Source organism: Photorhabdus aegyptia (assembly GCF_000612035.1).
In the GTDB taxonomy this organism is placed as follows: domain Bacteria; phylum Pseudomonadota; class Gammaproteobacteria; order Enterobacterales; family Enterobacteriaceae; genus Photorhabdus; species Photorhabdus akhurstii.
Genome location: NZ_JFGV01000034.1, coordinates 1 through 56,176 on the forward strand (window position 1 = coordinate 1; position 56,176 = coordinate 56,176).

General features: G+C 44.6%; 56 protein-coding genes and 5 pseudogenes. 23 read left to right on the top strand and 38 right to left on the bottom strand.

Annotated features, from left to right (window positions below):
- Positions 1-527 precede the first annotated feature (527 nt).
- The 24 genes from dtpB to BA1DRAFT_RS11915 form a co-directional block, all read right to left on the bottom strand.
- Complete coding sequence (gene dtpB, locus BA1DRAFT_RS11800; RefSeq protein WP_036779274.1) at positions 528-1,988, bottom strand: dipeptide/tripeptide permease DtpB; 1,461 nt, start codon at positions 1,986-1,988, stop codon at positions 528-530.
- Positions 1,989-2,311: 323 nt separating this feature from the next.
- Positions 2,312-2,830 (bottom strand): 4-hydroxyphenylacetate 3-monooxygenase, reductase component, encoded by a 519-nt coding sequence (gene hpaC / locus BA1DRAFT_RS11805; RefSeq protein ID WP_036779276.1) that lies wholly within the window; start codon positions 2,828-2,830, stop codon positions 2,312-2,314.
- A gap of 19 nt (positions 2,831-2,849) precedes the next feature.
- Positions 2,850-4,412, bottom strand: coding sequence for a 4-hydroxyphenylacetate 3-monooxygenase, oxygenase component (hpaB, locus tag BA1DRAFT_RS11810; RefSeq protein WP_036779279.1), 1,563 nt, complete (start codon positions 4,410-4,412; stop codon positions 2,850-2,852).
- 360 nt (positions 4,413-4,772) lie between these two features.
- On the bottom strand, positions 4,773-5,333 hold the full coding sequence (locus BA1DRAFT_RS11815) for a hypothetical protein (protein ID WP_160170005.1): 561 nt from the start codon (positions 5,331-5,333) through the stop codon (positions 4,773-4,775).
- Positions 5,308-5,697, bottom strand: a complete 390-nt coding sequence (locus BA1DRAFT_RS11820) for a hypothetical protein (protein ID WP_036779283.1) — start codon at positions 5,695-5,697, stop codon at positions 5,308-5,310. Before BA1DRAFT_RS11820 ends, BA1DRAFT_RS11815 begins: the two co-directional genes overlap by 26 nt.
- A gap of 267 nt (positions 5,698-5,964) precedes the next feature.
- Complete coding sequence (locus BA1DRAFT_RS11825) at positions 5,965-6,711, bottom strand: SDR family oxidoreductase (RefSeq protein WP_036779285.1); 747 nt, start codon at positions 6,709-6,711, stop codon at positions 5,965-5,967.
- Positions 6,712-7,072: 361 nt separating this feature from the next.
- Entirely contained in the window at positions 7,073-7,387 is a 315-nt protein-coding gene (locus BA1DRAFT_RS11830) for a hypothetical protein (RefSeq protein ID WP_036779287.1), read from the bottom strand.
- 45 nt (positions 7,388-7,432) lie between these two features.
- Positions 7,433-7,741 carry a contact-dependent growth inhibition system immunity protein gene (locus BA1DRAFT_RS11835; protein WP_036779289.1) on the bottom strand — a complete coding sequence of 103 codons (309 nt, stop codon included), beginning with the start codon at positions 7,739-7,741 and terminating at the stop codon, positions 7,433-7,435.
- A gap of 44 nt (positions 7,742-7,785) precedes the next feature.
- Positions 7,786-8,091 carry a contact-dependent growth inhibition system immunity protein gene (locus tag BA1DRAFT_RS11840; RefSeq protein ID WP_036779290.1) on the bottom strand — a complete coding sequence of 102 codons (306 nt, stop codon included), beginning with the start codon at positions 8,089-8,091 and terminating at the stop codon, positions 7,786-7,788.
- An 83-nt stretch (positions 8,092-8,174) separates the two neighbouring features.
- The gene (locus tag BA1DRAFT_RS11845; RefSeq protein ID WP_036779291.1) at positions 8,175-8,495 is read right to left on the bottom strand and encodes a contact-dependent growth inhibition system immunity protein; all 321 of its coding nucleotides are present in this window, start codon (positions 8,493-8,495) and stop codon (positions 8,175-8,177) included.
- A gap of 4 nt (positions 8,496-8,499) precedes the next feature.
- The gene (locus BA1DRAFT_RS11850) at positions 8,500-9,357 is read right to left on the bottom strand and encodes an RNase A-like domain-containing protein (protein WP_051560759.1); all 858 of its coding nucleotides are present in this window, start codon (positions 9,355-9,357) and stop codon (positions 8,500-8,502) included.
- 2 nt (positions 9,358-9,359) lie between these two features.
- On the bottom strand, positions 9,360-9,839 hold the full coding sequence (locus tag BA1DRAFT_RS11855; protein WP_036779293.1) for an Hcp family type VI secretion system effector: 480 nt from the start codon (positions 9,837-9,839) through the stop codon (positions 9,360-9,362).
- Between the two features lie 264 nt (positions 9,840-10,103).
- A complete protein-coding gene (locus BA1DRAFT_RS11860) occupies positions 10,104-10,415 on the bottom strand; it encodes a YjeO family protein (protein WP_036779295.1) in 312 nt (103 codons plus the stop codon).
- Positions 10,416-10,728: 313 nt separating this feature from the next.
- The gene (gene hpaA, locus BA1DRAFT_RS11865) at positions 10,729-11,619 is read right to left on the bottom strand and encodes a 4-hydroxyphenylacetate catabolism regulatory protein HpaA (protein ID WP_036779296.1); all 891 of its coding nucleotides are present in this window, start codon (positions 11,617-11,619) and stop codon (positions 10,729-10,731) included.
- Positions 11,620-11,643: 24 nt separating this feature from the next.
- Positions 11,644-13,020 carry a 4-hydroxyphenylacetate permease gene (gene hpaX, locus BA1DRAFT_RS11870; RefSeq protein ID WP_036779298.1) on the bottom strand — a complete coding sequence of 459 codons (1,377 nt, stop codon included), beginning with the start codon at positions 13,018-13,020 and terminating at the stop codon, positions 11,644-11,646.
- Positions 13,021-13,118: 98 nt separating this feature from the next.
- Positions 13,119-13,925 (bottom strand): 4-hydroxy-2-oxoheptanedioate aldolase, encoded by an 807-nt coding sequence (gene hpaI, locus BA1DRAFT_RS11875; protein WP_036779300.1) that lies wholly within the window; start codon positions 13,923-13,925, stop codon positions 13,119-13,121.
- Between the two features lie 11 nt (positions 13,926-13,936).
- On the bottom strand, positions 13,937-14,740 hold the full coding sequence (gene hpaH / locus BA1DRAFT_RS11880; RefSeq protein WP_036779302.1) for a 2-oxo-hept-4-ene-1,7-dioate hydratase: 804 nt from the start codon (positions 14,738-14,740) through the stop codon (positions 13,937-13,939).
- 4 nt (positions 14,741-14,744) lie between these two features.
- A complete protein-coding gene (locus BA1DRAFT_RS11885) occupies positions 14,745-16,217 on the bottom strand; it encodes an NAD-dependent succinate-semialdehyde dehydrogenase (protein ID WP_036779304.1) in 1,473 nt (490 codons plus the stop codon).
- Positions 16,207-17,436, bottom strand: a complete 1,230-nt coding sequence (locus BA1DRAFT_RS11890; RefSeq protein ID WP_082303676.1) for a Bcr/CflA family multidrug efflux MFS transporter — start codon at positions 17,434-17,436, stop codon at positions 16,207-16,209. Before BA1DRAFT_RS11890 ends, BA1DRAFT_RS11885 begins: the two co-directional genes overlap by 11 nt.
- A gap of 2 nt (positions 17,437-17,438) precedes the next feature.
- Positions 17,439-17,825 carry a 5-carboxymethyl-2-hydroxymuconate Delta-isomerase gene (locus BA1DRAFT_RS11895; RefSeq protein WP_036779306.1) on the bottom strand — a complete coding sequence of 129 codons (387 nt, stop codon included), beginning with the start codon at positions 17,823-17,825 and terminating at the stop codon, positions 17,439-17,441.
- Between the two features lie 3 nt (positions 17,826-17,828).
- Entirely contained in the window at positions 17,829-18,716 is an 888-nt protein-coding gene (gene hpaD / locus BA1DRAFT_RS11900; protein ID WP_036779308.1) for a 3,4-dihydroxyphenylacetate 2,3-dioxygenase, read from the bottom strand.
- A gap of 64 nt (positions 18,717-18,780) precedes the next feature.
- Entirely contained in the window at positions 18,781-20,247 is a 1,467-nt protein-coding gene (hpaE, locus tag BA1DRAFT_RS11905; RefSeq protein ID WP_036779311.1) for a 5-carboxymethyl-2-hydroxymuconate semialdehyde dehydrogenase, read from the bottom strand.
- Positions 20,247-21,008, bottom strand: coding sequence for a fumarylacetoacetate hydrolase family protein (locus BA1DRAFT_RS11910; RefSeq protein ID WP_036779313.1), 762 nt, complete (start codon positions 21,006-21,008; stop codon positions 20,247-20,249). The genes hpaE and BA1DRAFT_RS11910 overlap by 1 nt, the downstream gene beginning before the upstream one ends.
- Complete coding sequence (locus tag BA1DRAFT_RS11915; protein WP_036779315.1) at positions 21,005-21,637, bottom strand: fumarylacetoacetate hydrolase family protein; 633 nt, start codon at positions 21,635-21,637, stop codon at positions 21,005-21,007. The genes BA1DRAFT_RS11910 and BA1DRAFT_RS11915 overlap by 4 nt, the downstream gene beginning before the upstream one ends.
- A gap of 375 nt (positions 21,638-22,012) precedes the next feature.
- Here BA1DRAFT_RS11915 and hpaR point away from each other — a divergent pair, with 375 nt between their 5' ends.
- From hpaR to BA1DRAFT_RS11955, 8 genes are all read left to right on the top strand, one after another.
- Positions 22,013-22,459: a homoprotocatechuate degradation operon regulator HpaR gene (gene hpaR / locus BA1DRAFT_RS11920; protein WP_036779317.1), complete on the top strand. Its 447-nt coding sequence runs from the start codon at positions 22,013-22,015 to the stop codon at positions 22,457-22,459.
- Between the two features lie 1,189 nt (positions 22,460-23,648).
- Positions 23,649-24,263 carry a fimbrial protein gene (locus BA1DRAFT_RS11925; RefSeq protein WP_036779320.1) on the top strand — a complete coding sequence of 205 codons (615 nt, stop codon included), beginning with the start codon at positions 23,649-23,651 and terminating at the stop codon, positions 24,261-24,263.
- Between the two features lie 102 nt (positions 24,264-24,365).
- On the top strand, positions 24,366-25,085 hold the full coding sequence (locus BA1DRAFT_RS11930) for a fimbrial biogenesis chaperone (RefSeq protein WP_051560760.1): 720 nt from the start codon (positions 24,366-24,368) through the stop codon (positions 25,083-25,085).
- Positions 25,085-25,660 (top strand): fimbrial protein, encoded by a 576-nt coding sequence (locus tag BA1DRAFT_RS11935; RefSeq protein ID WP_036779323.1) that lies wholly within the window; start codon positions 25,085-25,087, stop codon positions 25,658-25,660. The genes BA1DRAFT_RS11930 and BA1DRAFT_RS11935 overlap by 1 nt, the downstream gene beginning before the upstream one ends.
- Positions 25,661-25,755: 95 nt before the next feature.
- Complete coding sequence (locus BA1DRAFT_RS11940; protein WP_036779370.1) at positions 25,756-26,421, top strand: fimbrial biogenesis chaperone; 666 nt, start codon at positions 25,756-25,758, stop codon at positions 26,419-26,421.
- 30 nt (positions 26,422-26,451) lie between these two features.
- Entirely contained in the window at positions 26,452-27,234 is a 783-nt protein-coding gene (locus tag BA1DRAFT_RS11945) for a fimbrial biogenesis chaperone (RefSeq protein WP_051560762.1), read from the top strand.
- Between the two features lie 82 nt (positions 27,235-27,316).
- Positions 27,317-29,959, top strand: coding sequence for a fimbria/pilus outer membrane usher protein (locus tag BA1DRAFT_RS11950; protein WP_036779325.1), 2,643 nt, complete (start codon positions 27,317-27,319; stop codon positions 29,957-29,959).
- A 146-nt stretch (positions 29,960-30,105) separates the two neighbouring features.
- Positions 30,106-31,257, top strand: a complete 1,152-nt coding sequence (locus tag BA1DRAFT_RS11955; RefSeq protein WP_036779328.1) for a hypothetical protein — start codon at positions 30,106-30,108, stop codon at positions 31,255-31,257.
- A 243-nt stretch (positions 31,258-31,500) separates the two neighbouring features.
- On the opposite strand, the gene BA1DRAFT_RS11960 is transcribed toward BA1DRAFT_RS11955, so the two are convergent.
- The 8 genes from BA1DRAFT_RS11960 to BA1DRAFT_RS11995 all read right to left on the bottom strand — a co-directional run bounded on the left by BA1DRAFT_RS11960 (position 31,501) and on the right by BA1DRAFT_RS11995 (position 41,658).
- Positions 31,501-32,244 (bottom strand): 4'-phosphopantetheinyl transferase family protein, encoded by a 744-nt coding sequence (locus BA1DRAFT_RS11960; RefSeq protein WP_051560763.1) that lies wholly within the window; start codon positions 32,242-32,244, stop codon positions 31,501-31,503.
- A gap of 45 nt (positions 32,245-32,289) precedes the next feature.
- Positions 32,290-33,312 (bottom strand): fimbrial protein, encoded by a 1,023-nt coding sequence (locus BA1DRAFT_RS11965; RefSeq protein ID WP_036779330.1) that lies wholly within the window; start codon positions 33,310-33,312, stop codon positions 32,290-32,292.
- 153 nt (positions 33,313-33,465) lie between these two features.
- Positions 33,466-35,946: a fimbria/pilus outer membrane usher protein gene (locus BA1DRAFT_RS11970; RefSeq protein ID WP_036779333.1), complete on the bottom strand. Its 2,481-nt coding sequence runs from the start codon at positions 35,944-35,946 to the stop codon at positions 33,466-33,468.
- A gap of 23 nt (positions 35,947-35,969) precedes the next feature.
- Complete coding sequence (locus BA1DRAFT_RS11975; RefSeq protein WP_036779334.1) at positions 35,970-36,638, bottom strand: fimbrial biogenesis chaperone; 669 nt, start codon at positions 36,636-36,638, stop codon at positions 35,970-35,972.
- Between the two features lie 57 nt (positions 36,639-36,695).
- Positions 36,696-37,220 carry a fimbrial protein gene (locus tag BA1DRAFT_RS11980; protein WP_036779336.1) on the bottom strand — a complete coding sequence of 175 codons (525 nt, stop codon included), beginning with the start codon at positions 37,218-37,220 and terminating at the stop codon, positions 36,696-36,698.
- Between the two features lie 1,195 nt (positions 37,221-38,415).
- Positions 38,416-39,399 (bottom strand): glycosyltransferase family 9 protein, encoded by a 984-nt coding sequence (locus tag BA1DRAFT_RS11985; protein ID WP_036779338.1) that lies wholly within the window; start codon positions 39,397-39,399, stop codon positions 38,416-38,418.
- A gap of 336 nt (positions 39,400-39,735) precedes the next feature.
- Positions 39,736-40,473, bottom strand: a complete 738-nt coding sequence (locus BA1DRAFT_RS11990) for a hypothetical protein (RefSeq protein WP_036779340.1) — start codon at positions 40,471-40,473, stop codon at positions 39,736-39,738.
- A 288-nt stretch (positions 40,474-40,761) separates the two neighbouring features.
- Complete coding sequence (locus tag BA1DRAFT_RS11995; protein ID WP_036779343.1) at positions 40,762-41,658, bottom strand: LysR family transcriptional regulator; 897 nt, start codon at positions 41,656-41,658, stop codon at positions 40,762-40,764.
- 133 nt (positions 41,659-41,791) lie between these two features.
- On the opposite strand from BA1DRAFT_RS11995, the pseudogene BA1DRAFT_RS23775 reads away from it, so the two are divergent.
- Positions 41,792-42,118 (top strand): annotated as a pseudogene (locus tag BA1DRAFT_RS23775) (IS5/IS1182 family transposase); the annotation flags it as partial.
- A 250-nt stretch (positions 42,119-42,368) separates the two neighbouring features.
- On the opposite strand, the gene BA1DRAFT_RS22630 reads toward BA1DRAFT_RS23775, so the two are convergent.
- The 4 genes and pseudogenes from BA1DRAFT_RS22630 to BA1DRAFT_RS12015 form a co-directional block, all read right to left on the bottom strand.
- Positions 42,369-42,800 (bottom strand): hypothetical protein, encoded by a 432-nt coding sequence (locus tag BA1DRAFT_RS22630; RefSeq protein ID WP_235201073.1) that lies wholly within the window; start codon positions 42,798-42,800, stop codon positions 42,369-42,371.
- Positions 42,801-43,155: 355 nt separating this feature from the next.
- Positions 43,156-43,404, bottom strand: a complete 249-nt coding sequence (locus BA1DRAFT_RS12005; RefSeq protein WP_036779347.1) for a hypothetical protein — start codon at positions 43,402-43,404, stop codon at positions 43,156-43,158.
- 32 nt (positions 43,405-43,436) lie between these two features.
- Positions 43,437-43,727 (bottom strand): hypothetical protein, encoded by a 291-nt coding sequence (locus BA1DRAFT_RS12010; protein ID WP_036779349.1) that lies wholly within the window; start codon positions 43,725-43,727, stop codon positions 43,437-43,439.
- A gap of 317 nt (positions 43,728-44,044) precedes the next feature.
- Positions 44,045-44,883, bottom strand: a pseudogene (locus tag BA1DRAFT_RS12015) (IS630 family transposase); the annotation flags it as partial.
- Positions 44,884-44,940: 57 nt separating this feature from the next.
- Here BA1DRAFT_RS12015 and BA1DRAFT_RS24655 point away from each other — a divergent pair.
- The 7 genes and pseudogenes from BA1DRAFT_RS24655 to BA1DRAFT_RS12045 all read left to right on the top strand — a co-directional run bounded on the left by BA1DRAFT_RS24655 (position 44,941) and on the right by BA1DRAFT_RS12045 (position 49,769).
- Complete coding sequence (locus tag BA1DRAFT_RS24655) at positions 44,941-45,150, top strand: hypothetical protein (protein WP_420865136.1); 210 nt, start codon at positions 44,941-44,943, stop codon at positions 45,148-45,150.
- A gap of 481 nt (positions 45,151-45,631) precedes the next feature.
- Positions 45,632-46,333 carry a hypothetical protein gene (locus BA1DRAFT_RS21305; RefSeq protein WP_152544318.1) on the top strand — a complete coding sequence of 234 codons (702 nt, stop codon included), beginning with the start codon at positions 45,632-45,634 and terminating at the stop codon, positions 46,331-46,333.
- Between the two features lie 2 nt (positions 46,334-46,335).
- Complete coding sequence (locus tag BA1DRAFT_RS12025; protein WP_152544320.1) at positions 46,336-47,073, top strand: TIGR03759 family integrating conjugative element protein; 738 nt, start codon at positions 46,336-46,338, stop codon at positions 47,071-47,073.
- Between the two features lie 29 nt (positions 47,074-47,102).
- Positions 47,103-47,675 (top strand): transglycosylase SLT domain-containing protein, encoded by a 573-nt coding sequence (locus BA1DRAFT_RS12030; protein WP_036779382.1) that lies wholly within the window; start codon positions 47,103-47,105, stop codon positions 47,673-47,675.
- A 5-nt stretch (positions 47,676-47,680) separates the two neighbouring features.
- Complete coding sequence (locus BA1DRAFT_RS12035) at positions 47,681-48,217, top strand: integrating conjugative element protein (protein WP_082303678.1); 537 nt, start codon at positions 47,681-47,683, stop codon at positions 48,215-48,217.
- A gap of 17 nt (positions 48,218-48,234) precedes the next feature.
- Positions 48,235-49,035, top strand: a pseudogene (locus tag BA1DRAFT_RS12040) (TraM recognition domain-containing protein); the annotation flags it as partial.
- A pseudogene (locus BA1DRAFT_RS12045) lies at positions 49,016-49,769 on the top strand (TIGR03747 family integrating conjugative element membrane protein). The pseudogenes BA1DRAFT_RS12040 and BA1DRAFT_RS12045, both read left to right, overlap by 20 nt.
- Before the next feature lie 225 nt (positions 49,770-49,994).
- Here the strand turns inward: BA1DRAFT_RS12045 and BA1DRAFT_RS12050 are convergent.
- Positions 49,995-51,059, bottom strand: a complete 1,065-nt coding sequence (locus BA1DRAFT_RS12050; protein WP_036779351.1) for a PDDEXK nuclease domain-containing protein — start codon at positions 51,057-51,059, stop codon at positions 49,995-49,997.
- Between the two features lie 2 nt (positions 51,060-51,061).
- On the bottom strand, positions 51,062-51,154 hold the full coding sequence (locus BA1DRAFT_RS24055; protein ID WP_235201075.1) for a helix-turn-helix domain-containing protein: 93 nt from the start codon (positions 51,152-51,154) through the stop codon (positions 51,062-51,064).
- A gap of 371 nt (positions 51,155-51,525) precedes the next feature.
- Here BA1DRAFT_RS24055 and BA1DRAFT_RS12060 point away from each other — a divergent pair, with 371 nt between their 5' ends.
- From BA1DRAFT_RS12060 to BA1DRAFT_RS12090, 7 genes and pseudogenes are all read left to right on the top strand, one after another.
- Positions 51,526-51,852: an integrative conjugative element protein, RAQPRD family gene (locus BA1DRAFT_RS12060; RefSeq protein ID WP_036779354.1), complete on the top strand. Its 327-nt coding sequence runs from the start codon at positions 51,526-51,528 to the stop codon at positions 51,850-51,852.
- Positions 51,849-52,085 (top strand): annotated as a pseudogene (locus tag BA1DRAFT_RS12065) (TIGR03758 family integrating conjugative element protein). Before BA1DRAFT_RS12060 ends, BA1DRAFT_RS12065 begins: the two are co-directional and overlap by 4 nt.
- A gap of 39 nt (positions 52,086-52,124) precedes the next feature.
- Positions 52,125-52,511, top strand: coding sequence for a TIGR03745 family integrating conjugative element membrane protein (locus BA1DRAFT_RS12070; RefSeq protein WP_036779357.1), 387 nt, complete (start codon positions 52,125-52,127; stop codon positions 52,509-52,511).
- 18 nt (positions 52,512-52,529) lie between these two features.
- Complete coding sequence (locus BA1DRAFT_RS12075) at positions 52,530-52,928, top strand: TIGR03750 family conjugal transfer protein (protein WP_036779360.1); 399 nt, start codon at positions 52,530-52,532, stop codon at positions 52,926-52,928.
- The gene (locus BA1DRAFT_RS12080; protein WP_051560766.1) at positions 52,847-54,202 is read left to right on the top strand and encodes an integrating conjugative element protein; all 1,356 of its coding nucleotides are present in this window, start codon (positions 52,847-52,849) and stop codon (positions 54,200-54,202) included. The genes BA1DRAFT_RS12075 and BA1DRAFT_RS12080 overlap by 82 nt, the downstream gene beginning before the upstream one ends.
- A gap of 112 nt (positions 54,203-54,314) precedes the next feature.
- Positions 54,315-54,575, top strand: coding sequence for a hypothetical protein (locus BA1DRAFT_RS12085; protein ID WP_051560767.1), 261 nt, complete (start codon positions 54,315-54,317; stop codon positions 54,573-54,575).
- Positions 54,572-56,083 (top strand): conjugal transfer protein TraG N-terminal domain-containing protein, encoded by a 1,512-nt coding sequence (locus BA1DRAFT_RS12090; protein ID WP_036779361.1) that lies wholly within the window; start codon positions 54,572-54,574, stop codon positions 56,081-56,083. The genes BA1DRAFT_RS12085 and BA1DRAFT_RS12090 overlap by 4 nt, the downstream gene beginning before the upstream one ends.
- The last annotated feature ends 93 nt before the right edge of the window (positions 56,084-56,176 follow it).

Consider the following 56,176-nt stretch of genomic DNA (forward strand, 5'->3'; position numbering starts at 1 on the left):
GATTGATGTGACAGCCGGGCACATCTTGCCGCTGTTGGATATTGCCATACTTATTTCTCCGTAAATTCCATATTTTTCATACCTAACTTACGTCTGCTTATTTTGCGATCAAACATTAATGTAAATTTATATTTTGAACTAATGGATATCAAGGTTAATAATTTAACTAAGTGTAAATTTCTGTTTAAAATTGTTAATGAGTGTAAGTTTTATAAATATTTAATTAACGTGACGATGTAATTTATTTATTTCAGTGAGTTTTACTTAGGGAGATGGTTGTTTAATTTTAATGAAGTTATGGCGTCACAATAGCCAGATGTTGGAAGCTGAAATTGATATTTAACAAATGCTTTGAATGCTAATAACATTTGTCAGTGCAGGAAACTACAGTGAAAGCGATTAGCGACGGCCAATTGGGGCCATAGAAAGCCCCCACTATCACTGGTGATTGAGTGGTGGGAGCAGGTCACACGAGCGGTATTTCCTCCTTTGGCGAGGTTTTTTTATTTTAGATCAAATCATATTTTTTATTTTTCCTTCATCATACGGTTCAGCAATGGCACGGTGACCGCCATAACGATAGCGACAATAAAGGTAGCAATACCAATTTTGCTGAATACGCTGGTATAGAGTGGTAATGTTTGCAATGGGTCCGTAATACCTTTCGGTGCGGCGGTAAGGGCTGCGACATAGCCGCCGAGTAAGGAGGAAGTTGCTTGAGTTAAATACCACATCCCCAGAATAAACCCCATTAGGTACTGAGGAACGAGAGCCGCAATCATTGCCAGACCCAACGCACTGATCATCAATTCACCGACGCCTTGGAACAGATAAACCAAAACAATAAACCAAGCGGAAGTTAAACCTTGTTCATCAGCAAACCACAAACCGGCAGCGGCGGCGGTCAGGAAACCTAAAGAGCATAGGAACATACCCACCGCAAACTTAGCTGGCATTGTCAGGTCCTTACCTTTAGCGCCCCAATGAGTGTATAGCGCGGCGAGTATTGGGCTGGCGACAACGATCCAGAATGGGTTAAGGGCCTGAAAACTGACCGGATTGATATTAAAACCAAGCAACTGATGGTGAACGTTGTGGATGGCGAAGAAGTTGAGAGAAGTTGGCATCTGAGCATATAGGATGAAGAACACAATAGCTTGAAGCATCAAAATGAAAGCAACAAACATTTTGTTACGGCTAACTTTATCCTGTTTGAGTGCTTCCCGGAAAAAGATAAACACTACGATGACAGATAGGGTAATCAGCATAATATTGGCTATTTTCACGTTGTGCATCAGCCATGCACAGACGTAAACCATCACAACACTTCCTGCCACGACCAGAAATAGGTTTGTGTAGTTGATTCGTTGATGGTCGGGTTCGGAACCAATATTACGCACGGTATTGCGACAGAAAATATAGACCAACAACGCGATAATCAGACCAATACCACAGATATTGTAGGTAACGGCATAACTAAATTTTTCCGCAATAACGGGAGCGAGAGCGAGTGAGAACAGCGAGCCGAGGTTGATTGACATGTAAAATAGCGTAAAAGCCCCGTCCAGACGAGGATCTTTGGGGGGATAGCATTTAGACAACAGGCTGGCCGGATTGGCTTTGAACAAGCCGTTACCAACGGCGATCGTTCCCAATGCGTAGAAAATTAAATTAGGGTGCAGGATAGAAAGGCCAGTCATAAAGTAGCCAATTGCCAGCACAATGGCACCCAACACAATGGTTCGTTTAGTTCCCAGTAAGTGGTCACCTACATAGCCGCCAATAGAGATCAAACCAAAAACCAGCGCGGCAAATGCACCGAAGGTAATAAACGCTTGTTCCTGGGAAAATCCCAATTTTTGTACAAAATAGACAGTGAGAACCCCTTGTACGCCGTAGTAGCCGAATCGTTCCCAAAGCTCGACGAAGAAAATCATAAAGAACGGCTTGGGTTGTTGTAATAAACCGATGGATACGGGTTTATTCATAGTTAATTGCCTCTGATTGGTTGAAATACACTCGGTAAATGTACAGTGACGTTCAGTGACATGATTTGTCGCTAAAGTGGTTTTCTTATGTACTTTATTCAAGTGGTCGGAGGACAGTAGATTATTATATGGTTAAAATATGTTCCCGGTGGCCGATCACACTAACATAAAGATATTTATATTGAATTTAATAGTATATTCATCAAGTGAATGCTAAAAATGATCAGGAAAAGAGCTGAATAGAGGCATTGACAAAGGAATGCTATTCAGGCCGTTCAGGGCCTGAATAGTGGAAGAACAATGACTGCCAGGAGGAGAGACAGTTAAACTGCGGCAGCTTCAATTTCCAACATAACTGGACGGAAATTACGCTTGAAATAGATGAGGCCGTGGCCTTGTTCGCTTACCGTGATATGTCTAATCTGAACCAGATACACGTTATGCGTCCCCACTTCTTGAACCTGTTCAATTTCACCTTCAAGACTCGCGAGGGTGCCGGTTAACACTGGTTGACCTAATACCCCTTTTTGCCAGATATTCCAGCGAAAACGCTCTTCCATGCTGACTCCGGTCATACCGGCAAAGTGGCGTGCCATCAATTCTTGTTCGTGGTTTAAAATATTTACACACAGGCGGCCATTTTCCTGAAAAACGGTATTCATAGCACTGTTTCGGTTAATGCATACCATCAGCGTGGGTGGCGTATCGGTGATCGAGCATACCGCTGTGGCAGTGATACCACAGCATCCCGCGCGGCCATCGGTGGTGACGATATTCACCGCTGCTGACAGACTCGCCATCGCATCCCTGAAACGCAGGCGATGTTCATTTTCTACAGACATATTGGCCTCCTGCTACCGATTATTTCAGCAGCTTATCTAACTGGTTGATATCGCTATTATTGTATAAGTGTGGTCTACGCCAACCATGCTGATCATAATCAGCAAGGCAACGATCAACCATATCCATCATTTTTTTCATATTGCCGGAGCCATGAGCATGGCGCAGACATTGCATCCGAATTTCATCCTGACTACCGGCATAGTTGATTTCGTACAACTCGTGACGGCCGCCAAATTCACTGCCAATGGCGTCCCACATCAGTTTTAAAATCTTGATACGTTCAACGTGATCGATACCGTTGGAACCCCGAACATACCGGGCCAGATATTTATCAATTTCAGGGTTGTTCATATCACGTACACTAGATGGTAGATAAATTAGGCCACTGGTGACGTTACTTTCAATAATATTCTTAATCTTAGTGTAGGCCATTGGCGCCATAACGCGATAAGTTTGTATTGCCTGAGTATCCGGCATATAAGCGCCGCCTTTCCACGGTTTGGCTTCTGCCCACATCGCGTCGCTCAGTGACCAAAACAGGTTACGCCATGCAACCACTTCGCCTAGGTTAGCTTGAACTCCCCGGAATTCGATCACGCCGGTACATTCCAGGCTCCTCTGTAGCAGGGCAGTAATAAAATCCAGCTTCACCGCCAGCCGTATACAAGCCTGTAATGGGAACAGGCTGGTGAAACCCGCTTGAATCGCCCAGTTGCGTGCGCGGTCAAAATCACGGTAAATCAGGACATTTTCCCAAGGGATAAATACCTTATCCATCACCAGAATTGCATCGTTTTCATCAAAACGGCTGGATAAAGGATAATCGAATGGGGAACCTGTTGCTCCTGCTACCAATTCATAGGAACCGCGGGAGATCAGTTTCACGCCTTCCGCATCCATTGGCGCGACAAACATCAGGGCGAAATCAGGGTTATCCCCCATGACTTGTGCGGAGCCAAAACCGATAAAGTTATAGTGGGTCAGGGCTGAGTTAGTTGCTACCACTTTTGCGCCGCTGACGATGATACCGGCATCAGTCTCTTTTTCTAGCTTAATATAGACATCACGTGTCTCATCAGCGGGTTTATGACGATCGATTGGTGGATTAACAATAGCATGGTTAAAGTAAACGCCTGTTTCCTGAATACGTTTGTACCAGGTACGGGCATTATCAGCGAATTGACCATAATATTCAGGAAATGCGCCGAGCACGTTACCGAAGGCCGCTTTATAGTCAGGTGAGCGACCCATCCAGCCATAGGTTTGGCGTGACCATTCCGCTATAGCATCACGTTGTTGGCGCAGATCGTCCGCACTGGTAGCAAAGCGGAAGAATTTGTGGGTGTACCCGCCATTGCCGGTATCGGTATTCCAGCACAGGACATCATGAGTTTCCGGGGCGTGCAGGGCATCGTACAACTGACCGATTGAAGCAGCAGAATTACGGAATGCGGGATGTGTGGTGACATCTTTTACGCGTTCGCCATAAATATAAATTTCGCGGCCATCTTGAAGGCTTTTCAGGTACTCTTCACCGGTGAAAGGACGTTTTTTGTCGGCGCGAAAATCTTCTGGTTTCATGTCTACCTCGCAGTCGTCATAAAAGGCGCCGATCTTGATATAATATAATCAATATTGGCACGGAAATGTTAATTTAATGTTTGTTTTGTGTTTCTTAATTGAAGCTTTAGAACGGCGTTTCTTGAATAGATTTTTGGAAGGTTCGCTGGTACTTTTCGTTGGAAAGAACGATTTGTTATTTAAAGTGTGATCCAAGCGAGATTTTGGTGATTGTTATTTCAAGACCTATTTTTTGCTGGTTGGGTTAATCAGATTCGTGGTGATTTTATTATTGAGTTTGGTGACCGTTTATACGGTCACCTTTAGTGGGATAATAGTTATATGAGCTTATGTACCGGAGCCTTGATCAAGGTACAGAGATTAATGTGTACGCAATTTTTTATTTCTGGATGATGAAGGGGCCTCTTCCGTGTTTGCACGCTTTACCGGCTGACGTCTTTTAGCTGTAACTAATCCGATGCTATATTCATTTTCTCCATAACGTCCCTCGTCGCCAATTTCACCTCGAAATTTACTTACATTCCTGAGAAACATTGCTGCTACCGTTTTTGTGCTTTGTAAATGAGCTCCTTCCTCTCTTTCAGGTTCAGATAGATCTGTAAGAATTGAAGCGGCTACTTTTTTATCCTTACCATATACAACAGCTATTGCGGCACCAAAATGAAAAGGATACGCGCTTCCTTTGCTTGTTACTTTCTCAGCTATCATTAACCCTTGTTTTAAATCTGGCAGGTCTGTGTTATCCGTGGATTTTTTTAATGGTAGAACGTCTTCTTTTAAATCTACATCTGATGCATTTTCAATGGATTTATTTCCGAATTTTACGGCCATTGTTACTCCTAGATCTGCTCCACCTGCCGCTTCTTGGGAGTAAGGAAATGGTTTAGTTTCATGTTTATTGTATAAAAGTGTTAGCTTCATATTGTCGGGTCTGAATGGCGCCGGTTGCGGTTACAATCAATACTTGACGGCCTTCAATATCATTGAGGGCAACAGTATGGCCGGCATCGGCACTTTCTGTTCGCAAAGTATCGCCGGTGAGACTGTATTGCCAAATGAAGTTAGGGTTTATCGAGCTATTGGCCTGTTTGGCGTCATACAGGCGTGGATCAATGCTTTGGCTCAAGTGCCCTCGGACATCATATTGATGGCGGGTAATACGAGTATCCGTATCGCCTCCTGCGACAGAGCGGTGAAAGTCGATGTTACGAATAGTCAGGCCACGGTTATCGTAGACATTAACTGTGGGCGTATGTTGATAAAGTTTTGGATCAATGTTTTTCATGATTTACTTCTTGGTTGTATTAAGGATTTTGGTCGTTACAGTTTGGCCTGCGTTCAACCGAATGGACGCTTGGACATATTCTTTATCCAGAAAATAGCGATGAATCCTGTTATCAATATGCCAGACCATACTAATTAATAGTACATCCTGAGTATTGATCTAGTAGTAATTGAAAATATGGGGCATCTTTTATTTTCTGGTTTCTTTTTCATGTATCCAAATATCGGTTATTGGTAAATTCAGCTCAATATATACTTGTTTTAAATGTTATTTCCCTCCGGCCAGATCAATAAAATTTCCGGTTACATATGAAGCTTCATCTGACAGCAACCAGGCGATAGCCTGTGCAACTTCTTTCGGTTGTCCGCCGCGTTTCATTGGTAAGGAATTCTTCACCCGATCAACTCGATTTGGCTCGCCGCCATCGCTATGCATATTGGTATAAATGAATCCAGGACGAACGGCATTGACCCGAATTCCCTGATCTGCCACTTCCAGAGACAGACCAATAGTCAAAGTATCGATTGCTCCTTTTGATGCGGCATAATCTATATATTCGTGCGGTGCTCCCAGTCGAGATGCTGCTGATGAAACATTGACGATTGATCCACCGTGACCTCCATGTCGGAAAGACATTCTTTTAACCGCTTCCCGTGCACAAAGAAAACTGCCGATGACATTGGTGGCAAAAATATCATGCAAGCGATGAGCGGTTAATTGTTCAATCGATGTTTGTGGTTTTAATATCCCGGCGTTATTTACCAAACCGGTGATGCATCCGAGTTCGGCATCGGTTCTCTGGAAGAGTTCTACAACTTGTTTTTCATCAGCGACATCGACCTGAATGGCGATAGCTTTACCGCCGATATTATGGATGGTTTCTATAATTTCCTGAGCTTGATCTTGATTGGTGTGGTAGCCAATGCAAATGTGATGCCCTTTCTCTGCCAAATAAAAAGCCGTTGCGCGACCAATGCCGCGTGATCCGCCCGTAATTAATGTAATTTTTTGCATAATATTCTCATTTAAAGTTTTATATTAAGAAATTAAATATCAAATGAACCAGTATTAGTAAAGAAAAACTGAATGAAAAGCAAATTTTTTCATATTTTATGGGAATGTTTATAATGTTTTTGTTGTTATTTTTATAATTTTTTCTAGTTAAAGGTGAAATAATCTAAGTATTATGTTATGGATATTATATAAATATCTTTAATGACATGTATATCTTTGTTTTTATTGACGATAAAATGAATTTGTTTGTAATTAATGTTTTTAAGGTTTGGTTAATAAATTACGCCTTTGAAGTATAATATATAATTAATCACCTTCAAAAGCGTTTTTTATTTGAATATCTTATGGGTTCAAGGTTGATTTATTTATCCTTTTCATGGTGTTTATTTATATAACTTTGCATTATTTTAGATGACTCATTCAGATGTTCTAATACGGCGGAAATAGTGTCCCATAACTGTGGATTAGCTGCGCCATAATGATGAGTTCTAAAACATCCTTTTATATTGCTAGCACCAAGGATAAGATTATTAATATTTTTTAATAATATTAGTGGTGCAATATTAAGGTAATTTCCTTGCAGCTCATTGAATATTCTTTGAAATGATTCATAATCATTCTTCTCAACAGCATTTTTCATCTTATCTATGTACAGCCATTTTTCTCTCATGTCCATTATATTTAACCTCTTTATTTACTGTCACATTAAAAATTACTATGATTAGTCATCTTTATCCAAATATTCTTGTGCTAATTTGGATACATGATTTAGAAAATCTAACGCCGTGGTGTCCCATAATTCAGGAACAAATTCATCGTAATTCAAGCTCTGAAAGTCTTTTTCTACGTCATCAGAATTACGAATGAAATTATTAATCTCTCTTATTAAACTTATTATAGTTATTGGGTGTTGACAGTTTAGATAATCAGTTACTATTTCATCTATTGTTTCACCAAATAACAGATAATCTTGATGAAAATAAGTCAGTATTAAATCATCGATATATTTTCTTTCTATTTCTTTTTCCATTGAATTAAACCTCTTTGTTTGTTTTTTATTTAAGAATACTTTAACTATTCATCTTGTTTAGTATGTTCGTTTAAAAAATCCTGTGCTTTTTTTGATACATATTTTAGGAATTCAAATGCTGTGGTTTCCCATAATTTAGGGCAAAAGCTAGAACTATAATAGAGAGTTTGAAAGTCTTTCTCTATATTTTCTGAATTATGGATAAGAGACTCTATTTCCTCTATTAGCTCTTTCTTCATTGCTTCATTCGTGGTATCAAGATAGTCATTTATAACGTCATCAAGCTCAGGACCAGATATTATGTCATAGTCTTGATTGAAATAAGCAAACATTAAGCGATTTAGTTCCATCTTCTTCTCCATAAATTTTAATTAAATTTTTGGCATGCTGTTAGTATATAGTATTGTTTACCGTTAAATTCATAATGTCTTAATTACTCATCTTTTTCAGTATGCTCGTTTAAAAAATTTTGTGCCTTTTTTGATACATGCTCTAAAAATTCAAGTGCTGTCATATTCCATACTTCTGGGAGAACGTCAACATCATGATAATGATAATCAAATGTGTTCTCTACATCTTCAGAAGAGTTAATAAGATCGTTGATTTCTTCTATTAAACCTTTTCTCATTCCCTGAGATGCATCATTAAGAAAATCATTGATAACATCATCAAGCTCGGGACCTGATATTATATCGAAGTCCTGATTAAAGTAAGCATGCATTAAAATGTCTAAAAATGGATATTGTCCGGTCATTAAATTAGCCCTTTGGAAATGCTGTTAATATATAAAATGGTTTACCATTGTATTCGGAATACCTTAAAACAACCTTGACTTTATATAATTTTTCCACATATTTCGATCCTCTGGCAACCCCAAAACCAATAGAAGTACTTGAAACATATTCAATAGGTGCAGATACTGTTGGAAGAGCATGTTTAGCCCAATTTTCTAGATGTATTCTATTTGCTTTTAGAGCTTCTGAAATCACTTGCTCCGCCACATCTTGATTGTAAAAAGTACTTGCTCTAGATATGGTTGATAGCCTCGCCCTCAATTCCTGCTCCGATAGCCCAACATGTTTAAGCAAAGTATGCCCACCCGGTTTTAACCCTGTAGGCGATTCATGTTCAATTAACTTAATCCTGCCTACCCGTACAGAAGCAACTCTAACAGCGCCTGCTATTGAAGCAAATGACAATGGTACAGCAATATCGACAGTAAGCCCTATTTCAGAAGCGGTGTAATCATCAGCCCCAAATTCTTTTGCTAAATTTACCGCCTCGCGATAAGTTTCCGTCATGGTTTCCCTGCCGGTAATTATTTGACTGGCAGAAGCATTCATTACGTCAAGACTGTGCGCGCCGATAATAACGCAGGCAGTTTTGGTTAGGGTTGAAGGATCGGGCGCCAGACAAAGAGCGCCAGCGCCAATCAGTTCAACGACTCCTGCCGCTAAACCCGCTCCACCTAATATTCTGTTACTCCAAGTCTCTTCCTCGGTAATGGTATTATCCGACAGGACCGCCGCAAGTTGCACAGGTGATAAAACAATTCGTAATCCATTCTCAGATTCTGAATCAACGGGAGTATCAGTTAAATAAGCGGCATTATTCATCGTCAATAAATCCTGTCATCCCAGAAGCTATAAGAACCGGTTGAACAAGCAAGGTTGTTCCACGTGATATCTTTGTAAGTAAAACAGATGATTTCCTGTGGTACGCTGGCATTACTGTCTCTGGAATGCGGATAATTGCTTTTTATGCTGGATATCAAGGCGTGGCCTAGCCTGATGGAATAGTTTTTTTCTAATCCTCCGGTGAGTGATGTGCGATAATTCTCAAATAAACATTCCAGCTCTTCATTGTCATCGAAGCTTCGCGCCAGTAAAGGCGAAGATTTATCGATGGGTTTTACTACCATAACCGGATGATGGGATACGTGTTGTTCCCTCGTCATTAAATGTTGAAGCGAGTAAATAAAAATCTCATTCTCATGGCCGTGCTGGTAATTATTTCCTATGGAGTTTAAGGAGCCGCAGCCAGCGGAGATCAGTCCCTGTTTTTTGCCTTTCAATGTTAAATAAATGATATTTGCCATACTGATTGATCCTCTAATGTACTTTTTTTATCCTGCGGTAGGGTGTGGGCAAAAAGCAATCAAAAATTTATAAATTTAAGATAATTTACATTTGTAAGAGGAATAAACATAAAAACCGGAATACTTATAAATATGTCATAAAAGTATTTAAGAGAGAGATTAAAAATCTGGGCTATCCAGATGGCGTGTTTGTGACAATTGAATAGCGTGAGTTGACATTCAGGTAGCTACTCAGCAGCCGCTACCTGAATATCTGAGATTATTCTAAGTACATACTATTAATCTGATGAAAAAACGCCATATCCAGTATCCTAGCAAGGCGAATGTAATGATATTAAGAGAGAGTGATTTGAATCTTTTTTTTACAGTTGCATAAATTAAGGGGGATAGAATCAGTAGACATGTTGGAGCAAATACATCACGACTATCATCTATCAGCTCTCTGTAAACAGTACAGAGATTATCTATATCCTGACCACCGATATAATGCTCTTCTTCTAAATATGACATCATATATATAAATAATGCACAAAAGATAGCATAAGTGATATTTAAAACTATGGCTGATTTGCTCATTCTCGAATTCTCATGATTATATGAAGTCTATGACATCAAAAGGTGGGAATCCGAATTCGCCTGTCATATAGTAAGGATTTTGCATATGTTGTGTTTCCTTTTCTTAAATTAATTTATTTATACCGGCACTCCGGTTGCCATCATTTATCCTTCAAAAAGCTCCAGTGGGTTACAGAGTCTCAGTATATTCAGAATTTTAATTCTTGGAAGAGATTTTGTAATAAAAATGAGTAAGTTTATCACGAATTAATAGAGCGATGTTTGCGGAACAAGCAGAATAAAATGCCGGGCTTGGTATAATTAGCATGGATATTTATTTTTCGTGAATATTTCTTTCTCGCCAATGACTAGGCGAGCAGCCAACTAATCGATTAAAGAAGCGGGCAAAATAGGCTGGATCTTTAAATCCGAGCTGGTAAGCAACTTCAAATACTGGGCAATCACTGAATAATAATAGCCGTTTGGCTTCACGCAATTGACGGTCAAAGATGAGCCGTTTCGGTGGACGGTTGGTAAACCGACGGCACATATCTTTTAATCTCGATTCTGTAATATCTAACTTATGGGCATATTCCGGCACGGAAAGATGATGATGATAATAATTATCTATTAATTGGTTAAAGCGCTGAAATAATTTAATTTCTCCTCGCACGCCATTAATCGGGTGATCATCAAGAGGAATATTGCGTAATAACAGTGTAAATATAGCTTGTGCTAAGAATGTCAGCGATTGCTCTCGACCGATAAAGTTATTAGATGATTCGCGGGCGATTAACGCCCAATAGTGATTAAAAGCAGCCAGCTCTTCCGGTTTATCGGCGACAGATAAGCAAATAGCCGGAATATCAAGAATATCTTTATTAGCCGGATAGAGTGATTCCAATAACGGTAATATCAGATCTTGCCGTACGGTAAGAACATATCCATCACTGTCGTCTTGAGTGAAAAAAGCGTGGGGAACGGAGGGCGGAGTCAGGATAAACAGCGGTGCTTGTACAGAATAGTGTTGAGCATCCAACTGTAATTCAATATGGCCGGTGATCAAAAAATGAAGTTGGAAAAAACCATCGTGACGATGAGCTTGCATATTACGACCAAAAAATGCCGCCATCCGGCCAAAGGTCTGATAATGCACATCATCAGTGCCTTGAGTTTCATCATAATCCTTGCTGATATCAATGTTGGCAATGATAGGTTCAGCCATGATGGTTTTTCCTTTTTATTGAAATTACTGCGTTGTTCTCTGTCTGGCGTGTTTCATTGGGATCAGCCAGATAATCGCTGTGCCAATGATCAATAACCCGGCAACGAAATAGAGGCCGGTATTAAAACTTCCGGTCTGATCTTTCAGCCAGCCGATTAATAACGGACTGAGTGCTGAACCTATGTTGCCTGTAGCGCTAATAACCGCAATGCCGATCGCTCTTGCGCGTAAGCTGATAGCTTGATCCGGCGTGGTCCAGAAGACCGCCATCGCGGTAAATGAACCGGTTGAAGCCATAATAATCCCGATGAGCTGAATGACGCTGTGGTTGGTCAATGAGGTCAGTATCCAGCCCGCGGCGGCGAACAAATAGGGTAGCGCTGTATGCATTTTGCGTTCTTGTAGTCGGTCTGAACGGCGACTCCAGTAAACCATCCCGATGATGGTACAAAACTGAGGAATGGCGGTCAGAATGCCGATCATGATGTTACTGCTGTCCTGATTGAAGCTTTGCACAATCTGTGGCGTCCAGATATTAATCGCACTCAAGGTATTGGTAAGGCAGAAGTAGGCCAGGGTATACATCAGCATGATCGGCGCGAAAATTTCACGCCATATGCTGGGTTTTTGCATGGCCTGGTGAGTTGATGAGCTTGCCGGTTGAACCTGAGCGGGCTGGTCGTTATCCATCATCTCTTGTAAGCATTTTTTGTCTTCATCTGTCAGCCAGTTAGCGCGTTTTGGCGAATCATCAAGATAGAACCAAACGACAATTCCCAGTAGCACCGAAGGAAAACCTTCCAGTAGGAATAACCATTGCCAGCCGTGAAGGTTCAGCAGGCCATCCATTTCCAGAATATAACCGGAAGCCAGAGAACCAAATGCCATCGTCACCGGCATTGCCACCATAAACAGCGCATTGGCGCGGGCGCGATAGTAAGCTGGGAACCAGTAAGTCAGATATAGCAGGATACCCGGCACGAAACCTGCCTCGGCGATACCGACCAGCATACGCAAGATATACAAGCTGGTTGGTCCGGTGGCGAACATGGTGGCAGTGGAGGAGATCCCCCAAAGCACCATGATAGTCGCTATCCAGCGTCGCGCCCCGACGATGCTGAGCATGATATTGCTAGGAATACCGAAAATGACATAAGTGGCATAGAACAGCGTTGCCGCCAGACCGAACATGGTTGCGTTCAGTCCAAGATCTTTACCCATTGTCAGGCCGGCAAACCCGATATTGATTCGATCCAGAAACGAGAATACAAATAAGACGAATAGGAAAATAATCAGGCGACGGAATAGTTTGTTAATGACGGATTGCTGTTGTGCCGTGAGTTGCTTATGTTGAGCAGCGGGATTGCCCGGCTGTTGCGCAGCGGTTGATGAATCGCTCATTGTCATTTTCCTTAATTGCTTTTTTATTTGTATTACATGGTCATGGCAAATCAAAAGGTTATCGGGTAAATCGGTTGTTAATGTTGTACTGGTTGAGATTAATAAACATCAGATAAAGGCGCTGCCGGAGAGTCTTTATTCGCATTAAATCTTGCAGCTAGCGCTTCCGCTGTCCGAGCCAATAAAGTGGTGTCGATACCAACAGCAACAAATAGTGCGCCGAGTTTCAGGTAATGCTCGGCAACATTGGGAGCCGACATCAGAATGCCCGGCGCTTTACCCGCCGCTTTGATTTGAGCGATTGCCTGTTCAATTGCAGCTTTCACTTCAGGATGTTGCGGATTATTGGCAAAGCCCATATCGGAACTCAGATCCGCCGGACCGATAAAGACGCCATCCACCCCTTCTACTTTGAGGATCTCCGGCAGGTTACGGAGTGCTTCACGGGTTTCTACCTGAACCAGAACGCAAATTTCATCGTTGGCGCGATGGAGATAATCAGGAATTCTGTTCCAGTGAGAAGCTCTTGCCAGAGCGCTACCCACGCCACGGATACCCTCTGGTGGATAACGGGTTGCGCGAACCGCTTCATATGCCTGCTCAGCGTTTTGTATCATGGGGATTAATAAAGTTTGGGCGCCGATATCCAGCAGTTGTTTAATGATAACCAGATCATTCCAGGGCGGGCGCACAATGGGATGACTTGGATAAGGGGCGATGGCTTGCAATTGGCTTAAAATCGTCTGAACATCGTTCGGTGCATGTTCGCCATCGATAAGTAGCCAGTCGAAACCGGCTCCGGCCACTAATTCAGCGCTATAGGGGCTACAAAGCCCCAACCATAAACCGATTTGCGGCTGGCCTGCTTTTAATGCCTGTTTAAATTTATTGGTTAACCGATCCATATTTTTCCTCCTTAAACAAAACGGCAACTGATAGCGCCGAGGGGGCCGTAATCCACATGGAAGGTATCCCCTTTATTGGCTGGAACCGGGCGGGTAAAAGAGCCGCTGAGGATAATTTGCCCTGCTTCAAGTTGAACGCCATGTGGGGCCAGTTTGTTTGCCAGCCATGCGACACCGTTAGCTGGATGATTAAGCACCGCAGCCGCGACGCCCGATTCTTCAATCACGCCATTGCGATAGAGCAAGGCGCTGATCCAACGCAGATCAAACTGATCGGGTTTAATCGGACGGCCGCCCATAATGACGCCACCGTTGGCGGCATTGTCAGAAATCGTATCGAACACTTTGCGTGGACGCTTGGTTTCCGGATCGATGTTATGGCAACGGGCATCGATCAATTCCAACGCAGGAATGATGTAATCGGTTGCATTGTAAACATCAAACAGGGTGCAGTTCGGGCCACGCAAAGGTTTTGCCAGGATAAATGCCAGTTCGACCTCAATACGGGGCACAATAAAGCGATCGCATGGAATATCACTACCATCAGGAAAAAACATATCGTCCAGCAGAGCGCCATAGTCCGGCTCGCTGATTTGTGAACTGGCTTGCATCGCTTTTGAGGTCAGGCCAATTTTATGGCCTTTGAGTACGCGGCCTTCGGCAATTTTCAATTCCACCCAGTGACGCTGAATAGCATAAGCATCATCGATGGTGATTTCAGGGTAATCCAATGAGATCTGGCGTATTTGTTCACGGCTTTTTTCTGCCTGATGCAGACGATGTGCAACCTGTGATACGACTTCTTTCTGTAACATGCGGTTAAACTCCTGTGTCCTCGATGCCGCCAAAGCAGAGGTATTTCACTTCCAGATAATCTTCGATGCCGTAACGTGAACCTTCACGTCCCAAACCCGATTGTTTAATGCCGCCAAATGGGGCGACTTCATTAGAGATCAAACCTTCATTGATCCCGACCATGCCGCTCTCCAACGCTTCTGCTAAACGGTAGATCCGGCCGATATCGCGGGAATAAAAATAAGCTGCTAAACCAAATTCAGTATCATTTGCCAGATGGATGGCTTCTGCTTCATCACGGAATTTGAACAGTGGCGCGATAGGTCCGAATGTTTCTTCTTGAGAGATAAGCATGGATTCATTGACATCAGCCAATACGGTAGGTTCAAAGAACAGACCGCCCAGAGCGTGGGGTTTACCCCCGGCCAATATGCGTGCGCCGCGGGAAATGGCGTCACTGATGTGTTCTTCTACTTTATCGACAGCGGCTTGATTGATCAGTGGGCCTTGTTGTGATTTGGCATCGCTGGCCGGGCCAACCTGCAACTTGTTGACTGCTTGTGCCAGACGTTCGGCGAAAGCGTCATAAATGGTTTCCTGAACTAAAATTCGGTTAGCGCAAACACAGGTTTGACCGCTATTGCGGAATTTTGCTATCAGCGCCCCCTGTACAGCGGCATCAATATCGGCATCGTCAAAAACGATAAATGGCGCATTGCCGCCCAATTCCAGCGATAGCTTTTTCACGGTATCGGCACTTTGTGCCATCAATAGCTTGCCGATGCGGGTTGAGCCAGTAAAAGAGAGTTTGCGAACAATCGGGCTTTGGGTCAAAACACCACCGATGGTTTTTGCATCGACGCCAGTCACCACGTTGAATACCCCCGCAGGAATGCCGGCTTGTTCCGCTAGCGCAGCCAGAGCCAGAGCTGAAAGCGGGGTTTCTGAGGCGGGTTTTAGGATCACTGTGCAGCCCGCAGCCAGCGCAGGGCCAACCTTGCGAGTGATCATCGCATTGGGGAAGTTCCACGGAGTGATCGCCGCCACAACGCCGATAGGTTGTTTGATCGTGACGATCCGTCGGCCTGGCATCGGGCTTGGGATAGTTTCACCGTAGGTGCGTTTACCTTCTTCCGCAAACCATTCGATGAAATTGGCGCCATAAGCGATCTCGCCCATAGCTTCTGCCTGTGACTTCCCTTGCTCCCGGCTCAACAGTTCAGCCAGTGCTTGTTGATTTGCCATTATTAACTGAAACCAGCGTTGCAGAATCTGGCTGCGTTGTTTGGCTGTCATTGCTCGCCAGGCAGGCAGGGCTTGTTGAGCGGCTTCAATTGCGCATTCTGTTTCAGCCGCCCCCATATTACTGACATGGGCGATAACTTCACCATTTGCCGGGTTAGTCACCTTAAACGTTGCTTGGTTGTCGGCATCAACCCATTGCCCGTTGATATAAGCTTGTTGACGCAGTAATTCTGTATTTACATTATTTGTCATGATTTTTTTCTCCTAAAGACACTTGTGTGAGAGGTTTTCGCTGGTAGAAAGTTACTAGCTGCTGGCATAACCAACACAATCCAGCGCAAACTGCCATCACAAAGGCCATAGCAAAAGGGGTTTCATCTTGTAGTAAAGAGACGGCAACACTGGCGAACGCTGCCATACCGAATTGTGCGGAAATAGCGAGCGCACTGGCGCTACCGGCAAGTTGACCGCGATGTTGAAGTAATAAAGAGAGGCTGTTAGTACCAATGGCATTAACCAGCGAGATAAACAGTACGACCAAAATGACGACTACAGTCAGACTTTGCTGATAAAAGATAACCAGCAAGATGCCGAACAGTAATTGAGCACTGGTTTGGATAAATAACAGGCGAGAAACATCGTAGACTTTTAGTAAACGGACATTAAGCAGCACTATTGCCATCATGCCTAATGCGTTACAGGCGAACAGTAATCCGTAGTAATTCGCCGGAACCTGAAAGTAATTGATATAGACGAAAGGGGAGCCGCTGATAAATGCGAACATAGCGGCACAAGTAAATGCCAATGTGCCGATAGTCGCCATCGCTTCACCGTCAGTCAGTAACTTGCCGTAATTTTTAAACGCGGTGATAAGTTTTCCATTGTTACTCTGAACGGGCAGCGTTTCTGGCAAGAAAAATAGTAATAATATTCCACTGATACAGCCGAACAGGCCCAATAGCGTAAATATGGCCTGCCAATTGAAATAGGTTAACAATAAGCCACCGAGTAATGGGGCGATAAGCGGCGCTATCATGGTCACTAAAGTCATGAGTGATAGCACGCGCGGTAATTCCTGTGGGCCATAGATATCACGGGCGATAGCTCTGCCCATGACCACCGCGGAGCCGCTGCCGAATGCCTGTAATGCGCGCAGTAAAATCAGCTGTTCAACTTGTGTCACTAAGGTACACAACGCACTGGCGACGACGAATAATGCGATACCACTGAGCAGTAGTTTTCTGCGCCCTAAATGGTCGCTCAGTGGGCCGTATAACAGCATGCCAATACAGAAACCGGCGAAAAATACGCCTAAGGTATGCTGCATTTGCCCTTGTGTCGCCTGTAATTGCCTTGCCATTTCCGGCAAGGCTGGCAGGTACATATCAATCGACAGAGGCCCGAAGGCCACCAGCGCGCCTAATAAAGGGATTAACCAACGAGGAGGATGCTGATGAAAAGATTTCGGCATCACTACTCCTTACGAAACAAGGCATGGACGTTGTTTTGTTTGTAGTTCAATACCGGATCTAATTCTTCCATCGTAAAAGAGAGGGCAAGGTAACGTTGCGCCATCAGCGAGGCAAAATGTTGTTTGATCAGAGGAAACAGTATCTCACCAACCTGTTGACGGCTTTCAAGGCTGCGTCCTGCGCCGATTTTTAGTGTCATATGGACGAATGCGTAATCGTGTTTACCATCAGCCATTTGCCAGGTATCTAGCCAGATGGCGCGGCTGCGTATTCCTCCTAATGGGAAAATGCCGGTATCCGCCAGCGCCTGATTCACTTTGGCAAACAACTCCGGCAAATTGGCTTGTTCGCGGATGTTTTCTGTACATTCAGCATAAAAATGTGGCATAGGTTACTCCAAATCAGGGGATAGACTGTTATTGGCGATGTAATCAGGTAGCGGGAATACGGCGTTGACTTGTCCGGTGCCGGAACTGGCAAACAGTTCGGTCAAAAATTCCACTTTACCGTCATATTTATCCCAACCGAGTAGACCTAATAGCATCACTGTGTCGTGCATATTGCCTTCGCCATAACAATAATCTGCATATTCCGGCAACATCTTGCAGAACTCTTTGAATTTGCCCTCTTTCCAGAGCTGAACCACCCGATGATCCATCTGTTCGTCGAATTCTCGGGTGTAGCTGTTCATGCCTTCTTCAGCACGCTGATCATCAATAAAACGGTGAGAAAGGGAACCGCTGGCGAGTACAGCAACGGTGCCGTCATATTTTTCAATCGCTTTCAGAATCGCTTCCCCAAGACGACGACTGTCTTCAAAAGCATGGACAGTACAGAATGCGGAGATTGAGACCACTTTAAAATGCCGGTCACTATTCATGTAACGCATTGGTACCAGCGTGCCATACTCCAGTTTCAGGCTTGGGATTTCATGCGCCTGAGCGCGTACGCCGACACTGCGCGCCTCTTCTGCGATCATTTGCCCCAATTCAGGATTGCCGTCATATTCATAACTCATATCCCGGATGAAGTGGGGTAATTCATTACTGGTGTAAATGCCGGAGAAATGGTCGGCGCAATTGATGTGATAGGCACTATTCACCAGCCAATGCGTATCAAACACAATAATGGTATCGACCCCCATTTCGCGACAACGGCGGCTAATCTCTTTGTGACCATCAATGGCCCCCTGACGGCAACCGTGATGCTTTCCCGGTAATTCAGACAGATACATGGATGGCACATGTGTAATTTTGGCTGCTAACGCTAACTTACCCATAAAATCCTCATTTGATATCAGGACGGCGAACCGGAATTCGCAGTGGTTAACGCTGATGAAACGGTTAGACTCCCCAACGCGGGATGTGATGATCCCCCATAGAGATACAGACGTTTTTCATCTCAGCAAACACTTCAAAGCTGTATTCACCGCCTTCACGGCCGGTGCCGGAGGCTTTCACGCCGCCGAATGGTTGACGCAGGTCACGGACGTTCTGGGTGTTGACGAATACCATGCCGGCTTCAATATTACGGGCCAGACGCAATACCTTGCTGACATCTTGCGTCCAGATATAAGAAGCCAGACCGTACTCCACGTCATTTGCCAGGCGCAGACCTTCTGCTTCATCTTTGAATGGCAGCAGGCAGGCGACAGGGCCGAAGATCTCCTCCTGAGCAACTCGCATACGGTTATCAACATCCGCCAGAACCGTTGGGCGTAGGAAATTGCCCTCTTTTAGGTGCGCCGGTAAATCAATCGGTTTATCTGGGCCGCCAGCCAGCAACGTGGCGCCTTCTTCTACTCCCAGACGGATATAGCCGGAGACTTTTTCCCAATGCGGTTTGCTAATAAGTGCGCCGATCTGAGTGTTTGGATCTTGTGGATCACCCACCCGTAAACGATTAGCGCGTTCAGCAAAACGCTTAATAAACTCAGGGTAGATACTTTGCTGAATAAAAATACGTGAACCTGCGGTACAGCGTTCACCGTTGATAGAGAAAATGGTGAACAGGGCGGCATCCAGTGCTCGCTCAATATCTGCATCTTCGAAAATCAGAACTGGGGATTTTCCTCCTAGCTCCATTGAATATTTTTTCAGGCCGGCGTTTTTCATAATCTGACGGCCGGTTACGGTACCGCCGGTAAACGAAACCGCGCGTACATCGTGATGTTTCACCAGCGCGTCACCGGCGGTAGCGCCATATCCCTGAACCACATTCAGCACACCGGCAGGGATACCGGCTTCTAGTGCCAATTCGCCTAAACGGTTTGCGGTTAATGGGGAGAGTTCTGACATTTTCAGTACTGCGGTGTTACCTAGTGCTAAACAGGGAGCTACTTTCCAGGTGGCGGTCATAAATGGCACGTTCCACGGAGAAATCAGCGCACAAACGCCAACGGGTTGCACCAGTGTGTAGTTGAGCATCTTGTCATCGACGGGATAGGTATGACCGTTCATTTGCTGACAAATTTCAGCAAAGAAGTTGAAGTTGTGAGAAGCGCGTGGGATCAGGACATTTTGTGTTTGATGAATGGGCAGACCGGTATCTTTGGTTTCCATTGCGGCGATTTCAGGCACATTTTCATCGATCAACTCACCCAAACGGCGCATCAGGCGTGCACGCTCTTTCATCGGCAGATCTGCCCATTTGGGGAATGCTTCCTTGGCGGCGACGACGGCTTGATCAATCTCCTCTTGACCACCGGCAGCGACTTCTGCCAGCACTTCGCCGGTAGCAGGATTTGTGGTTTCAAAATAGGTTTTACTGCTGACGTTTTTGCCGTTGATCCAATGGTTAATTATGGTCATTACAGGCTCTCCTCATACTCTTGCTGGCTGACAATACGGTTGACCAGACGTCCAACACCTTCAACTTCAACAATAACTTCATCTCCCGGCGCCACATCGGATAATCCTTTTGGCGTCCCGGTGGCGATCATGTCTCCCGGTTGCAACGTCATAAAGTCGCTTAGATAAGCGATCAAGAATGGAATATTGAAGATCAGATCAGCGGTTGTACCGCGTTGACGTAATTCACCATTAACCCAAGTGCTTAGTGTCAGATTATGTGGATCGGGTACATCTTCTTTATCGACGAACCACGGACCGATGGGAGTCAATGTATCGCGGCTTTTTACCCGGAGATTAGGGCGATAATAATTTTCCAGATAGTCACGGATTGCGTAATCGTTACAGACGGTGTACCCGGCAACGTAATCCATCGCCTGTTCTTTGGTGACTTTGTGGGCGGCTTTGCCGATGACAACAACCAGTTCGGCTTCATAATGCATGTATTCCACATTATCAGGGCGAACGGAAACCTGACGATGACCGGTCAGGGTATTGGCGGCCTTGATAAAAACCAGCGGTTCTTTGGGGGGCTTAAATTCCAGCTCGGTGGCGTGATCAGCATAATTCAAACCGAGGGCGAACAGGGTGCCGTTTGCGGGGGGCAACCATTGGACGGATTCGCCGCTGATTTTGCTGCCATCTGTCAGACAGACATTTTCCTGTTCATCGACAGTAACAATCAAATCGCAACCTTGATAGTGAACTCTTGCGTGTTTCATGCTTTTTCTCCCGCTTGCACAACCTGATTTTCCAGTGATGGGAAACCTGCTGCCCGAATAACAACTTTATCGCCCGGCTTGATAGCGACACGTTGGTGTGGCGTCCCAAGCAGGATGACATCTCCCTCTTTGAGAGTTGCGAAATCACTTAATGCTGCGACTAATTCCGCGGCTGAACGCACCAGATCGGCGGTTGACCAGCGATTGACTTCCTGACCATTGATTTCGGTAATGATATCTAACGCATCAATTGATTCAGGATGAGCCATTTGGCCTATGGGGCAAAAGCCATCACGACACTTAGCTTTAATTGCCGGACGATAAAAAGCGGTTTCAGGCAGGCTGACTTCATTAGCTAATGCATAACCTGCGATATATTCGGCTGCGTTTTCGATAGCAACTTTGCGGGCGGTTTTACCTATTATTAATGCCAGCGTCGCGCCGCTTTGAACCTCTTCACCTACAGGATGGGGAATCGCTTCACCGGAGGTGATAACGGTATTCCGTGGTTTAATAAACCACACAGGTGTCTTAGGTAAAGTGCTATACGGTGCTTGCTGAAATGAGTCACGCCAGAAATCTACCTGGCTCTGATGGTTGAGGGCTACGGCGAAGACAGTGCCTTTCATTAACGATTCCTCATGAACTTAAACTGGTGGTTTTAAGATGCATTTATTAATATATTAATAAACTACAAGGCGCACTGTTGCAATATGTTAATGTGTTTGTTAATTTTAATTGTGATCTCAGTAACAATATCTCTACTAAATTTATTTTTTATCGTTATTAATCAGTGTATTAATCTTTTTGTGGATAAAGTGATTGCTCCTGTATTAACCTTTTATTAACCTGATTTTCAGAGTTTATTTTTGTTTACTTATTAATATTTTTATGATTTTTTCTTTGTGGTTGACTGAGGGACGTGCTAGTCTTTTTTATTGTGGTTATAGAGTGAGATAGCACTCGTAAATCAGTAATTAACTAAATAAGAGCCTTCATTACCCATGCATGAATCTCTGACAATTGCATTACTTCAAGCGCGAGAAACCGCGATGGGTTTTTTTCGCCCAATCCTTAAGAGTCATAATTTGACTGAACAGCAGTGGCGTATTATCCGCGTACTGTCTGATAATCGGTCGATTGATTTTTATGATTTATCTTGCCAGACCTGTATTCTTCGCCCAAGTTTGACCGGGATATTGACTCGCATGGAGCGTGATGGCTTGATCTTTCGTCTTAAACCGATGAATGACCAACGCAAACTTTATGTTTCTTTAACCCCGGATGGTCAGAAACTTTATGAAAAGGCGAAAGAGCAGGTGGAACAGGGATATCAGGCTATTGAAAAAGCCTTTTCGCCGGAAAAACTGGTTCAGCTTTCAGCTTTGTTGGAAGAATTAATTGCTGTGGGCAATAACTCACAGATAAATACGGAAAAGGATATTAAGTAAATAGAATTTTTATTGAAAATGATAGATGAGAGTTTCCCTCAATCGTAATGTGATTTCATTATTCTTGAGGGATAAGGCAATAATTTCCGCTGGTTAAAACCCAAAGAGTGGTTTTATTTATTGATAGAGAACTGTTGTTTCCTTTCTAAATTAAACTCTAAATGGCGTAATAAGATAAAATTATGCATTTTGTTTTAGTTCAATGCCGAATAAGGAGATATCCTCCGCAATACAGTCGGATATACCGCTGTATCAAGAGTTGGATAGCAATATGTTGTTACATTCTTTTTTCCTGAGTTTTTCGGCATTTCCTAGATTATCGGAATTCTTTAAATCTATAGGCTATATAATTATTTGATTTTTTTAAATTTAATGAAGTAATAAAGGATGACTTGAAGCACTATTTGGCGGATTAATTTGGATTTTTTAAGGAAATTAATTCTATTTTAGATGAATTCGAGGCTTAAATTATATAGGTATCTAGATACGATTTACGCAGGACACCTCTTCAACACTCAATATATTCAATGCAGAACGGTTTTAATACCGCGTAGATTGAACATGATGGTTCAAAACGAACTTGATATCGGAGCTTAACCAATCCCCTCAACACTGGAAATCAATAAGAATAATTAATGCAATGCTTTTTGCAATTCTGGAAACCCTTGTTTCTGCGCAAGGGTAAGAAAGCGTAAGAGCGAGGAAAAGCCTTACTCAAAGTAGTGGTGTGGCTTTCAATGACATCAGGTTTTGACATGGGACAAAAAACCGAACATTTAGAGTTATTTTGTTCGGTTATCTTCAACCGCCGGGGCAGTATACGGAAAATTTCATCACTTAAAAGAGATTTTTTGTATTTTTTTGTAAAAAATTACTTAATTTTTTGATTTCAAAAAGAAATTATTTCTTTCATTACGTATATTATGGCCCGCAAAAAGCTCGTTTTTTGAGCAATTTAATATTCATTTTCTTATGCAAAAGGCTGAAATCCTGAAACCAAATGGTATAAGTCACAAATGATTTCATAAGGTGAATATTTATATTCATATATTTCATCAAGTTAATAACCGAACAAAATAACTCTAAATGACCAGTAAACGCACCGCCTTGGCGGCCTGACTGTTTAATCTGTCGTGATGTTGTTTTAGGCAAAATGTATGTAAATAGATGTAGATAAGGAATAGATGAAATGAAAAAGCAAATGATGAAAACCAGCGTATTAGCCGCAGTGCTCCTGAGCATGGGGATGGGTATGGCACATGCTTCAGGTGGTGCTACGGTAAACGTGCTGGCTACCATAGGTGCCTCAACCTGTGATCTCAATGTCACAGGTACGGACATTGCTGGTAATAACGGCTCCTACACTTTAGATATGGGAACAGTTACCCAGTCAAACATTGGTACTGACATCGCTACTGCTCATTCTTTAGGAAAAGACTTAGAGGTTAAATTAGCTAACTGTAGTAACAAAATGGGAAATGTCACAAACAGTACTAAATTCACTCCTTCACAAGATATTCAAGTACAGGTTTTGGGACAGACTCTTACTGGTAACGACAAGATCTTCAACGCCAATGCTAAGGCTGACGTAGGGGTGGCTGTGTATGACACGACGAATAACGCCATGACTAAAGCAACTCCTATTATTATCGCCGCTGATGCCAAAGAATTCGATCCAGCCAGTCCAACAGATGGGGAGGGCATGAAAAAATTCAAAGTGGCACTGGTTTCCAAGTCCAAAACCACCGTACCAGCAGCCCAAGAAGTAATAGCACCAGTAACATTCCAAGTGGTTTATAAATAATCATACGCCATCAAGTGCTAAGGGCATCATAGCAGCGGAATTGGACAGGGAAGTCCAATTCTTGCCGATGCAACACCAAACCAGACACATTCAGGTGATTCAGTGAAAAGATTGATGACAACGATGATGGTGGCCGGTCTGTTAGGCTGCCCGATCGCTTCCGCACAGGCGGAGGGGGTGGGGATCAATGCCACCCGCATTATCTACCGGGCGGATAGCCACGCTGCAACCGCTTCGCTACGCAACAGCAGTCAAGAGGCCGTCTATCTGATGCAAATGACGGTCAGCACTGCTCCACAGGGGGGCAAAACCGCGCCGTTTGTAGTAACTCCGCCCCTGTTTCGTATGGAGCCCGGCAGCCAGAATCAAGTACGTATCATCAAAACCGGACAGGCACTGCCCGTCGACCGGGAATCCCTGTTCTGGTTTACTGCACAAGCCATCCCATTAAGCTCCGAATCCGCTAATCCCTCTGGTAAGCAGATCACCGGGGGAGTACAGGTTGCTCTGGCTAACACAATTAAATTGATGTATCGCCCGTCAGGGCTGCCGGTTTCTTCGGAGCAAGGGTTTGGTTCACTGCGCTTCAAACCAACAGCCGAGGGGATAACGGTCACGAATCCGTCCCCCTATTACATCACCTTCGCCTCCCTGAAAGTGGGCGGACAGGAGCTGATGACGAAGCAACAGAAAGAGAACATGCTCTCACCGTTTTCGGCTCTGTTTTTACCCCTCAAAGGGGCACATTACCCGGCCAAAGTGAGCTGGAGGGTAATTAATGACCTCGGCGGAGAATCCACCTATCAAGGGGAGATACCGTAATGTGCAAACCGTGGACTCTTATCAGACGGACAACACTGGCCGGTTTGCTCTGTACCGCCTCCCTACCTGGGGGAGCCAGTTCAAACACGGCAGAACTGACGCTGGCTCTGACGCTGGAACAGCCAACCTGCGAACTCAACGTACAGACATCCCGTGTCGAGTTCTCATCCATCCCGCTTAACGAAGTGCAGCGCAGCAGCACGGAACATATCGCAGCGGCGGACAACAAGCCTGTTACGCTGGCATTGTCAGGCTGCGCGGGATCAGCCAGAGCGGGCCGTACTCCGGCGATTAAAATAGCCGGCCCCACACCGGAAAACCACCCGACGTTATTTCGGGATAAATCTTCCTCTGTGGCGGAAAACGTGGGTTTTGGCCTGCGCTATCAATCACCGGGAGGCGGGCTGGGAAGCTACCTGAAAAATGGCGATTATGTGGATTTAGCGTCACCGGGTAGCGCCGCTAAAGACGGTCAAATCACCTTCCAGATGGATATGCGGCATGAATCCGGCACGGCTGTCCCCACCCCCGGTGAACTGACCGCGCACATTCAATTTCAATTTGACTACCACTGAGTGTCGCTCAGGTATCAGGAGGCGTTGTGGAAACAGGTCGGGTACGCACAACGCGGTACAGGCTGGCGCCACTACTATTCTGGCTGGGGTTAGGCGTGATCAGCGTAGAACCCTGTCAGGCCGCCGGTATCAGCCTGAATAAAACCCGGGTGATTTTTACCCAGGGGGCGCGGGCGCAGATGCTGACAGTGGTCAATACCACGTCTCAGGCGTGGCTGGTTCAGGTGAGAATCACAGGGGATCAGGCGAAAACCGCCCCGGCGTTTGTGGTGACGCCGCCGCTATTCAGGCTGGAGGCCAATAGTCAGAACAGCCTGCGTATTTTGCCGACGTTTAATTTGCCCCCCTTTCCGGTGGATCGGGAATCGCTCGGGTATGTTCAGATGAACGCTATCCCCGCCGCCCATCTAATGGCGAATGAGCACACTCGGGATCAGGCGTCGATGAGCGTGGGCATGCGAATTAAGTTTTTCTGGCGACCGCAGGGCTTGCCGATGTTGCCGGAAGAGGCGTATGGACAGCTCCGCTTTCAGTCGCAACCCGATGGCGTTAAGGCGTGCAATCCCACGCCGTATTTCCTGTCACTGGACAGCCTCACGCTGGACGGACAGGCGCTCGATCTGAATCGCTATCCCTCCATGATAGCGCCACGGGATTGTGTGACCTATGCCGGACAGCAGGACAAAAAATCGGTGAGCTGGTCAATGATTAATGATTACGGCGGGGCTTCAAACCGGTTTACCGCCAACGTGGCGCGTTAAATTCGCCCTTGTTTTATCCAGAGGTGGAAAGTGAAGAGAGTCAGTAACGGGCATAAACGGGCGCATTGGGCGGCCATGATGTCCCCCTTTTGTTTCGCCCTATTGCTGGGAAGCCTGTTTAAGGCGCAGGCGGCTGAGAATCAGGGGTTATCGTTCTCCCCGATGCAGTTGTCTTATGTGGCTAAAGACAGTCCGGGCGGCGTGACCCTCAGTATGACCAATCACACGGCTCAGAGCTATCTGGTACAGGGATTTGTCAGCCCGATGGACCCTGATACCGGTCGCTTTGACACCAAAACCGGGCACGTTCCCCCTTTTGTTGTCCTGCCGCCGTTAAAACGGGTCGAAGCCGGCGGGAAATTTTCGTTCCGTATTCGCCAGCTTGGCGGGTCGTTACCGCCGGATCGGGAATCGGCCTTTGTGGTCTCGCTGCGGGCTATCCCCGGCGTCGCCGTGCCGGAGATGGGAGCCTCTAAACACCAAACCGGCAAAAACTCGCAAGTACAGGTCGCCTTACAGATGAATATTCGGCTGTTTTATCGTCCTCAAGGCGTCCCCGCCCGGGATAACGCCACGGTGGCGAAACAGGTGAAATTTTCCCTTCAAGGAACGCAGTTGCGGGTGGAAAATCCCACGCCCTATTTTCTGACCTTTTCGGTCCTGAAAGTAGGCACACAACATGCAGATGACCATACTCGCCAGACGATGGTGCCGCCAAAAGGCATACAAACCTATTCGTTTACCGCCGGGGGAGCGGGACCGCTGGTCTGGCGTTTTCCCGGCGACAGTCAGGATCGCCACGCTCCGTTATAACCCCGCCGCATCGGCGGACGGTGTACCGGCAGAGTGACCTCAATATCAACAGCATAAGCTTAATTAGAAGCAGAGATGAGCTATGGCAATAAACACTTTATTTCCGTCTGCACTGCGGGCGGGTAACCAACGCGCGTCCGGTCAACCGGGCGGTTTCCGGCCCCGTCCGGTCTACCTATGTCTGCTGTGTTCACTGACGGCAACGGCCCTGCCCGCCTCGGCGCGGGAATACTTTAATCCCGCATTCCTGATGGGTGCTGACGGTGAACGCAGTCATGTCGATCTCTCGGCGTATGAAAACGCGGGATATGTCGCTCCGGGGCGCTATCTGGTCGATGTCTACCTGAACCAGAATAAGGTGGACAACCGCGAGATTGAATTCAGGCTGGTTAACGGCCGTCTCCAACCAGTATTAACCGTCGCACAACTGGAAGGGTACGGGGTCAATACCCGCGGATTACCGGCTTTTAAGGGTAAAGCGGACGACAGCCTCATCACGGATCTGGCGAAACAGATCCCGCACGCCAGCACGACACTGGATTTCGCCCGTTTGCGTCTGGATCTCAGTGTCCCGCAGGTCGCCATGCAGCCTCATTACTCTGGAACGGTTGACCCATCACTCTGGGATTCTGGAATCCCGGCTTTTTTAATGAACTACACTGTCAACGGTTCGGAAGGACGTTATGACCGCCAGGGAAACGGGGAAGGATCACGTTCCCGTAATCTGTTTGCTTCTTTTCGTAACGGGTTGAATCTGGGGCCGTGGCGTCTGCGCAGCACGCAAACTTACAGTTACAATCGTCAGCGCAACGAGGGCGCCTCCGGTTTTTCCACGCCGGCACAGACCCAATGGCAGGTGAGTAATACTTATCTACAACGTGATATTCCCTCACTGCGCAGTGAGTTCACTGCGGGTGAAACCTATACTGGTGGCGATATTTTTGACAGCATCCCATTTCGGGGCATGAAACTGGCTTCGGAGGAGGCGATGTTGCCCGACAGTCAGCGCGGTTTTGCCCCGGAGATAACCGGTGTGGCGAGCTCCAATGCGCAGGTGACGGTATCCCAGAATGGCAATATTGTGTATCAAACCACAGTGGCGCCGGGGCCGTTTCGGTTCACCGACCTCTATACCACCGGGAGTGCCGGCGACCTGACGGTAACCGTCAAAGAGGAAAATGGCCGCACCCGCGTCTCGACAATAGCCTCTTCATCTGTCCCGGTGATGCAGCGGCCCGGGGGCGTTAAATATGAATTGACGGCCGGTCAATATCACGGCGGCAGCCTTACCAATGGCAACCGTTCCCCGGTATTTACGATGGGTACGCTGGTCTATGGTTTGCCCAACAGTATCACCCTGTACGGCGGGGGATTGGTCGCAGGCAACTATCAGTCAAGTGTATTAGGCTCGGGGATTTCGTTGGGGGCGTTCGGCGCACTGTCTGCGGATGTGACGCTGGCCCGCGCACAGTTGCAGGGCAGCAAGGATCAGGAAGAGGGCGGGCAATTCGGCCAGTCTTATCGCGTGAAATATTCCAAGAACCTGATCAGTACCGGCACCGGCATTGATCTGGCCGCCTACCGCTATTCCACTGAGCATTACTACAGTTTCAGTGATGCTAACAGCATGGGCTACAGCCTGAATGAATATCAGGCGCCGTGGGCGCTTGACCGGCGTCAGAACACTTGGCAGGTGAACCTGCGTCAGACACTGGGACGCTGGGGCAGTCTTTACGCCTCCGGGACGCGCAACGATTATTGGAATGGCCGTACCGACAACAACTTGAGTCTGGGTTACAACGCGATGCTGATGGGGATCAGCTATAACCTGAGCTATAACATTTCTCGGATAAAGGGCGAGGGCCACTGGCCGGAAAACCGTCAGGTCTCATTCAATATGCAGGTCCCGTTCAGTCTCTTTGGGTCATCGTCAGCGTTACGGGGCGTTTACGCCCGCTATACCGCCTCGCGCGACTCGCAGGGCAACCTCTCTCAGCAGACCGGCATCAGCGGCATGTTATGGGATAACCGCCTGAGTTATAACCTCCAGCAAGGCTGGGGGAACAGCGGCCAGCAAAACAGTCGCGCGTTGTCGCTGGGCTATCAGGGCAGTCAGGGAAGCGCCAATCTTGGCTACAATGACAACGCAGACAGTCAGCATTTGACCTATGGCACTTCCGGCGCCCTGTTGATCCATCCTTACGGAATAACGCTGTCACGCTCGCTGGGGGATACCGCGGTATTGGTTCGCGCCCCCGGTGCGAAAGGGGTGACGGTCAGCAACGGCAACGTACAGACCGACTGGCGTGGCTACGCTGTGTTGCCGGGCGGATCGGTCTACCACAAAAACACCATCAATCTGGACCCGTCCACCCTGCCGGAAGGCGTGGATATTGACCAGACCAGCCGCAACGTTTACCCGACCAAAGGGGCGGTAACGCTGGCCAACTATCAGGTTCGGCTGGGCAGCCAGTTGCTGTTGACCCTGACACATCATGGCAAACCCGTGCCCTTTGGCGCCGCCGCGACGCTGGCAGGAAACGCAACTCAGGCCGGCAGCGGCATTGTGGGCGATAACGGCCGGGTTTATCTGAGCGGCATGCCGTCCGCCGGTCATGTGAAAGTTAAATGGGGAAACGGGGCAGATCAACAATGCACCACCCGTTATCAGGTGTCGTCCGATACCTTCGGGAAACTGGTGCAGGCCGATGCCGTGTGTCTATAAGCGTGACCCTCATATGGGCAGCCTGACCGGTATGCACGATGAGATATCACCGATATCGTTTTAACATCTGGAGCGCCCCCTAAAGCGAGGTTAGCCCCGGCAGTGAAAGAGCGATGTGAACAGATAAGTAATTTGGAGAGAGAAGGATGTTAAACACTGAACGTTTGTGGGGCGGTCATGCGGCCAACCCCGCGCCAACTATCATGGGACTGGGGGCGTCGCTGCTCTTTTTATTGACCGCGTTACCCCTCCAGGCGGCGGAGACTTATCAGGACTGCGAAACTGAACTGATGAATAAGGTTAGCAATGTAACCGTCACCGGCTATGCCATGATGCCGAACAACAAAGATAAGCGTGATTATTCACGGGATGAAATAGTGGGATATACCACCAGCGGTCCTCTTGACTGGTCGACAACCTGTCGCGTCTCCCCCGATACGCAGCGGATGGCCTACAGCGTGGATTCGAGAACCGGCTCATCGATCTCTTTGTCTCCATCGAATAGTGTCCGGGTAGGAAAGGCTGGCGACTTTATGGTTGATATCGGGCAATCTTCACTCTCTTGCCAGACGCACGGTTCACCCGGAACCTATCAATCAACTAGTCTGGTCAAAGGGAATACCGACGCCAGCATTCCCTGCGTCCCGGATGCCAACGGTCTGGTTGATATCAGTGTCCGTTCGGTGACCGGGGCGATTTACCCGGACAGTGACGGCAATTTCAATGCGAACCCCGGTGGCAGTCATTTGTCCGTGGGCGCGATCGGCTGGACTCCGACAGCAATATCCGGTTCTAACGGCATGCTGAAACCCCTATGGACTACCGTCATCCTCTCATCCGTTAAAAAACCGTCCACCTGTGCCGTTGTCCTTACCCCGTCATCGGTGGATTGGGGAACAGTGAAAAGAGCGGGTAAACAGGCGGGAGATCCACTAGAGTCAGCCAGGCAGATAGGGATAAGCAGCACCTGTTCCGGCGATGAAGATGTCTTTCAAAATTCACGCCTGCTCTACCGGATCGATGGACCCTTTGTGCCGGGGAAACCGAATGCCCTGGCCTCGTCAATAGAAGATGTCGCCTTCATGTTTACTGATGCAGCCAACAAACCCTTATCACTCAGTACTGGGCACAAAGGTGAAGGGGAAAACGCAAGATACGTTAAACAAGGGAACGATAACTACATGGCATCGACACAAGTGTCTGTGGTACCGATTCTGTTGAAGACTGACGGCGCTGGCGGGCTGGCTCGGGCGGTTGCGGTTATTTCAGTCTGGTCGGATGTTCAACCCTCCGCTTAGTTGTTGCCATTGTTGCAGCGCCAGTCGGCGCTGCATAAAATCGCCTTATCCAGCAAGGTTTTATAATAATTCGAACTATCTTCTTTTATTATTTCGATGTTGTCGCAAAATTTAGCTATTTGTAAATCAATTCGATGAGTTATTGGTAGATAATAGAATAATTAATCAGTTAATCTACGGCTGTTCTCGATTTCATTGGTTAAATTTCTGATCAAGGTCAGCATCAGAAATTATTGTTTGAACTTATTGAGTAATTAACGTTAATATTTCCTGTGGGTAGATAATAAATTGCCCACGAAATATTGTACCTGTTGGGTAATGATGAGTGAGAGTTTCCCGCAACGCTAATGTTATTTCATTATTTTCAAGTGATAGGTCAATAATCTCCGCCGCCTCGAAGCCAAAGAACCGTTTTACTTGTGGATATAGCGCTTTATATAAGCTCTCTTTTATAGAAAAGGCAAGGGTAAACGCTTGTTCAAGTGGTAAATGACAATGTTTCAGAAGTTGAATTTCCCTGTCATTGACAATCATTCTTGTGATTTCATCCATATTTTGACGATCGACGATAGCTTCTACATCGACACCAATTAATCTGTTATGAGTTTGCGGCGCAGCCAGCACAATTGCACAATAAGTTGAATGAGAAACAGAACCACAAATACCTTCCGGCCAGATTGGAGCGCGATCATTACCGGAGATCAAATTAAATTCCGGTTGCCCTAATTGCGCTAAAAGTTGTCTGGCGCAATAACGAGCCGCCAGATATTCAGCCCGCCGCTTCTTGACGGCTTTAGCTAATGTAGCAGGGAAGGGGAGATTTAATTGATTGAACAATTCATCGTGATAATGTGAAAGTTCAAAACGAGCTTGCCAGAAATGCACTTGGGGGTTATTAACAACCGTTCCATACTCGATTTGAGTGATAAATCCGTTGTCATATTCTGGCAGCGGCGCTTGATTGGTGTGTATAACTGTCTGTTCCATGTTGATTATCCTGATAATAAAATATCCTACAGTCTATACTTAATATCACTCATATTGAACGGTAAAATGTGCTATTGCGTTAGCTTTTCCGCCTGTTATTCTATCATCGGTTTGGTAATAGCGGGCAGTGAAAGGTAAATTATAACGAGCATTCCTGTCAGAATGACCGACGACAAATGGTTTCCCAATAGGAACGGGTGTTCCCATATATAAGATTTGCACACCAACCCCTTTTGCTGTATTCGCTGCATTAGCTCTGTTTAATTGAATAATACTTTCTGGGGCGCCACTGATTGTTCTTGCTGAAAATGTAATGGTAGGTTCGATTTTTTCTGTGCACTCAATGCCGATATTAAAATCAGCATGACCAGCAGTTGTTCCTTTTCCTTTAAATAAATAACTGGGAATATTACCAAAATCTACTTTCGGTGTTGAGGCTGTTGTCATACAGCCAGTAGCCTTAAATCTATATAAACCTGAATGCCTTATTGATATTAAGTTTGTACTTCTTCTCCCTAATGCTACTAATTTAAACATTATGCCATTAGAGAATGTTTTTGGTATATCAATTGCTCCTGTTTTATAAAGATAGATACTAATACCGCCTATATCTTCCCAGGTAATGTTTCTTCTTGTTCCCAAATTATATGAGTAATTAGAACCATCTGTTTGAGGATATCCTCTTTCACCGATTTTTCCCCCTGAGATAATAAAATATAAGTATAACCTATTTGGGATTATCTCTAATCCTCCTGAACCATGTGGAGTTTTAATTGATTTTACTCCGTGGAGAACACTGTCACCAAACATTAGTGATACATTGTCTTCATCACATGAAAAAATCGGGTCTTTTACACTAATACCCATTTCATTAGCTATCTGGGCAGCACTGAAAGTTGTTACATAAATACTTTTCGTATTATCTGTATTAAAACTCAGTTTAAAATTATTTAAATTAAATGCTAAGTTGGCAATTTTTGCTCTTGGGGCTAATTCACAGTCAGCGTATGAATTATAGCTACTTAGTAAAAATAGAGGATAAATTAATAACCATAAATATCGTTTCATATATATTCCTGTTGATATACCCGTCATCTTTCAAGTTGCCTCTTTGTTGGCTGCACTCTCTCACCCCGGTCACATAGTTATCTATGCTCCCGGGGATTCGCTCCCTTGCTGCCGCGATGCATCTTGAAATCCATAGGGTATATATTTACTTAATCACTGACAACGCAATGAAGTCAGAATAATACCATTAATTTTTTGATATAATTTACTATCGAATTGAATATGACAGCTTTGTTTATCGCCTAAATCGGCGATTAATTTTGCTGTGTCACTCACACCACTCAGGAAAACTTCTCCCTTTTCATTCACCATACCATTAACGCCATTTGGACCTGTGATTATCGTGCCGAATGGGAGTTTCTTACCGTGATGTTGTAAAGTTAAAAATACTCGATGACCAACACGAATGGAATAGTCCGCCAATACTAATGCCCCTTTGGTTGGAATGACCTTAGTAGTTGGATTATCAATATCTACATCATCACCGAATGTATTGGTATCAAGGGATAACATATTTTCCCGATATTGCGATATATAAGGTACAACGGTATATCCCCGCCAATCTGTACTGATAGAGGTATTATTCAGTACCTTGGCATTGGTTGCCCCGGGGGCGCGAATTAAGGCACTAGCGCCGCTTTCGCTAATATTTTGCGCCAGGGTAACGCCATAGGGATGGGCAATAATGGCTCCCTCTAATCCATAATTAACCCGCTGATTTTTTCTATGATCAGTAGTATAGCCTACATTAATTGAACCATATGAACCTCTGTAATATAGACTGGCGGCATTACCTGATTGTTTTTCTTTCTCAGATTTTTCATAGCTGTAATTTTGAGAAATACTATAGTTCAGATTCTGTTGTTCCAGTAAAGAGCCGGATAATGTCATTGAATGTTGGCTGCTGCCGTTGGTGTTATAAGAGGTATCATAATCTACCGATGCACTGTGATTATCTGATGGCAGCCATTTATCCAGAGGAATACTGATATTGAATGAAAACACCTGATCGTTATTAATGTTTGAGCGATTACGATGGTAATTGTAGCTCAATGACAAAGAGATATCATGAATATTAGTATTATAGGACATAGAATATGACTGATTCTTACTGGTTTTATCTTGCCAGTAATCTTGCTGCCAGGCCGATAATGAAAGACTGCCATATTGCCCTAAACTTTGGCCCATTGTTATTTGCATCCGGTTTTTAGGCGCGCTATTTCTGTTATTATCCGTAAATTGGTGGTTATTATTAGCATCGCTGAAGCTGTAATAACCATTGGTATTGTAGCGATAACCTGCCAATGTCACCGTTGTATTAGTTTCAGTAAAACCTTTACTGTAGCGTATTTGATAAGATTGCCCGCTTTTCTTTTCTCCATTTGGGAAATGAGTTGCTGCATTGGTGACATCGATTGATACCGCGCCAATTTTTCCTAAATTATGTCCTAAACCTAATGCATGACTTTGATAGTCAGAAGAAACAATAACTCCACCATAAATGGTGGTGCTATCCCATAACCCGTAAATAGCTTCTGTCTGAATAAATCTTTTTTTACTCGCCTGTTTGCCACCGCTAAATTTACCGATATTAGCAAAATATTTCATTTGACCGGAACGGATCATCAATGGTGAGGCAGCAAAGGGCTGAGTAAATTTTCTGACATTGCCATTCTCTTCATAAATGGATATTTCCAGATCACCATTCAGGTTACTGGGGTAAATATCGGTAATTTCAAAAGCACCTGGCGGAACAAAAGTCTGATAAATAATATTATCTTTCTGGTGCACTTCTATTCTTGCGTGAGTCATAGCAACACCGCGGACAACAGGCGCAAACCCTTGTTGGCTATCTGGCAACATTTGGCTATCAGACATCAATTTAATGCCATTAAAGGTGAAACTATCGAATACCATGCTATCGGTAGATGTTTCACCTAATACCAGTCGAGATCTCAATGGGCGAATATCCCGTTCAGCATAGGCTTTAAGCGATTTCCATTCAGATGTTGTACCCGTATGGTTGTAGTAACTATTCTGACGAATTCGCCACGGGCCTAAATTAAAGCCACTACGTAAATTCAGATATTGATTCTGTTCACTTTGATTTTTATTCCAGGATTGCATTCCTGTTAAATGATAATTGGTGAAAAACATAGGCAAACCATCATCCCACTGATCAGGAGAGATATCTCCCCTGATTTGCGATTGCATGGCAGCTTGCGGAAAATTCAACATCAGTGTCAGAGCGCTTAAATCCAGTTCTGCTGACGCCTGTTTAATATATTTTTCCGGTTGAGAAATGATCTCTTGTTCAGCAAGGGATGCTAATTCTGGGAAGCTTGCTGTTTTTACCCCGATTTCTTTCAATAAACTGATAGATAATTCAGGACAAAGTTTATTTCCACAGTCAATAAAGGATAGGCTTTTAATGCCGATATCCCTTTTATTGACGATAACATTAACTTTATAGACGCCTGGAATATGGGAGTCCGTTTTTGCCAGACTTTCCAGATTAATATTCTCTTTGTCTTCGTCTGATAATTGTAATGCATTGATATCGAAATACAGCTCTGCATATGCTGGCAACGATAAACAACAAATCATTAAAGCAAAACTGATTATTCTTTTCACAATACACTCATCAGACAATATTATTAGAAATTAAACCGGCGCTCTTCTGTTGTGCCACCGTAATCGTTGATAGCAGTCAGAGTCACGCTTTTTATGCCATTTTGGGCTGAAAATACTTTATGACTAAAAGGGGGAATAAATCCGGGTCTAGGTATTAATGTTCCGTTAATTTTCATCTCATTAAGATTAACGTAATAAGCCGTGGGGTTAGTTAATTGAACACCATTAGCATTACGTGATGCTGCCAAACGATTAATGGCATCATTAGCATCGTTATCAGATAGCCCGGATGGACGATAAATCAATTTGATAATGTTTTTTATCGTGATGATCATCTTGCTATTGTCATTTTTTTCAACTGCCGGAATCGCATTGACATTGAGTAAAAATATCGATTCTCGATCCGCTGGCAGATGATTGCCGATATATGAAACACGAATTTGGTGCTCGCTCTCTTTCGACATTTTAAACAATGGCGGGGTAATAACGAACGGTACTTTATTTTGACTGTTATCGATATTATCTACCCACGATTGAACAAGATAAGGTCTTTCTGTGTCCGAATTGGTGATAGAAATTGTGGCTTCTTTTTGTGAGCCATTATAGATCAGGCGAGTTCCGCCTAAGGTTATTCCTGCCTGTGTCTGAAATGTAAATATGGCAAGAATAAATGAAATAATAATACGAAACACTTTTATTCCTTAAACTAAAAATGACTCACAGGATGAAATAAATACTTGTGTATTATCTTATGGGTAAGAAATTGTAAAATTTATATCGCGGGTAAAACTACCTGCGGTGACTGTAGCCGCGGTTGACACTAATTTAGATTCAAGATTAAAACTTGTATCTCCTGCTACACCGGGTATTTTAATAGAATCTCCAGGTTTTATTGGAGTACTACTACCTGATTTATATAGAGCAATAGCAATATTTTTAGCTGTACTAGATGATAAAATTTTAAAATAATTACCATCGCTAGTTTTATCTGTATCATCAAATTTAACATCAAATCCTTTCAGATCAGGACAGCCTGTAAGGTTAACTGTGAATGATTTAGGATCAGAGAATTTTCCTGCCTTTCCATCTAATTTCGATTTATGTACATTATCAAAATTTACAGCTATATCCTTACCAGAAGTACCTTTAACAGTGCAAGTTTGTTCAATAATCGTTCCTCGGAATTTAATTGTTCCGTCATAAGATAACGCATTGAAACTACTAAAAATCCCTAATGCTGCTACTAAATAAGTCAAAATAAAATTCTTTTTCATTTAAAAATACCTTACCTTAATAAATATGTGTTTTAGTCCTGTTTATACAATAGAAATATACATCCAGCCATTATTATAGTTTAATGGTTGATGATATCATTAAAGTCATTTTTACATGGTAATATAATGCAATTGCATTTTTAACCATTTTTTACATATATCTTTAGTTTATCCTAACTTAGTCATTGTTTCTCACCATGTTATAGTCTGCCTCATCTATATTCATATTATTGATAATAAAGTCTGATATTAATTTCTTTCCAGAGAGGAATGTTTTATTCTCTAAAATATCATCTATCATTATAAATCTACTCGTGTTGTTAATAATGATTCTTATTTTTATTAAGATGCTCTAAAATCTTACGACACGATAAGTCTCGTGTTAATAGCAAAATTCTTTTAATGTATTGCTAATAACATAGTGAAAAGTGCTTATAGGCAAGGTGCATAGTACATATGGATAAATTCATCTTCACTATTTTTACTGAAATGGAAATTCAATAGCGATATTAATAAAAGTAGTCTATAGCTACTCAACGCAACACACTAGTATCTTACTCAAAGAAGGTAAATATTCTGATTGGGCGAACCGTAATATGTAATGCCATCGCATTAATGATATTAATACGATCGGATAAACTGCCATCTTAACCACAGTTAAGATAACGAAAATTTCTTCTTATTTTTGTTCGAATCTTAAGTTAATTTCCAATCCAGAGTTTCTTCTTTGTTTTAGGTCTATTTCTCACTCGACGGAAAATAGTATTAACTAAAATATGATCTTTTTCAACAACTTAAACAAAAAAATAGTATTTTTTTTGCAATTAATTAAAATTTCTTTCTATTTCATTGTGTTATAAGATTAAATTAATCGATTGATTGAGTTAATTCAATTAAGAAATAATAATGATGTTTATTTAATGTCTTATTTTTCATCATGATATAAATTAGACAAATTGATTCATTTTTGTCTTATTATTAATTCGGATATTCCATTGCTATTAGTGTGGCTGTATATTTCATCATCAAAATCATTAATCACAGTTTTAGTCATGGCAGAAATTAACCGGGCTGGAACTGAGCGTTAACAGATGTCAATCTATGTGGTGTATACATTTAGCGTTTCTGTCTGGTGGAGTGACATTGAAACAGTTAACAAGTTACTGTGCATTCGCATGAATAAGTGCAAATAACTTTACCTACAGCTTGATTCGAATAATAAGTATGTTTTTTCTGAGGAGAGCAGTTTAAAAACTGCCTGATAGATATCTTCCAGAGGAATATTGTTTACATTTTGGGAATCATAAAGTGTCACACATTGGTTTTCAGAAGCAAGGGGAGCCCAATTCTCCGGTTTAGTGACACCATAGAGAGCCACCAGTTTTTTGTCTAGTGCGGCGGCTAAATGGCATATTCCACCATCACCAACAATGATCAGATCTGTGCTGTTGAGAAGTGACAAAAAAGAGTGTAGTGATTGACATTCGACTATCTGAGTTTGGTCTCCTATCATTGCAAGTAACTTCTCAGCATGTGATCTGTTATGTCGAAGAGTGGAGATAATAAATCTCACATCTGGAAAATGATTTCTAATTTTCTGGGCAATTAATGCTATCCGTTTATGAGTAATACAGCTACTTTGCCGATTATTTGAGACAGAAAATAGGATAGTGGGAGAGCCATGCTGTTTGATTGGTGACAAATATTGAGATAAAATTTTAGGGAGTAACTCAGAGGACAATTTGTTTATTTCAGAATCAAATGTTTTTAATATTTTGAGTGATTGATGATATCCCTTAATATGCTGCGGACAGGTTGGGTAATTGATTAGCTTTTCGTGCCATTGATGTGATTGTGTTACCGCATAACGTTTTTTGGCCCCTAAAAGCCATAAAAATAGGTTATTCAGTTTCATGGGAGTGGGCTTTGCTGAAATGGCGATATCAAAATGTAATTTACGCCATTTCAACGCGATTCCCAGAGTAGTGATATATTTATTTCCTTTTGGAATAATGTGTGTAATTACTTCTGGACAGAGATAATCGGCTAATTCATTGTTGTTAGATTCTATAAATAGATGAATCTCAGCTATGGGAAATGTATATTGTAAATATTTGATTAATGGCTGAGTACAAATTAAATCACCAAGACCATTACGGCGTAAAATTGCAATTTTCATTTGTTGTTAACTAACATATGGACAAATAGTGCTAATAATATTGTAACTTTCGATACCTTGAAGTGATTATGGTAACTTTTGTATCCGCGAATTGCATACCGTAAGTAATACGGAAATTCTTAGAATCGCTTGCATTGAACTTGTCATAATTGGGGAACAGCGTAATTTGCTCTCCTTATGGATATCCACTTGTTGATGGGTGATTCGATATCGATTATCTCTGTTTTCTGTAGGCTATTGAAGTGTCCAGAATTACCGAGTCATCACAGCCTTCTGATATAGATTTCAGAAATAACAAACCGGTTGTGCATGAAGCGACAACCGGAAAATGGGCTTTTATTTTACTAGTTTCGGGATATCACCGCTGAAATCAATCCACGGGTTGGTGCCCAGCATCTCTGTACCATCAACACTTGGTTCGTCATAGCGCATAACAAAATGCTTTGGCCCGTGGGCAAATGCCACGAGTAGTCCATCCTTAGCATCCAGGAAGCCAGCATGCATTCCGAGTCCGGGATAGCTAAGACGCCAGGCGGGATCGCTAGTTTCCACGCGTCCTATCGATAGTTTTACAATCTCTCCGTCCGGCAGACGGAAGAACCAGGTCCACGGGCCGCCAGCCACAACCGTCATGACTTCATCAATACCCATCCCGTCTTCAGAGCTGTTCACGTGCAGTTTGCCGAATTTTTCAAGAACGGTTTTTCTGGCTTCAACCGAAATTGCTTTCATATCGTAGACCTTGGGATAAGGTGCGACACCTATTTCCGATATCGACAGAAAACCGCCGCGGTGAGCTTCCGGCTGGCGGCCAGCCAGTCGGATTTGCTCCAAAAGTTCTCCGCGGTGTAAAGAAAATAGCGAAATCAGTTTCTCGCTCTCTTCTCCAGTGAGTGCGCGCGTTTTTGACACTTCAAGAATAGGTTTAGCTTCTTCAGGGATCGGAGCTGTACTGACTCGAACGCCGACGGAAAATAAAATCTTGTTGATATTCTCAATGCCAACAGTTGGTTGACGTCCATCAAGATAAGATAGGACAAGATTTTCTGATGCTGAAATAGCGGAATTGTTCATATCTACACCCCAATTTTGATGTAACCGGTAAATTCATCTGCAAAACCGAGTATAGAGAGATGGATAGTTTATTAAAATGCCTGTTATGTGAAAATATTATACACTGATAGTAAACAATTTTGATCCCTCGCTGATATGACCACTACTTTTCATGACCAGTTTGCTTGGCATTTATTTCAATCGGAAATTTGCTACTTAAGAGATTGCCGGTATTCAGGAAAAGTAAAAATGAAGATAGGGCGAGTGCTGTGATTTTGTAATAAAGCGTCCGTTAAAATCACAAGATATTCAGCAAGTTTCATCCAGTGCATTGACAAGGAAGTCGATAAAAGCCCTTGCCTTGATAGAGCGCTCTTTATGAAAGGGTTGTATGGCATACAGTGCCTGTGTGTCCGCTTCCCATTCAGGAAGCAGTCTGACAAGTTCGCCTGACTGTAGCTCATCAATGACCAGTAATTCAGGCAGTAAAACTACGCCGTGTCCAGAAAGGGCTGCCTGTTTGAGCGCAAGCCCGTTATTCACCACATAGGTTCCGGGCTTAAGGTCAACGACTTTCACATCATTTTGATTGTGAAACATCCAGCGCCGTGGAGAAGAAGATAAACTGTAGATAAGACAGTTATGAGAAGCGAGATTTTCAGGGATGAGTATTTTTTCAGAAGCTTCAATATATGCCGGTGAGGCGCATAAGACTCGGGGCACTTTTATCAGTTTCCTGGAACGAAGGCTGGAGTCGCTCAGTTCACCTCCCCCACGTATCGCAACATCTATTCCATGCTCAATAAGATCGGTATATTTATCGCTCATGACCACTTCGACAGAAATACCGGGGTGAGCGTGTATAAACTGGCATATTAGTGGATTTAATACCTTGAGCCCTATAGACATTGGAATACTCACTTTTATCGAGCCTGTCAGAGTGTGAGAAGTTTTCATAACGGATAAGTCAGCATTCTCAAGCTCATCCAAGATGTTGCATACCTGATGATAGTAATTCCTGCCACTTGCGGTTATATGCATGCTTCGGGTCGTTCGGTTAATTAGAGGGCTTTTAAGATGCTCTTCAAGCTCATTGATGTTCTTACTGATAGCAGCTTTGGATAAGCCTAGATCTTGGGCGGCGGCTTTGAAGCTGCCTAGTTCCACAACACGCCGGAAGACGTTGATTGCTCTTAACTTGTCCATAGCACCACTGTTGAATGAGTTTAACTGGCAGGTGTATTAATAAACAGAGATAAACGATTATGTTTGATCATATGTTATTTTATGTCATTCTGTTATCGAAATATGCAACTCACCATAATGTTAACCAACTGAATTTACCTATGACGAGCCGCAGGATGACTATGGCTGCCCGCAGGGCGAAAAACTGATTTATACCCCAACTGGCCGTCAGGGATACCGGCATTATCAAGCACCGTCGTCTGTCTGCCAGTGTTATCCGCAGCGCGATGCCTGCATTCACGCGAAAAACGGAAAAATGATAACCCGCTATGTCTGTTTTCGTGGGTTGCAAAAAGTGCAAATACAGTGTCTTTTGGAGAAAATAGACGAAAATATCAATAAGATAGATTTTCTGGTCGCGATACTTTGTTGTTTTTATCTCTGGAGAGCGAGCATTTTATTGCAGGAGAAGCGAAAATAGTTCCCTGACGGGCGATTAAACCGGTTTAATGAGGAAAATGGATGGCATTATGATTCCTAATGAAAGGAACAAGCCTCGTTATTTTCAACGAGGTTTGTCAGCAGTCTGAATATTTCACTATGAAGCCAGTTTTGACACAACATAAGTCAAATGATCTACAAGGATCAGTAACTTTATGAAATGCTATTTTTTAACTATTTATCAGTGATTTTTTCTGCTTAATCAGTTATGACAAATTAATACTCTATCGTTACAGACTAGGATACTTACCGCTATCATCCACCAGATAAATCTGCGTCAGATACCAGCGATGATGTTGAGACATCAAATGGTACTCATAAACGGATGTGTAGTATGTTTGCGGGAATCGCGTAGTTACCACAGCCTTGTCGTCATGTACTTTGACTGACAGGATCTGTTCGCACTGGGAATCGTGGGCTGCGTCGGATCCAAAAGCTATCGGTTCTCCCTTAAAGCCTGGTAATGTGTATTTTGTTAGCAACCTATCCCAAGATTTCTGCGCCAGAGGCATCACCTGAGCCGGGGTATGTGTGTCATGTAACGCAAAAGCGTAATTATTCCATGTTAGATAATCTTGCTGAAAAGCACGCACCAGAGCTTCTGGAGAATTAACCTGTTTGGCTTGACCCGTTGAGAGCAATGCTCCATTTAACAACAACATGAATATATTCCAACGTTTATATATGTTCGTTTTTTGCATTTATGGTTATCTTCAATTCGAAAGTGTGTAAAACGTGCTCCTATACATCGTAGGAACCCTGATTGATTGGACTTTATAACGGCATCGGATAATATAACCGCACGGAATACGAATCTATTTTTTCGGGTGCTCGTTTTACGCAATCAACTGCTTTATATACATCAATATGCTTCATAGCTTAAGCCATAGGTGATTTTATTGATAGCCGATCTGACTTCCTAGGCACAAGAAGACAGGGAAGCCTTGCTCTTCTTAGTAACCTGGCATTACAATATTCGGAATGTAAAATAACGCCCTCCAACAACCGAGTAGTCTATTAGATATTAATTCCTGACTCTTTTACTAGCTTTACAAATTTTTTAAAGTGATTTGCATTTACAATACCAATATAGTGACTATTCTGACGAGTTCCCGAACTAAGGAGATAACTATATTTATATTTCATTTTTTCAGAGTGTGATGCTCGGTATTTCTGCAAATCTTTCAGAGAAAGAAATTCCATAACGTCGTAATCTGCGCAGTCAGAACCTTTTACTCCTTCAGCAACTAAGATTGAGTAGTGCATATTTTCCCCCAATGATACCGATTCCGGCTGTATTAATAATCATGCTGTGAGCAGGGAATGCCATATTGATTATTGCACTCATGGCAATGTTCCATTTCCTCAGCTTCGCTGTGAAAATTCCATCTGTTTCGCCACGCTTTTAAAAATTGAGGTTCATCAAGGAACATTGTTGGTGACATTTTCATGCCGAAGGAGTCTTCGTCATATCCACACTGCCGGGCTTCAAATAATACCTCATTAAATTCATTTTTAGCTTTTTCTGCATCAATAACACGCATGACTTTTGCTGATGCAAACGCCATTCTGATTTGCAAACCACGCATAATTTTATCTCCTGAGATAGAATGTATTTCACAACTTATTTGTTCTAAAGTTAGAGAATATTAGATATATATTTGAAAATATACTTTAATATACGATGGAAATTTTTTGAATTTTTGTATTAGTACTTGTTTTTAACTGTAGCTACTTTGAGTCTGACCTTCCATCTCTATAGTCCTATTATAAAACAAATTACAATTATAAATAGCGTTTCATAATTCTGCTACACATAGCCTTATCCAACCCGTTGTTATATATGGAATTATGAGTGGTATAAGGTGTAGCGCTATTTTGGAATCTTATTTATACCCAAGAAACTTCAAGATGCAGTTTTTAGCACCTGAAAATGGTCGTTAATTCTAGACATCAGCGAGGCCGCTATATCAGGTAGTGTTGTGGTGAAAAATTTGAATACTTTGTCTCGAAATTCATGTTTATCAGCGAAATAACGATTATTTCGAACCTGTTCATTCATGACCTTCCATAATCGCTCTATCGGGTTTAAATTTGGGCTATAGGGAGGAAGGTAATGTAACTCAATATTGCTAACATAAGCCCACTCCTTCACAAGATGAGCTTTGTTGTAACTCGCCCCATCCACAATAAGATGAATTTTTTGATGATAGTCAGGATAAGATTTCCTTATTTCATTGAAAAAACAGCAAATGTTGTCGTCATTGATGGTTTGATATTCCTGGAACACCGTACGACCAATGGCATTCAGGTTGAGCGCGCCCAAGATATTCAGGCGAGTTCGGCTTCCTGTTATTTTGACTGTTTTTTCTCGCCTTTTCGCATTCAACCATAACCGAGTTTGGTGCCTTGAGTCGGGTGAATCGCGTCAAGAAAGAGGATGGGGTCGTCTTTCGCGGCGACTTTAAGATTTTTATAATATTCAATAAATTGTCTCTGTTTTTCTGCATCGAATTTATGAGGGATCCCACAAGGCTTTTTATAAGAAAAACCCTGACGGTGTAGCCATTTATTCATGCTGGGAATGCTAAAGGTAATATTCCTGAGCTGAGCAACATAGGCCACGATTTCATGTGTGTAATGGAAAAGATTTTGAGATAAATGATTGATTAAAAAATCAGTTTGCTCTCGAGAAAGTAAACTATCAGACCCCCCATTATCAGATTTAAGTTTACCTTGAGGTAGCTGAGTCAGATAAGCGACACCCATTCTATTGCCTACAATATTCCTGTTGCACTGCAGATAACAGGCAGTCTTGATGTTGCCAAGTTAAAGCAAAGTTTTGTAAAACTGGTTGAACGCCATGCATGCCTGAGAACGTGCTTTCCGGTGTTCGACGGCATTCCTTCTCAATGTGTCCTGGAGCAATTACAACCTGTTTTTATACAAAGTGTAAAAACACATGAAGAGGTGACTGACTACATACACAAGCGGGTAAAGGTGAAAGCATAAAAAACCGTGGGGCAATCATTTAAATGCTCCCCTCGGACGGCAGTTCTGAATGGCGAGCTAAAAGGCATAGGTATCCCAGCGTCAAAATTAATGAGCTAGTCGGAATATGGTTGATGGTTTTACATTAGCTATAGCGGCATAAACGCCAATGTAGTGCCCCACAAATTTTTATGCTCTATTCTATATTGTAGGGATAATTTTCATTTTTTCATGTTGAATTTTTTATCGTCATCCTCTCTGGTTTTGCACAGTATGCTTCCTTATATCGGGTAATCATATGATTAGACTCTAATCACTGTCTGAATAAGTCACATTTTTGTCAAGCAACCCGATAATACTAAAAGTACGCCAGGCACAGCGCTAAATAAAACAAACAAGGATGTTGTGTATGACAACTGAAATCCCTCCTCTGTCACCGACGTCTGAAGCTGAAATTGACAGCTTGCGGCGGGAGGTTTCTCAAGAGACCTAACCCAGGTTGTTGTCGTTAAAAAAATGTCTGGGGTATCTGTCAATATTGCTTGTTATTGTCAGCATAGCGTTGCTGGCATTCGTGGTACGGCAGCAACATCATCAGTTAGTGGAATTTCAGTCATTGATGCGAAATGGATCATTCCAGCATTTGCCTGATGAGGTGCAAAAGCTGCATGAGCGGCTTGATAAAGCGGATACCAGCTTTGTCTCCCGTCAGGACTGGCAAATGCAAAATGACCGGTTTCATCAGACATTGATAGCGCAACAGGGCTCCATCAACGATCAACAGAAACCGCTGGTACAGTCAGTGACTGATTTAAGCCGTGCTCATCAGGATCTTACCGAAACAGTGAATGTATTGAAAAATATCGGGGAACAGCAGGAAATGCGCGTTGACGCATTAATCGCGTGGAAATCTCAGCAGGAAAAGTATTCTGGTAGACAAGCTGGCACACCTGACCGGGAGGTTCTTCGAACGGATAAACGGATAGCGGCTCCTTTCATGCTTTCTGGTATTGAACGTCGGGGAGAACAAGTTTATGCCGTTATTATTCCACGAGACACAAATCCTCATTCCCAAATATCTCAAATGCGCTTATTGACTCCGGGTGAAAGCGCATTTGAATGGACGTTGGTCAGTATCTCCGATCATCAGGCTTTGTTCCAGGTACAAGGGCACCGTCAAACCCTGTCAGTCAATGGAGGGTAATGATGAAAAAAGATTTTTTCAGCCAGAGGAAGGGGGTGGTGCTGATTGGCGTTGTTATGTCTCTGTCAGCTTCGGCGGCACAGGTTGCTATTTCTGAACAGACAATGACGGGAATGAAAGCGACTCAGCAACAGGTCACGCAGGCTGAAAACCACCGTATTCAGGCGCAAATATGGGGGCTGACAGAAGCCGAATTTCAGCGTTATCAGCAATTGATGCAGGGTAGACGGGGCATTCAGTCTCCTGGGCTCGATCCGTTGAGTGCATTGGGCATTGAGGCCGAAACAGTACAAGCGCGTCAACGTTATGCCGAATTGTGGGTTAAACAGGAATATGTCCGTACTGAAAAGGAACTGGCGTTCCAGCGGGCGGTGGATGCGGCCTGGAAGCGTCTGGTGCCGAATATTTTGCCGGTTAATTTAGGGAAGGGGGACGGAATCGCACAGGGTAATCAAGGGCGGCTGGCATTATTTGTGAAAGAGGATTGCACGGCTTGTGATGCCCGGCTGGCTGCTGTCTTGTCAGCTGACCGTGAGGTGGATATTTACCTGGTAGATAGCGAAGGCAACGATGATGTTTTACGTACCTGGGCAGGTAAACATCATATTCCATCAGAAAAAGTCCGTAGCCGAAAAATCACGCTTAATCATGACAAAGGACGCTGGCGACAATTTGGTCAGGGAAAAATGCCGGTCGTACTACAACGTGAGAATGACGGATGGCGTGTGGTGGCATTTTGAGTCTCGCTGTGGCGGGAAGTCTCTTTTGGATGACAGAAGGTATGGCCGCTGCGGTAAAACAGGTCGTCCCGCCTGGGTACCAGCAGATTGCGCGGGTGCATGGCGTACCTGCCGAAGTGCTTTATGCGTTGGCACTGGCTGAATCGGCAAAACGTTTGCCACAGGAGAAACATGAACGCCCCTGGCCGTGGACGCTCAATGTGGCTGGAAAAAGTTATCGTTATGCAACCCGACAAGCGGTCTGGCAGGCGTTGCAGGGATTTATGCGTAGCGTACCCCTAAAACGTATTGATGTGGGGATTACTCAAGTGAATTTAGGCTGGAACGGCCATTATTTTCGTTCTTATTGGGATGCCTTGGACCCCTATACTAATCTTCATGTGGCAGCCCGTATTCTGAAAACCTGTTATCAATCCAATCTGGGTAGTTGGTTGAATGCGGCAGGCTGTTATCACCATCCCGCTGGCGGTCAGCCCGCGAGTAAGTATCGGAAAATCGTCGCACGTAAATTGAGTACGCTAGAAACCCGATATCCTGTTTTGTCTACCAATATTGCTGTAGCTAATACGACACAGACCTGGATTGAACCGAAGGAAAAATAAAGAAGATGTTAATCCATAATTTAATCCGTTATCGCTGCCGTTTATTTTTAATGATAATGATATTGACGCCCTGTTCTCAGGCTGCATTGACTATTGTGGCTGATTTAGGTGGACAATCTACAGCAGCGTATTTTGAGGCCATTAACGCTCAGGACAATGAACCGACGACTTCTTCAAATACGGAGGCGACCCCGCCAGATTTGACCGAAGGGGGCATGTTACCGGTGGAAACGCCGGAATTGTCTCCCGGACCTGTTGACGTTCGTCCGTTGCAATTGCCAGGAATGGGAGCGTTGTTCATGATTGGGGATGATGCCCTGTCAAAACAGTGGTTGAAGAAAAATTTGATTAGTCTTCGGAAAAAGCAGGCGGTGGGGTTGCTGGTCAGTGTACGGGATAAAGCACAACTGGATGAACTGCGTCAGCTTGCAGAGGGATTAGTATTAGCCCCCGCTTCCGGCAGTGATTTGGCCCGGCGGTTGAATTTGCGGCATTACCCAGTGTTGATAACCGATATCGGTTTAACTCAGCAGGTGCGTTGATGTGGCCCCGTCATCCTATAGTTTATGTGGGTCTGGACGCTTTATCGGATGCAGAAGTGGCTTCGGCAGTAGGCAATTCCATGTTCGCAGACTTGGTTTCCGTTGCTGGCCATATCTACAAATTTGGTCTGGATGACGGTTTGCCAGAAGGTAAAACGAGAAAACTCCCCATTAGCTTACATTGTGATGAATTCAATGAGCTGATGGGCGATGAATTTATTCCGCTGATTAACAAGGGGGGCGGTGCCGGGATAGAGGTAACCGCTTACACTCAGACCTTGTCTGATATTGAAGCACGCATTGGCAGCAGTACTAAAGCGGCACAGGTAACAGGAAATTTTAATACCTTAGTTATGTTGCGTGTTAGGGAAAATAACACCGCTGAGCTGCTAACCAGCCAGTTGCCAGAGGTGGAAGTGTACACTAAAACTTTGGTCTCCGGGATTACTGATATCTCCAGTCCGGAGCAGGGGAGTCACTTTACCTCTAACACTCAGGACCGGGTTAGCACGATCAGAACGCCGTTAATTACTCCCGCCGAGGTGATTAATTTGCCGAAAGGTCAGGCATTTGCTCTGCTTGAAGGGGGACAGTTATGGAAGATCCGGATGCCGCTGCCGGCAGTCGATGATGATGACCTGATGCCGGCAAGTCTGCAAAAAATCGCTGATGATATGCGTAAACATTACCGTACCAGTGAATCCTGGTGGTCAGCGGGCTCAATGCCAAGTGACAGTCAGGCTGACCTGGATATGATGTTAAATCCAGCGGTGCTGACTCTTGATGAGGAAGCTGACGATGACGCAACAGAACACTAAATCGCAGCAGATGCCACCGAAAAAGTCAGGACCATTAAAAACAGTTTTGTGGGATTTTCCGTGGATACTTATTGGCTTGTTGCTGGCTTCGTTGTTTTTCAGTCTGGTGATTGAATATTTTGGGATAGCCTTTTTCTGGCCGGAACAGGGAGAGAGACACAGCCAACAAGTTATGATCACGGAAAGCGGTTGGTTGTCTAAAGAGTTTACCCGCAGCTTACTGTTATCAGAACCCGCGACTACGCTCAGTATCGGGTTAAAATGGAGTTATCAGTGGGTGTTTGTAGACAGTGGTGCACTGGACTGGATTAACCAACAACATACAGTACAAGCTCGGAGCCACCATGAAATGGTGAGAGAGTTGAGCGATTGGAGTGTATGGCTGGCGCAAAATCTGCGGAAGTACCTGTTGGCAACGGTATATGTGACCGTAACCTTTGTTATCCGGCTCACTATCCTGGTATTGTCTTTGCCATTGTTTGTGATGGTTATAGGTGTTGCTGTTGTTGAAGGACTCAGTCGACATGACTTGAGACGTTATGGTGCCGCTTATGAATCGAGCTTTGTCTATCATCACGCCAAACGGTTTGTGAAACCGGTGTTTTGTGTACCCTGTCTGTTATATCTCTCCTGGCCATCGGCTGTGTATCCTAATTTACTCTTGTTACCCGCAGCTCTCCTATTTAGGGCTTGCTATTACCGTGATGATGAGTACTTTTAAAAAATATCTTTAGAGGTAAAAGCGGTGTGATGTGGATTGGTTGGTAAAACGTCTCAAGTACCTCTTTAATACTTTAATAATAGTAAGAATGATTTTATGCCTTTATGTTGCTGAAAGATATGGCCTCCAAATACGAGGCCAACGGTTATAATACTTACTTAGCAGTATATTGGTTATTCTCATAATGACACGGAAGATGGATACAGTAACCAAATTGAGGGGAAATTCCTTTCATTTGTTAGGGGGTGTTTTCATCATTATGACTGAGTTCTGCTTCCAGTTCCTCAATGCTTGGCAAGCTGGATTTTAAGTCCTCTGGCAATGTACGGGTTAACTCGTAATCCGAAACGCCAATTGGTTTTTGAATACTGCGCAAGGCATATTCGGCCAGTATCCGGTCTTTGGTCTGGCACAAAATCAAACCTATGGTGGGCTGATCAGTGGAATGCCGTAGCTTTTCATCGACCACAGAGCAATAGAAATTCATCTTACCGGCATGTTCAGGCTTGAACTCTCCTCGTTTCAGCTCGATCACAACGAAAGCCCTCAAAGTCAGATGATAAAAAAGCAGGTCAAGGTAATAATCTTGTTCGCTTACGGTAATACGATATTGTCGCCCCACAAAAGCAAATCCCTCGCCGAGTTCAAGTAGGAATTTTTCAAGGTGTTTGAGCAGCTCCGTTTCCAGCTCACGTTCTTTGAAGGGTTCCGATAGGGTGAGGAAATCGAAAACATAGGGATCCTTCAGGGTCTGCTGTACCAGCTCCGATTGAGATACGGGTAACCGGTTCTTGAAGTTGCTGACAACCGAACCCTGCCGGGTATAGGCATTGCTTTTGATCATATGAAGCAGGGAGTCTCGGCTCCATCCCTGTATCAGAGTCTGTTCTGCATACCAGAATCGCTCGGTTTGATCCTTTATCCTCTCGATCAGCAGAATGTTGTGGCCCCACGGCAATTGTGCCACAGGCTGTGGCACAATTGTCGATACGGGCTTTCCGGAACCTTGTTGCTCCATTCGTGGCAAGGCGTACTCGCGGTAGAAACGTAGCATGCGCTTCAGGTTCCTTTCTGAGAAGCCTTTGACCTCTGGCAATTCATTAACAATATCCCGTGCCAGCTTCGGGATGATCCCTGCTCCCCACCCTTGTTGCTCCTGACGTTCATGGAGCATGTGACCGATGTCCCAGTACATCTGGATCAGTTCAGCATTGACGGACTGCGCGGCTCTGAACTGACCCCCACGGATCCGTTCCTTTACATCGGTGAGTAACGAGGTGTAAATCTGTAGTTCTGATGTCATGATTATCTTGTTTCTTTCAGTATTTTGTAGACGGTGGAGCGGTTAATACCCAGTTGCCTGGCAATCTCAGAAGCCCCAAAACCTTCATCTTTCATTACCAAAACCTGTTGTCGGTTTATGGACGGAACCTGACGCCCTTGGCTTCGATTCGCCCTTCGTTAGTTTGTTCCAGTCTCCGTTGCCGTTCGGTCTGAGCCACGGTTGACCGGATAGTGCTCCTGTCGTCCAAGAACCAGACGGTTACATCCATCTCAAGCAGGTAATAGTTGTGTTCAGTGGTGATATTAGAAAATATCAATTATCAACCCGCTTATTTTAAGTGAGCCAGGATGTTTATAGCTCTGTTTCAACCTTAAATTCAAGTACCCAAAATTTTCAAAATCAGATAAACAATTATTCACTGTAATCGTTACTCTTTTTCGTCACTCTGTTGATGTATATATCTACGCAGATTTAGGGTAATGCTATGGTTTATTTCCGTTTATTTTCCCATAGTCTTTTTGTCCTGACGATACTAATGAGTTGGCCTGTGCTGGCCGGGGAAAAAGATGAGCTGGCCACCACACTCAAACAACTTGACCAGGTGCAGGCCAGTTTGGAGCGTGCCCGGGTTTTGGCCGTTCAGGAGGGTCAGGCAGACCGTTTTTATTTTGATTATCTACGTGCTAACCGGGACCTCAATATTGTCCGTGAAGGCATTAACCGCTATCTGACCCCCTCCCGTGCCCAACCCGGGATTTCTTCGGCTGCGCTGGATGTGACCGGTCAATATCGTCAGGAGCGAATACGGTGAACGAGGTACAACGCAATGCATTCAGGGCCGCTTCCGGCAATCTCGATCCCCATGTGATGCAATTTCTCTGTATCGGTTTACTGATAGCGGTGCTGTTTCTCTGGGCCGCATGGGGAATGGTGGACGTCTGGTAGGGCTGGGCCAATGAAAAGGTCCGTGAAGCGGCGATGAACCGTTTTGTCATTCGTGTGGCGTTGTTGCTGGTGATGGCTATCTGGATGTTTGCCAGCTAATCGTTTTTTTAACCTGTAATGGAAAAAAGGGGAAAGGAAATGGATCTGTTAAACCGGGGATGTCAGTCACTGTTCCGCCTGTTTGTCCGTATCAATACCTGTGTAGTGTCACTCAGTGTGCTGGCTTATCTGGTTTGTCAACCCGTGACAGCGGCATTGCCAACGGTTGAACCGCCTTCCAGCGGGAGTGGCGGCGGCATTTTTAATACCGTCAAAGGTTACTTGCAGGACGGCATCGTGATAGGCGGGCTGGTCGTTGCCACGATCGCGTTTATCAATGTGGCGACAGCGGCAATCCATACTTTTTCTGAAGTTCGCAGTGACAGAGCTTCCTGGACTAAATTTGGCGCGATTGTGGTGGTTGGCGTGGTGCTGTTAGTGGCGGTTATCTGGTTGCTGGGCAAATCGACGTCCATTCTCTTTTAACCCCAGGGAAGCGTCAGTATGGTTCAGACTATTCGTTTTTTACCTGACCGTCTTAACGCCGAACCTGTCGTGTTCCGGGGATTTACTACCCCAGAGCTGGGCTGGACGGCATTAACGGGACTGATAGCTGGCACGGTCATTGACTTGTTACTGGCACCGGTAATGGGTTGGGTGATGATACCGACGGTGGCCCTGATTGCGCCGTTATTATTGATTGCCTTTGGCGGCAAATACCTGGCCCGGATGAAACGTGGTAAACCAGCGCATTATCTCTATCGACGGCTGGAGGTTAAAAAGCGGTGCTGGGGTCTGGGTGACCCGTCACTGATTATCACATCACAACGCTGGTCGTTGCGCCGCCATCACCGGGTAATGGCCCGAATGGGGCGGTATCAGACAAACTGTTTTACAACATAGGTGGCGGATCAGTGATATCGCAGCCGGCGACCCGCAGTCATCTGCAACATCTGGGCGGATTAAACCTCGGTTGGAGCAGTGACCTGATGTGCGGTCACTTTGATTTAAAAACGACGGTAGGGAATCAGCTTAATGGCCTGACTTCGGGGTTTAAAAACCTGATGGGGGAAGTGATACAAGGGGCTACTGGGGCCGTAGCTAGTTTACCCGCAATGGTTATCCAGCGTGCTAATCCGGGATTATATGAAATGCTGACCAACGGGGTGTTACAGGCAGGTATTGCGTTCGACAAATCACAACTGAGTTGCCAGAACATGTCACAGCGTATGATGGATTTCTCGGATAGCAGTAAATGGACTAAAGCGGCGTTGATGGAGGAATATAAAACGTTGGTGAATACCGGTAATGGTGATGCGGTTGGCACGACACAAAAAATGGAGGTTGCAGACGGTACACAAGGTTCAAACTGGATAGGGGGTGAAAAATGGGGAGGAAAAGGGCAGAAAGCCATTCAGCCTATCCGGGAGCTGGCAAAAGCCGGCTTCAATATGATGAACAACCTGCCGGCGAATAGCCATGCCAATGTCAGCCACACACAATGTAATGGCGCTGCTTGCCAGAAATTCAACAACAGTGAAGAAGCCGCAGACGCGGTCGTCAGGGTGTTAGGTGATCGTTCGGTTCGTACCTGTACTGACAGTCGTCAGTGTACCAGTGGGGGTACCAAAGACCAGCCGGGTGCAAGTGTCGCTGGGACGGGGTTTGCACCGATGCTGGAAGAGGCGACCAGAACCAACATTGAGCAATTGATGAAACTGGTCAGCGGGGAAAATGCGCCTACCATAGTCAATCTGGCAAAACTCAAAACAGGTAGCCTGATGGTGACTCGCGGGGTTATCCAGGCTCTGAAACGTGATCCGGACAGTGGGGCTTTGGTGAGTCGGTTGGCCAGTGAGTTGGCGATGGCCGACACCATTGAGACTGCGCTCACTATGCAGCGAATGTTGATGACCGGACAGGCAGAACCGAATGCCGCCGCTCAGGCGCAGGCTATGGCAGAGAGTGATCGTCGCATTGCGACACTGGACAGAGAAATTACTGCCCTGAAGAATGAAATGGAGTTGCGCCGGGCGATTGCACAAAATACCGCACTGACCACGCTTGAGCGCGAACAAAATCGAGTTGAAATGAATCTGCAACGGCAATCCACCGATAATACCGACAGTCGTATTCACACCTTGTCCGTGCCGCCGAAAGGGCGTGAAGGGCAATAATGATGTCTGAGCAAAGTAAAATCCGGGTACCTACTGGCACTAAACAGAGGTTGATAATGGGACTGAAACGGCATTTCAGGCGGGGGTTAATCGTCACGTTGATGATGGGGGCATGTTACTTGTTGCCGCAGCTGGCTTGGCGTATCCGTCTCAGTTCAATGCCTTACAACATTGGATGTACACGACCCGTTACGGCTGGCTGGCTTGGCGATTGGCCATGTACAGTGTTATTGCCTGTTTCATGTGGCAGCTTTGGCGATCCCCATTGCCGTTAACACAGAAAGCGGCTCTGAAACGGATTGCACTCATTTCACTGGGATTTGTGGGATGTTGTGAGTATGTCATGTTCTTCGTCTCCGGAGAGCAGTCATGACAACTTACAGCTATTTGGAATATTTTCTGATCCTGCTGGGTTGGATGGTGAATAATGGCTTGTGGAATGTGCTGCTGGCCACCGGGTTATTTGTGCTGCCGCTGACATTCAAAATGATAGGTATCTGGCTGAAAGTCCGGGAAGAAGGGGAGGATGAAGGAAATAAGGGCATGCTCTCAGTGACCCGGATTGAAAACACCTTGTATGGTGCTTTCCTGGTCATTATCGCTTGCTGTGTTCCGTTGGTCAATGTGAGTCTGAATACCATTACGTATGATGACTCGCGGGCAAAAAGTTGCGGCACTTGGACACCGAAACCGGCTGAAACGGGTTATGCGTCCGTGATATCGCCGCTTGACGGTAAAACAGCGGCAGCTCCGGTTTGGTGGATACTGGTTCATCAGATTTCCAAAGGGGTGACTCAGGCTGCAATAGCTTCTCTTCCCTGCCGTCCCGACTTGAGGCAACTGCGTTTTGAGGTCCAGCATACGCGGATTAATAATCCGGCACTGGCTCAGATATTACAGGATTTCACCCATGACTGTTATGCGCTGGCATTGTATCAGTGGAAACGTCGGGACGAAGGAAAAAACCGGGATGAAGCGGTATTACGGGATATTGAATGGTTGGGGTCAAAAACGTTTCTGAATAGTGCGGGTTATTATGATGTACTTCAGTCAAAAACGCCTCGTTCGGATTTTCCCTGGAAACCGCATCGTGATGACGGTTTTGCTAATACGGGGCAGGGGGGATATCCGACCTGCAAAGAATGGTGGTCAGACAGTCAGGTAGGATTGGAAAAACGGGTGATGGCTCAGGTTGAGCCAGGCATGTGGTTTCGGCTATCTGCGGCATTGAAACTGATGGGCAAAGAGACGTCAGAATACAAAGAAGCGGTGATACGGCGTCTGGTGAGCCCGGAAAGCTTGACCGCATCTCAAGGGGGACATGTCTATGCCGGTTACGGCGGTAACGCGGATTTTACCCTGATGAATTCAGTGGGCCGGATAGCCTCATTGGGTGGGGTGTCGTTGGGGAGTCTGGCGGCATTTCCGGCGTTTGATGCAATGCGTCAGGCATTACCAATGGTACAGGCTGTTATACTGATGGCGGTGACTATCATATTGCCCCTGATTATCGTATTTGCTGTCTACGAATATAAAACGGTCGTTACGCTGACTTTTATTGTGTTTGCGCTGAATTTTTTGACCCTCTGGTGGGAACTGGCACGTTGGTTGGACAGCGGGTTATTGGAGGCATTGTATGGTTCGGATACGCACAGTCGCTGGAATATGGCCGGTTTTCAGAATAGCACAGACGATATCATTATGAGTTTTGTGATGGGGACGATGTTTATTGTGCTGCCGGCATTGTGGATAAGTACGTTGTCGTGGGCTGGAGTTAAAGGAGGAACAGTAATATCTGGAATGTTAGGTAATGGTGTAAAACAAGCTCAAGATGCAGGGGGAAAAGTGGGTGGAGTTGTAGGGAATAAACTGACAAAATAAGTCAGTTATATCTTAAGAAAAAAGCGGAGGGCGTTCAGAATTCTGTGTCACGTTAATTTAGCGGTTACAACGTTATCACATTATCCAAACGCC

What these genes read in the sequence shown, in the direction of transcription:
- BA1DRAFT_RS12035 (WP_082303678.1), top strand. Translation starts at nt 47,681, where the DNA reads ATGTTAATCCATAATTTAATCCGTTATCGCTGCCGTTTATTTTTAATG.
- BA1DRAFT_RS11950 (WP_036779325.1), top strand. Translation starts at nt 27,317, where the DNA reads ATGGCAATAAACACTTTATTTCCGTCTGCACTGCGGGCGGGTAACCAA.
- BA1DRAFT_RS11980 (WP_036779336.1), bottom strand. Translation starts at nt 37,220, where the DNA reads ATGAAAAAGAATTTTATTTTGACTTATTTAGTAGCAGCATTAGGGATT.
- dtpB (WP_036779274.1), bottom strand. Translation starts at nt 1,988, where the DNA reads ATGAATAAACCCGTATCCATCGGTTTATTACAACAACCCAAGCCGTTC.
- BA1DRAFT_RS11985 (WP_036779338.1), bottom strand. Translation starts at nt 39,399, where the DNA reads ATGAAAATTGCAATTTTACGCCGTAATGGTCTTGGTGATTTAATTTGT.
- BA1DRAFT_RS11885 (WP_036779304.1), bottom strand. Translation starts at nt 16,217, where the DNA reads ATGACAAATAATGTAAATACAGAATTACTGCGTCAACAAGCTTATATC.
- BA1DRAFT_RS11820 (WP_036779283.1), bottom strand. Translation starts at nt 5,697, where the DNA reads ATGAAAAACATTGATCCAAAACTTTATCAACATACGCCCACAGTTAAT.
- BA1DRAFT_RS11845 (WP_036779291.1), bottom strand. Translation starts at nt 8,495, where the DNA reads ATGACCGGACAATATCCATTTTTAGACATTTTAATGCATGCTTACTTT.
- hpaI (WP_036779300.1), bottom strand. Translation starts at nt 13,925, where the DNA reads ATGGATCGGTTAACCAATAAATTTAAACAGGCATTAAAAGCAGGCCAG.
- BA1DRAFT_RS24055 (WP_235201075.1), bottom strand. Translation starts at nt 51,154, where the DNA reads ATGAAAGATGAAGGTTTTGGGGCTTCTGAGATTGCCAGGCAACTGGGT.
- BA1DRAFT_RS12050 (WP_036779351.1), bottom strand. Translation starts at nt 51,059, where the DNA reads ATGACATCAGAACTACAGATTTACACCTCGTTACTCACCGATGTAAAG.
- BA1DRAFT_RS11835 (WP_036779289.1), bottom strand. Translation starts at nt 7,741, where the DNA reads ATGGAAAAAGAAATAGAAAGAAAATATATCGATGATTTAATACTGACT.
- BA1DRAFT_RS22630 (WP_235201073.1), bottom strand. Translation starts at nt 42,800, where the DNA reads ATGTTGTTGTTAAATGGAGCATTGCTCTCAACGGGTCAAGCCAAACAG.
- BA1DRAFT_RS11935 (WP_036779323.1), top strand. Translation starts at nt 25,085, where the DNA reads ATGTGCAAACCGTGGACTCTTATCAGACGGACAACACTGGCCGGTTTG.
- BA1DRAFT_RS11990 (WP_036779340.1), bottom strand. Translation starts at nt 40,473, where the DNA reads ATGAACAATTCCGCTATTTCAGCATCAGAAAATCTTGTCCTATCTTAT.
- BA1DRAFT_RS12085 (WP_051560767.1), top strand. Translation starts at nt 54,315, where the DNA reads ATGTTACTTGTTGCCGCAGCTGGCTTGGCGTATCCGTCTCAGTTCAAT.
- BA1DRAFT_RS12010 (WP_036779349.1), bottom strand. Translation starts at nt 43,727, where the DNA reads ATGCGTGGTTTGCAAATCAGAATGGCGTTTGCATCAGCAAAAGTCATG.
- BA1DRAFT_RS11830 (WP_036779287.1), bottom strand. Translation starts at nt 7,387, where the DNA reads ATGGACATGAGAGAAAAATGGCTGTACATAGATAAGATGAAAAATGCT.
- hpaR (WP_036779317.1), top strand. Translation starts at nt 22,013, where the DNA reads ATGCATGAATCTCTGACAATTGCATTACTTCAAGCGCGAGAAACCGCG.
- BA1DRAFT_RS11850 (WP_051560759.1), bottom strand. Translation starts at nt 9,357, where the DNA reads ATGAATAATGCCGCTTATTTAACTGATACTCCCGTTGATTCAGAATCT.
- BA1DRAFT_RS11815 (WP_160170005.1), bottom strand. Translation starts at nt 5,333, where the DNA reads ATGAAGCTAACACTTTTATACAATAAACATGAAACTAAACCATTTCCT.
- BA1DRAFT_RS11915 (WP_036779315.1), bottom strand. Translation starts at nt 21,637, where the DNA reads ATGAAAGGCACTGTCTTCGCCGTAGCCCTCAACCATCAGAGCCAGGTA.
- BA1DRAFT_RS11890 (WP_082303676.1), bottom strand. Translation starts at nt 17,436, where the DNA reads ATGCCGAAATCTTTTCATCAGCATCCTCCTCGTTGGTTAATCCCTTTA.
- BA1DRAFT_RS12030 (WP_036779382.1), top strand. Translation starts at nt 47,103, where the DNA reads ATGACAGAAGGTATGGCCGCTGCGGTAAAACAGGTCGTCCCGCCTGGG.
- BA1DRAFT_RS11960 (WP_051560763.1), bottom strand. Translation starts at nt 32,244, where the DNA reads ATGGAACAGACAGTTATACACACCAATCAAGCGCCGCTGCCAGAATAT.
- hpaA (WP_036779296.1), bottom strand. Translation starts at nt 11,619, where the DNA reads ATGGCTGAACCTATCATTGCCAACATTGATATCAGCAAGGATTATGAT.
- BA1DRAFT_RS11965 (WP_036779330.1), bottom strand. Translation starts at nt 33,312, where the DNA reads ATGAAACGATATTTATGGTTATTAATTTATCCTCTATTTTTACTAAGT.
- BA1DRAFT_RS11955 (WP_036779328.1), top strand. Translation starts at nt 30,106, where the DNA reads ATGTTAAACACTGAACGTTTGTGGGGCGGTCATGCGGCCAACCCCGCG.
- hpaD (WP_036779308.1), bottom strand. Translation starts at nt 18,716, where the DNA reads ATGGGTAAGTTAGCGTTAGCAGCCAAAATTACACATGTGCCATCCATG.
- BA1DRAFT_RS12090 (WP_036779361.1), top strand. Translation starts at nt 54,572, where the DNA reads ATGACAACTTACAGCTATTTGGAATATTTTCTGATCCTGCTGGGTTGG.
- BA1DRAFT_RS12060 (WP_036779354.1), top strand. Translation starts at nt 51,526, where the DNA reads ATGGTTTATTTCCGTTTATTTTCCCATAGTCTTTTTGTCCTGACGATA.
- hpaX (WP_036779298.1), bottom strand. Translation starts at nt 13,020, where the DNA reads ATGAGCGATTCATCAACCGCTGCGCAACAGCCGGGCAATCCCGCTGCT.
- BA1DRAFT_RS11855 (WP_036779293.1), bottom strand. Translation starts at nt 9,839, where the DNA reads ATGGCAAATATCATTTATTTAACATTGAAAGGCAAAAAACAGGGACTG.
- hpaE (WP_036779311.1), bottom strand. Translation starts at nt 20,247, where the DNA reads ATGACCATAATTAACCATTGGATCAACGGCAAAAACGTCAGCAGTAAA.
- BA1DRAFT_RS11840 (WP_036779290.1), bottom strand. Translation starts at nt 8,091, where the DNA reads ATGGAACTAAATCGCTTAATGTTTGCTTATTTCAATCAAGACTATGAC.
- BA1DRAFT_RS11925 (WP_036779320.1), top strand. Translation starts at nt 23,649, where the DNA reads ATGAAAAAGCAAATGATGAAAACCAGCGTATTAGCCGCAGTGCTCCTG.
- BA1DRAFT_RS12070 (WP_036779357.1), top strand. Translation starts at nt 52,125, where the DNA reads ATGGATCTGTTAAACCGGGGATGTCAGTCACTGTTCCGCCTGTTTGTC.
- hpaB (WP_036779279.1), bottom strand. Translation starts at nt 4,412, where the DNA reads ATGAAACCAGAAGATTTTCGCGCCGACAAAAAACGTCCTTTCACCGGT.
- BA1DRAFT_RS11995 (WP_036779343.1), bottom strand. Translation starts at nt 41,658, where the DNA reads ATGGACAAGTTAAGAGCAATCAACGTCTTCCGGCGTGTTGTGGAACTA.
- BA1DRAFT_RS12075 (WP_036779360.1), top strand. Translation starts at nt 52,530, where the DNA reads ATGGTTCAGACTATTCGTTTTTTACCTGACCGTCTTAACGCCGAACCT.
- hpaC (WP_036779276.1), bottom strand. Translation starts at nt 2,830, where the DNA reads ATGTCTGTAGAAAATGAACATCGCCTGCGTTTCAGGGATGCGATGGCG.
- BA1DRAFT_RS11825 (WP_036779285.1), bottom strand. Translation starts at nt 6,711, where the DNA reads ATGCAAAAAATTACATTAATTACGGGCGGATCACGCGGCATTGGTCGC.
- BA1DRAFT_RS12025 (WP_152544320.1), top strand. Translation starts at nt 46,336, where the DNA reads ATGAAAAAAGATTTTTTCAGCCAGAGGAAGGGGGTGGTGCTGATTGGC.
- hpaH (WP_036779302.1), bottom strand. Translation starts at nt 14,740, where the DNA reads ATGTTACAGAAAGAAGTCGTATCACAGGTTGCACATCGTCTGCATCAG.
- BA1DRAFT_RS11860 (WP_036779295.1), bottom strand. Translation starts at nt 10,415, where the DNA reads ATGAGCAAATCAGCCATAGTTTTAAATATCACTTATGCTATCTTTTGT.
- BA1DRAFT_RS11895 (WP_036779306.1), bottom strand. Translation starts at nt 17,825, where the DNA reads ATGCCACATTTTTATGCTGAATGTACAGAAAACATCCGCGAACAAGCC.
- BA1DRAFT_RS12005 (WP_036779347.1), bottom strand. Translation starts at nt 43,404, where the DNA reads ATGCACTACTCAATCTTAGTTGCTGAAGGAGTAAAAGGTTCTGACTGC.
- BA1DRAFT_RS11910 (WP_036779313.1), bottom strand. Translation starts at nt 21,008, where the DNA reads ATGAAACACGCAAGAGTTCACTATCAAGGTTGCGATTTGATTGTTACT.